Genomic DNA, 57,671 nt, shown 5'->3' with positions numbered 1-57,671 from the left:
CATAGCTATCTTGGCTGGTTGTCCGTGGCGATTATGGGCGGGATTTGGCCACTGCTGGTCATGACCGGTATGCATCGGGTGTTCACGCCGACCATTATCCAGACTATTGCTACAACCGGGACCGAAGGCATGGTTATGCCGTCGGAAATCGGCGCAAACCTGTCGCTCGGCGGCTCATCTTTGGCGGTGGCATGGCGAACTAAAAACTCCGAGCTACGTCAGACAGCCCTTGCCGCAGCGGCTTCCGCGATTGTGGCCGGAATTTCGGAACCGGCACTGTATGGCGTGGCAATACGTCTGAAACGCCCGCTTATCGCGTCGATAATCAGTGGTTTTGTGTGCGGCGGCGTGGCGGGCGCGGCAGGATTGGCGAGCCATTCCATGGCGGCGCCGGGGCTTTTCACCAGCGTTCAGTTCTTTGATCCCGCCCATCCGATGTCTATCGTCTGGGTTTTCGGGGTGATGGCGCTCGCCGTGGTGCTCTCTTTTATATTGACGCTGTTGCTGGGCTTTGAGGATGTACCGGTTTCCGGCAACGAAAGCCAAAAAATTCAGCCTGCACCCGCTGTATTGGCGCATGAGATGAAAACAGAATGATGTACTGAAACGCTGTACCATCACGGCCATACTATAGCAATTATAAGATAACGATCTTTACAGGAATATATCCTGGCCGTCGACACGTTCATTGCCATGCCATTTTTATATTAATGACATTATTACGCTGTTATTAAAAAGTAACGTTACCCTTACTATATTACACACACTTAACTTTGATAAAGGTCGTTTATAATGAAACCTTACCTACTGACACTTTTGATTCCTGCATTATTAGTTTCAACCACCTCCGGGGCGGCGGAAATTTATAATAAAGAAGGCAATAAATTAGATTTATATGGTTTTTTTAATGGCATGCATTATTTATCAGATGATAAAAGTGCTGACGGCGATAAAACGTATATGCGTTTTGGCTTTAAAGGTTTGACTCAAATCTCTGATCAGCTGGCTGGATTCGGCCGCTGGGAATATCAAATTCAGGGTAACCAAACCGAGAGCCAAAACACCGCATTTACGCGTTATGCCTATGCCGGTTTAAAATTTGCCGGGTCTAACTCTTTCGATTATGGCCGTAACACCGGTGTTTTATATGATGCCGCATCCTATACCGATATGCAGCCGGAATTCGATGCTTCCACCTATGGCTCTGACCAGTTTTTGTTCAAACGTGGCAACGGTATCGCCACTTACCGCAACACCGATTTCTTCGGTTTGGTTGAAGGCCTGAAAGTGGCGTTGCAGTATCAAGGTAAAAACGATAGTGGGGCCAGCGAGCCGGGTACCCGTAACGTATTGTCGCAAAATGGCGATGGTTACGGCTCCTCTTTGAGTTACGATTTTAAGTCCGGTATCAGCGTCGCCGGTGCCTTTTTTAGCTCGAATCTTACCGATGAGCAAAATTCCGCGCCAGGCATCATGGGCGGGGGCGGAAAAGCTGAGGGCTATACCGGGGCGATTAAATATAATGCCGACAGCCTTTATCTGGCGGCCATGTATACGCAAGCCTACAATGCGGCGAAATTCGGATCGCCGAGTGGTACCGCCTACGGTTTAGCCAATAAATCACAGGCCGTGGAACTCTATGCGGGCTACACCCTGCTTTCAGGTCTGATTCCCTTCGTCGCTTATAACCAAACACGCGGCAGCAATTTAGGCACTGACCGTAAGGGCAACAACTACGATGCCCAGGACCTGGTCAAATTTGTTGATTTTGGTTTCACCTACAACTTCAACAAAAATATGGTGACCTATGTTGACTATAAGGTTAACTTGCTGGATGACAACACCTTCACCGAAAATGCCGGTATCGTCACGGATAATGTATTAGCCGTAAGCATGAAGTACCAGTTCTGAGGGTATAGATAATCAGTCGATTTTCCGTTTCGTTAAACCGACACGCCTATGCCTCATTTTGTGTTATTGCCTGTTTTTGATGTCCTAATCCGCATAGCAAAAACAGGCATCCCTAACCGTAACGGTTACTCCCCCCAACCTGATTTACCGATGATAAAATCGCATCAGAGACATCGCTTACTCTTGACGGCGCCTGCGCGCCCAGGATTCCCGCGACGGGATTCCGACCGCGCCGGATCCAGGTTATAATAGTGACCACCAAGCTGGATGCCGCTGCCCACGGTATTCCCGAACCCCATGGGCATCCCCCGACAGGGAGTAAGATGCTACTACATTCGGTTTATGATGCGTTTCGCTGTATGAACCTGCTGGCCACCCTGAGCGAGCCCACGGGTATTCGTGAGATTGGCCGCCAGTTATCGCTGGATTCGGCAAAAGTGACCCGCATTATGCAAACGCTCCTGGCACTGGAGATGGTGCATCGCAATGAAAAGCGCAAGTACTCGCTCGGCCTTGGCGTACACCGTTTTTCCGCCCATGCCATTCATAATTCCGCCTTTTACAAAGCCGTGCTTGAGATACTCGAGGAAGTGGGCAATAAGCCGGTTTCCATTGTCATCGGCGTGCTAAGCGGCAGGGATGTCGTCTATTTGATTCATACCCGGCAGGGGAAAAGCGTGGCCCGGGCGATAGGGAATTATGATTCGGTCCCGGTGACCGAGTCGATTATCGGCATTAAACTGCTGGCCGCGCGCAGCGATGAGGAAATCGTCAGCCTGATTGGCATCCATGACTTTCATTTGATAAAAGAAGATATCGACGGCGCCCGGCGCCATCAGGTACTGGTGAAGCGCTATCCGCCGCAGGAGTACCGTATGGCCTGCACCATTCCGGGCATGCAGGCGGCGATAGCGCTGTCAAACCTGAGCGGCGAACGGCTGGAACTGGAAACCCTGAAAAAGTTTCTGGTGTCGGCGGCGCAGAAAATCAGCGGCGGATAAGCGCCGCCGGGCCGGCATTACAGGGCGGGGCCGGCCGGACTTCGCCCCATCAGCGCCACGGCGCGCCGGCGGGTAAGGGACGGCGGTTGTCCAGGCCGGTACAGCGCCGAACCGATGCCCACGCTATCGTAATACCGCAGATAGTCCGCCATATTGTCCGCATCAATGCCGCCCACCGCGCAAAAGGGAGTGGCATGGCAAAACGGCCCCTTGATAAGCTGGGGCCAATTTGCCGGCAGCGCCGCCGCCGGAAAGATTTTCAGCGCGCTGGCGCCAAGCGCGCTGGCGGCGAAAATCTCGGTACTGGTGTACACGCCGATACAGGTTTCCAGCCCCTGGGCCTGACAGGCACGGACGACGTTTTCGTCAAGGTTGGGCGTGAGGACATAATCAGCGCCGGCCTGCGCGCAGGTCGCCACCTGCGCGGTGGTGATGATGGTGCCCGCGCCGAGATTCACCTGTCGCCCGAAGTGGCGTTTGATAGCCTGGATACTTTGCGCCCAGTCCGGCGAATTGGCGGGAATTTCCACATCGCTGATACCGCTGTCCACCAGGCCGGTGACCTGCGCAATAACGTCGGCCGGGGTTATGCCCCGCAGGATGGCGATGACATTGCCATTAAACAGCATCGTCGAATACCTCATTCAATCCGGTGATAATCGCCTCTTCCGCCGCGAGAGTGGTACAGGGAAGATGAAGTAAATGACATGCCCGCTGATAGCGTTCAAGCAGGATGGCGGAGCCGATGAAGCACACGCTTTCGTGCCGCGCATGGCCGGTCAAGACTTCATGGCCCACCAGCAGGCCGGATAGCCAGGCCGCGGCAAAGGCGGCCTCGAATTCGCCAAGGATATAACGCCCCCGGCAGCGGAACAGTTCGCTGAGCAGGGTGCTGTCGCCCCGGTCAATGGCCTCGGCGGTTTCCACCCCCTGCCGGAAAATGTCCTCGGAAAAATCCTGCTCGCCAAGCCCCTTGCCGACCACCGAATGATTCAGCACCAGGTGGTACAGTTCGCCGGTCATCAGCGTGCGCAGGCCGACGATTTTTTGCTGCCGGCGATCAACGGTTATCCATTTGCTGTGGGTGCCCACGGCGGCGAATATCCGCGCGTCGCTGATGCTTAAGGCTCCTGCCAGCTGTATCTCCTCGCCGCGGCAGATTTCGTGCTCCTCGCGGCTGCAGATGCCCGGGCGCACGGTGACGGGATTGGGCAATACGTTTTCCAGCGGCAATCCGCGGGCGGTCAAATCATGAAAGCTGACCGGAAGCGCCAGGTAACCGGCATCCACTATGCCGATATTGCTGCCGATCATGCCGCACAGGATAACCGGCACGTGTTCGTCGTACTCATCGCCCAGCCGCAATAGCTCCTCGCGCAACACTGCGCCCAGCTGCTCGCGCCGGCAGCGGGCGACGCCTTTTTCAGACTGCACGGCGCGCACCACCCTGCCCTGTTTGACGCGCATGGCGCGAAAATTACTGGTCCCCCAGTCGACGGCAATGTAGTTCATTGCGCCCGTGCCAAAATCGCCAGCGGCAGATGGTCGGTTATCTCCTGCAGCTCCAGACGCGTCGTCTCGTCGAGCCCCTTTGCCGGATCGCGCACCGCGGCGGTGGCGAACAGTCCTGAGCGGTGCAATATCTCTTTATGCACCGCCACACCCAATCCTGGCTGCACGCCATAGCGCAGGAAGGGCAAATAACGGTAAAACAGCGCCCGCGCCGCCTCCTTGTCATGTTGTTCCCAGGCCTGCAAAATCGCATTTATCACCTCGGGAAATTCACAGGCGGGCATGGTGCCGACAATGCCCCGCGCGAGTTCCTCGTATAAGAAACCGGCGTTGAGCCCGCCGAAAAGCCCGACCCTGTCACCCAGCGCGGCCTTAAGCTGGCTGATTTTCAGCGTGGTGGGCGGCTGTTCTACCTTGATGTAGCGAATCTGCGGGAAATCCTCACACAGCCTTATCAGCGTGGGAACCGGAAAGCTGACGCCGGTCATTTGCGGCGCGTCCTGAATCATGATCTCGATATCGCTCTGTCGGCAGATGTCGCGGTAGAACCGGTAGATCTCGTCCGGGCCGGGTTTTACCACCGACGGCGGATTGATCATCGCCACCTCCGCGCCCCAGCGCTCAACGCGTTTAATCTCCTCTATCGCCACCGGCGCCGCCGCGCCGCCGGTGGCAACCACCAACGGCAGGTCTCCGGTCAGGGCCTTTACGCTCTTAAAAATCGCGTCTTTTTCCTGCCCCGTCAGCGCATAGCCTTCCGAGGCATTGCCAAACAGCGCCAAACCGTCGATACCCTGCTCAAGCAAAAAGCGCACAAGTTTAACAATGGCGGGGAGATCGACCTCCCCCTGGTTATCAAAAGCGGTTGCCAGTATCGGAACATTACCTTTTAACATGCGTCACTCCAGTGATTTTCACGTACTTTGTCTTCATTGATGTCAATACCCAGGCCAGGCCCCGCGGGCAGCGCATAGTGGCCGTCCCGGCAAACCAGGGGCTGGCGCAGCAGGCTGTTGGCCAGGTCAAACACCGGCGGCTGGAACTCAAGCATAAAAAAGTTGGGCAGCGCGGCGGCCACGTGGATGGAGGCGGCGATACAAGGACCCAGGCCGACGCTCAGATGCGGCGCCACCAGCAGGTTCCAGGTTTCGGCAAGGGCGGCGATATGCATCAGCTCGGTAATGCCGGTACGCCCCACATCCGGTTGCAGAATGTCGACGGCGCGCTGCTCGATATAAGGACGGAACTGATAGCGGGTACGCTCTGTTTCGCCAAGGGCCACCGGCACCGCGCTTTTCCGGCGTAATTCCCGATGACCCGCGACATCCTCGGGCAGCAGCGGCGCTTCAAGAAAACCGACGTCACAGGCTTTAAGGCCTTCCGCCAGCCTTACCGCCTCGTGAACGCTGTAGTTCCAGTGCGCGTCGATAAAGAGGGTTGCCTGCGGCCCGAGCGCTTGCCGGATGGCGCGGACATTTTCCAGGTCCTCGTCGACGCCATAGCCCAGCGCCAGCTTGACGGCATTGAAATTTTTCTCCTGCCATTGCCGGGCCAGCTCGCAGCGGGCTTCGACGGTCGGGCGCGGCAGACCGGAAACATAGCAGGGAACCTGCGCGCGAAAGCTCCCCCCAAGCAGCTGGTGGAGCGGCAGCCCCAGAATATGCCCTTTGAGATCCCACAGCGCGATATCCACCGCCGCCAGCGCATCAATATGGTAGCCGGCGGTATGGCCGCGATCGCGCATTGAGTTGTACATCTGCGCGTTGAGGACATTGCTGCTAAACGGACTGGCTCCCAGCAGCAGCGGTTTAAACAGGTGCGTAATCAACTGCGCGACCACCTGCGGCACCACCGGGGCCAGCGCTTCGCCCCACCCCACATGGCCATCATCACAGGTTATTTTCACCAGGCAGGTTTCCATTTTGCGTGAATAGACGCAGCGGTATTCAGGGCGATAGTAGTAATCCCCGCCGCCATCCGGATCTCCGCCAAGATAAATCTGCTGCGGTTTGATTTTTAACGGGAAACACTGTACGTCGACGATCTTCATATCCACTCCGGTTTTGCGGGTTAATCCAGTTTTTTGCCTGCGGTCTCTTTGGCGAGGCACACGGCGACAAAAGAGATAAGCGCGGTCAGCATGACGTAAAAAGCGGGCGACAACGGATTGCCGGTGGCGGAGATAAGCCCCGCCGAGACCAGCGGCGTTACGCCGCCAAAGACCGCCACCGTCATGTTGTAGGCGATGGCGATGCCGCCGTAACGCAGCGCGGTGGGGAAAAGCTCCGCCATTGCCGCGCCGCAGCCACCGTTAAATAAGGCGACCAGCATGCCGAGCAGGCTCATGGCGACGATGGAGACGGCCACCGAACCTTGCTCCATGACCATCATCGCCGGGTAGGTCAGCAGAATAAAACCGCCGCAGCCGATAAGCATCAGCGGCCGGCGTCCCCACCGATCGGAGAGATACCCCGCCAGCGGCATGACGATGGCGACGCTGAACAGACCGAGCATGGTGATCAGATAGGAATCGGTATGGGAATAATGCAAATAGGTGGAGAGATAGCTGGGCATAAAAGATTGCAATACCCAACTGCTCACCGCCTTCACCACGACAAAACCGACGCAAAACAGCAAGGCGCGGGTGGAGGTGGTAAGCGTGGTACGCAGCGGGGAGTGTTCCAGTTTTCCCGATTTTTGCAGCATATGGAATTCGGCGGAGTCTTCCATATTGCGGCGCATATAGAGACCGCCAAGCCCCAGCGGCGCGGCCAGGAGGAAAGGAATGCGCCAGCCCCAGTCGTTCATCGCCGGCTCCCCCAACTGGTGGGTCAGGAACAGCACCAGCCCGGAACCGCAGACAAACGCCATAAAACTGAAATTTTCACTCCAGCAGGTCAGGCTGGCCCGGCGATGAGGCTGCGCGCTTTCCGCCAGATAGGTGATAACGCCGGAACTCTCGCCGCCCGCGGCGAATCCCTGCACCAGGCGGGTCAAGACCAGCAGCACCGGCGCGAGTATGCCGACGTGCGCATAGGTGGGAAGAATGCCCATCACGAAGGTGGAACAGGACGTGATGACAATCACCGTCACCAAGACTTTCCGCCGCCCCAGCCGGTCGCCCATCGAGCCGAAGAAAAAGCCGCCCAGCGGACGCATTAAAAAACCGGAACCGAACACCGCGAAGGATTTCAGCAGCGCCACCGTCGGGTCATTGCTGGCAAAGAAGTTGCTGCCGATGATGGCCGCGAGCGTGCCGTAAAGGCCAAAGTCGAACCACTCGATAAAGTGGCCGACGCCCGCCGACATCATGATTTTAAACGTCCGTTGTCTTTTTGTTTTTGATGTCTCGGCCGGATAGTCCTCTGTCCGGTGAGTGATGGAATTGCTCATTTTATCTCCTGAACGAAACGTCATATGCCTGGCGGTACATCGGGACACCGGCAGGCCTGGGCAGCTGTTTTATCCGCATAACCCGCAGTGTAGGCGGCGGCGGGCGACAAGCCACTACGCGTGGGCGTTGCGTGAGAGCAGTCATAAAACCCATGCGGAAATTGCTTCATATGGTGAAGCATTTGCCAAAACAGCCCTGGATTGCGTTAGTACTCATCTCGATTGAATAAGGGGGGTGTTATCAGAACCGATACCAGAGGCGGACCCAGTTTTCATCCGGCTGGTTATCCGTGGTATTGCTGAAGGTGCGTTCATAATCAATTTGGAAGCCATGGGGCAGTTCCGCGGCAATCCCCAGGTAGGTGTGGTTCGTCTGGTAATGCTCCCAGCGCATCCCATCGCCGGCGATATAAGGCTTGACGGCGGTAATGGCCCGGGCGGCCACCGGCCACCGATACGACGCCATATATTCCCACCCCCGCGCCTGCCCTTCAAAATAGGCCGTCGGCACCCTGGCGGTACGCCGCGGAATAAAATCATGGTAATACCCGGCCGTTGCCGCCAAAGTCCAGTTATCCGGTTTCCATTGCGCCGCGATACCGGTTATCTGTTGATTATAACCCGCTGTATCCGCGCCATCCCCCCTCGGGGCGCGGCTGATGATATAAGCCCGGGTATAACTGTAGGCGGCGCTGAGCGTCAAATCCTTGGCGATATGGTAATCCATGCCGCCGGCGCCGCCGGTTTGGCGCTGGTAACGGACATTGTCGCTTCTGATATAATAATCATTCACCGGCGCGTCCCAACTGGCGCTCAGGGTTACCGGTCCCGCGTCCTGGACATATTTGAGCAAATATTTACCGCGGTAGGAACCATCATAATTGCCGTTGACGCCATTGTTCGACCCTTGACCGTGCATATCATTATCCCATACGTCGGTTTTGGCGCCGATAACACTGTATAAGACACTGTTCTGCTGTCCGAAGGTCAAGGTTCCATAGGTCTTGCTGGCGATACCAACATAATGTTTACGGGTGAAGGTGGTATCTTTATTATGATCAAAATGGCTGCCGGCCCCGAGCTCATTAAAGATATCGATACCGACTTCGTAATACCATAATAGATTAATATCATCATTGAGATAATAATTTAAAGAAGTATGAACAAAGCTGCCGCTGTCATATCCCCGCTGCATATAGGTGTGATCATCGGCCGAGCCCATTTTATTACGATATTGCGGCCGGATAAGGCCGCCGAATTGCCATTCCACCCCGTTAAGCATAGGCAGATTATTATTTCGGTTAAGCAGCATGATATCCGCCCTGGCCAAATCAGGCAGGGCAAGCAGACTCAACAATACTGCGCTGAAGAACACAGTCGGTTTTTGTAGGGCCATTATTTTATTATTCCTCTGGAAATTGCGGCATTATTCCCGGCAAAAGCTCGGGTATCCGGCAGTGTATGCCGGCGCGGACGGGAAGCTATCGCCCATGCGCGTTGCGTGAGAGGAGTCATAAATTCATTGGCGATATTGCTTCATATAGTGAAGCAATTAACAGGCGTAGAGGAGAAAGGGATGCGCGCCGAAGATTCCCGCCCTTAGAGTGCGGGCGGGAATGTGCGGCGGGGGACTAAAACGTTTCCCAGTTATTGTTGGCCTTGCCGGGCCTGGCCGCCGCTTGTGCTGGGGTAAGAGTGGCCCGGCTAGCAACCCGGTTGATCTTATCGCCGCCATTGCGCGCGTCCGCAGCCTGCGGCAGATGAAATACCGCGACCGTTTCCGTCAGCATCCGGGCCTGTTCTTCCAGCGAGGCCGCCGCCGCGGCCGATTCCTGGACCAGCGCCGCGTTTTGCTGAGTTACGCCGTCCATTTCCGCCACCGCATTGCCCACCTGGCTGATGCCGCGGCTTTGTTCTTCCGACGCCGAAGAAATTTCGCCCATCAAGTCGGTTACCCGGGTCACCGCCTGCACAATGTTATGCATGGTTTCACCCGCGCGGGACGCTTGCCTGGAGCCGGTATCCACCCGCTCAACCGACTCCGCGATCAACCCTTCTATTTCCTTGGCTGCCTGGGCGCTGCGCTGGGCCAGGCTGCGCACCTCCCCCGCCACCACGGCAAAACCACGGCCCTGCTCGCCGGCCCTGGCCGCTTCCACCGCCGCATTCAACGCCAGGATATTGGTTTGGAAAGCAATGCCGTTAATCACCCCGGTGATATCGGCGATCTTTTTCGAGCTGGTGGTGATGCTTATCATGGTTGACACCACGTCATCGACTATTGCGCCGCCCTGTCTGGCGGTATCCGCGGCATCTTGCACCATCTTATTGGCCTGCATGACATTTTCGGTATTTTGCTTCACCGTGGCGCTTAACTGCTCCATGCTGGCCGCCGTTTCTTCCAGCGCCGACGCCTGCTGTTCGGTGCGCGATGAGAGATCGGTGTTGCCCAGGCTGATTTCACCCGCGCCCTGGTAAATGGAGGCCGACCCATCGCGGATAGCGGTGACGGTACGAATCAGGTTGCGCTGCATTTCCTGTAGATCAGGAATCAGCGAGCCAACGTCGTTACGGCCAACATCGACGATGGCATCATCCAAGTGTCCTTCTGATAGCGTATGCAACTGCGCCTTAATACGGCCCAGGGGTTTAATCATATAATTGACGAGATAACGATCGGTGAGGAGCAGTATGACTACGCCGGCGATAATGGCCGCAATGAGTATGGTCTTACACCTGTCAACCATCACTACCATTTGCCGCGCGCTTTGGTCCGACATGGCCGCGGACTTGTATGTTTCCGCCGCCTGCCCAAAGGCGAGGCTGAGCGGGGGATACTGCATCCTGAAAACCTGACGAAATTGTTCAATATCCTTGTTCTGCACCGCGCGGTATAACGGCTCCAGTCCCTGGGAAACCATACGCGACCACGTCGCGATCATGTTTTCGGTCACCGCGGCGTCTATGGAGGGATGAGGGCGCAATTTGAATTCAGCCAGCGCATCCGCTGAGTTTTTCATCGCCACCGCGGCGGAGGCCAATACCTTATCGGCATCGGCCGTTTCTCCCGTCTGGCTATAATCCATAGTACGCGCCAACCGGGTAACGGTGCGGAAATATTGGTCGTTACCACGGGTAATGATATCAATATCTTTTTTCTGATCTTCACTGACAGTCAAAAGATGAGTGACCTGGCCCAATGACGATAGGGTAAATGCCGCAACACCGCCCCAGAGAAGCAAAAAAAATCCAAGCGTGATGATTAATATCACTCTGATACTGCTGTTTTTAAAAAAATTCATAAAACTGCTCCTATTCATCATTTCTATGCTGACATCCGGGCATAGACGTTATAAGCCAATCAGTTGTAAATAAAATATTACCCACGCCTTATCAATTGGCTGATCTGAGCTTTTATAGGTATCGGTTTATGTGGGCGAAACTTTATAGCAAGGGGGGGGAAATCAGCTCAAAAACAGAGAGTTAGAATGTGAATGATTCGTATGAATGCCTACGCCGGTCATTAAAAGCCAAGCCGCTTAAGCGTACATTTAGCCCGCCTATTCTCATGATATTAATAAATAACAGCTTTAAGCCACTCAAGGCATCATCATCGCCCATTCCCCCTCAGTATTATCTCATAGGGAAAATATATCGACCGGCGGCCGCCGCGGTATTTACGCCTGTGTTTAATTGCAAAATTCCCAACTATTCTGTTTCTGTTAATGACTTATGCCAGGATAAAGTCTTTTTTTCTGCTATGCCTAGATACTCGATAAGAGTAATCAGAAGCCGTTTACGCAGCGGTTTTGCATGTAAACCAGAGACCCAGGAGGATACAGTGGTCGATTCAAGCAAGAAAGTCGCGGTTGTGACCGGGGCCGGACAGGGTATTGGCAGAGCCATTGCGCTGCGCCTGGCGAAAGATGGCTTTGCTATCGGCAGTCTGGACTTTAACGCCGAGACGGCGAAACAGACGGTGGCATTGATCGAGGCCGCCGGCGGCAAAGCCCTGGCCGTGGCGGTGGACGTGGCGAAGCGCGAGGATGTCATATCCGCTGTCGACCAGGTGGTGGCGACGTTCGGCCGGCTTGATGTCATGATTAATAATGCAGGTTTAGGCCCGACAACGCCGCTTGAGGATATTACGCCGGAAATCTACCATAAGGTTTTTGACGTGAATGTGGGTGGCGTCTATTGGGGTATCCAAGCCGCCCTTAAACATTTCAAAACCAGGGCACCCGCCAATCCCGGCGACATCGTCGGCAAGATAATCAATGCCTCATCCCAGGCGGGACAGGTCGGCAACCCTGATCTGGCGGTCTATGGCGCCACCAAGTTCGCCGTGCGCGGCATTACTCAAACGGCGGCGCGCGACCTGGCTAAACTGGGCGTTACCGTCAATGCCTATTGCCCGGGTATTGTGCGTACGCCGATGATGGAAAACATCGCTAAAAAAGTCGCCGATGAAAATAAACAGTCCCTGGAGTGGGGTCTGCAACAGTGGGCGAAAACGGTTGCGCTGGGCCGGATATCCGAGCCGGAAGACGTGGCGGCCTGCGTATCCTATCTGGCGGGACCCGACTCAGACTATATGACTGGACAAGCGCTGATTATTGATGGCGGCATGGTCTTCAACTGATAGTCTATGGATAAAAAAACCGAGGCGCGCCCGCACGTTAACAGGCGGGCGCGCCGAAGCCGGCGGTGCGCGGAGCGTACCCATCCGGACACATTTTTCCCGACTGATGGCTCCTTAAGCCCGGTCACTTTTCCGTCCCGGCGAACAGGGGCGGGCCCCCGTGTAACGCTCGGGGGATAACGTCTTCAGAATGTTTCCCAGCCGGCATTATCCTTGGGGTTATCAAGGGGCTTAGCGGCACGACGCGGCGATGCTTTGGCGCCGTTTTGCCGGTTCTCTTCCTGCCGCCCTTGCGGTTCATGCAATTTGAACACCTGAATAGTATCAAGAAGCAGGCGTACCTGCCCCATCAGCGAGGCGCTGGCCGCTGAGGACTCTTCCACCAGCGCGGCATTCTGCTGCGTGACGCCGTCCATCTGCGAAACCGCCAGGTTAACCTGGTCGATACCGGCGGATTGCTCTTGCGATGCCGCCGAGATTTCCGCCACGGTGTCAGTCACGCACTTCACTGACGACACGATTTCATGCATGGTTGCGCCGGCGCGCTCCACTTGCCCGGCGCCGATATTGACCTTGGCCGCGGAGTCCTCTATGAGCAATTTTATCTCCCTGGCGGCAGATGCGGAGCGTTGGGCCAGCGTGCGTACTTCGCTTGCCACTACCGCAAAGCCCTTGCCGTGCTCGCCCGCGCGCGCGGCCTCCACCGCCGCATTCAGCGCCAGTATATTGGTCTGAAACGCGATGCTGTCGATAACCGAAATAATCACGGAAATTTTGCTGGAACTGGAGGAAATCTCGTTCATGGTCTGGACGACTTCCGATACGGCCTTGCTGCCGGACTCGGCCATTTGAGACGCGTTGGCGGCAAGCTGGCTGGTCTGGCGCGCATTCTCGGCGTTTTTCTTGACGGTGGAGGCGAGCTGTTCCATCGAGGAAGCGGTTTCTTCCAGCGAAGATGCCTGCGCCTCGGTGCGAGACGACAGATCGGTATTGCCTGCCGCAATTTCTTTGGAACCGGTGTTGATCTCTTCGACGCCCAGGCGGACCTGCGTGACCAGACGCATCAGGCTTTGCTGCATGCCGCTGATGGCGGAAAGCAATTTACCGATTTCGTTTTTGCTTGATACCTGTATGTCGGCGGTTAAATCGCCTTTGGCGACCGCATCCAGTTGCACAATCGCATAGTTCAATGGTCGCAGTATGATGTTTCGCAACACGTACAACACGGTAAGGGTTATCATAAAGGCAATAAGCAATACGATGGTCATCGTCCACAGCAACTGGCGGTATTCGCTGTTGCGCATCTGCGCCAGCGCGTTTACCGTTTCACGGGTGTTTTTCTGATATTTCTCCAGCGAGGTAGAAAACCGCCCTCCGGCTTTGTCGATATCCTGTATGTTGATAGCGTAATAGCCTTGCACATCCCCCACCTGCAGCAGATGCTCCGCCTGGTCGAGAAGCTGGCTGAGCGCATGCGCCGAGTCCACCAGTTCAGTCTTGATGGCCTCATCGCTGCCTAGCAATACGGGAAGGTCTTTGAATAACTGGATATTGGCCGTCATGCGCCCGTGGGTCTTCTCGATGTTTTTGAAAATCCAGTCATCGGCCTTGCCTTCTTTCAGCAAGCTGGCATAGACCAGGGCAAAGCCTGCGCGGGTACGCGCGGAATCTTTATAGACATCATTGATCAGGATCACCCGGCTGTCGGCCTGGTGAACGAACTCCGTCGTGTCGTTTGAGCGCGTGAGCGCAAACAGGCCCGCGCAGGAAATCGCCAGAATCATCAGAGCGAAAATGGAAATTGCGCCAGTCAACGCAAGTCGTACTGAAATATTCTTCATTAATGATTATTTTCCATAACTGAAACAGCAACACCGGGAGCGGGCGCAGTGGATCGTTGTGCGTCGTCGACGTGAGGTTCTGTGGCCGGACACAATGATTGACAATGAGTACTTAACGACCAAAAACCAGGAAACTTTAACTTTTAACGTTACCCCGCCGCCCTTAAGTCAAACCGCGACGACGCAGGCTATTCCCTGGCCGCAACACGGTTGCTATCTCTGCCGCAAAGACCTAATCTCTTCCCATCGCTATAAACCAAAGAATTTTGAATCGAACGAACGCGGGATCGCAGGCGAAAGTTCTACTCAGAATTGGGAGAGCTTGTCATGAATGATCAATTCCATTACGCCAGCAGCGAGTCGCCGGACCCGCGCCAGGCCGTCGCCGAATTTGCCAGCCAGCTTGGCCATGAAGGCATCGATACCGTTCTTTTCTTCTGCTCCCCTGACTACGACCTGGACATCCTGGGCCAGGAATTGAAGAACGCCTTTTCCTGTCCCTGCATCGGCTGCACGTCCTCCGGACAGATTGGCAAGGAAGGCTTCCAGCACTCCGGGCTGTTGGGTCTCGGACTGGACGGCAACTTTCGCACCCGCGCCTTCCTGATTCAACCTTTGACCAACTACACCGCGCTGGTGGCCGACATCGCCGAAGCCATTCGCCTCGACTGCAAGGTAAGGCCGAACCTGCAGCGCTTCGGGCTGCTGCTGGTAGACGGCCTCTCTATGGCCGAAGAACGCCTGGCGGCGAACCTCTATCAGCAGATCGGCAACATTCCCATAGTCGGTGGTTCCGCTGGCGATAACCTGCGATTCGAGAAGACGCACGTTTATGATGGCAATGGCCATTTTATTTCCGACGCGGCGGTATTCGCCGTTATAGAGACCAACGCGCCCATCACCATCTTCAAGGTCCAGCACTTCGAGCCCAGTGAGGTGGAACTCGTCATCACCGGGGCCGATCCTGAGAAAAGGCTCATCCTGGAGATCAATGGCGAACCTGCCGCCCAGGCTTACGCGGATGCCCTGGGCCTGACGGTGCGCGACTTGACGCCGACGGTATTCTCCCGCAACCCGCTGGTGCTCTCCTTCGGCGATGAGCCCTACATCCGCTCCATCCTGCGGTGGAACGAAGACCTTTCTCTCACCTGCTACTGCGCCATCGAGGAGGGATTGATCGTAGCCGTCGGCAAAGCGAAGGATCCCGTCCAAACCTTCAAGCAGGCTTTCGCCAAGGTCCGCGAGACCATTCCCGAGCCTGCGGCCATCATTGGCTTCGATTGCATCCTGCGCCGTATCCAGTTCGAGCAGGAAGGGCTGGAACAGCAGATCGGCAGCATCATGGAGCAGAATAATGTCGTGGGATTTTCCACCTACGGCGAGCAGTACAACGGCGTGCACGTGACGCAGACATTCACGGGCGTCGCCATTGGAGGACAGAACATTGCCTGATGAAGCCTGTCCGCAAGCGTCCGCCGGCGAATACGAGCGCAAGCTCGCCGCCCGGGACAAGACCATCGAGGTCCTCAAGCGCCGCATCGCACAAGAAGCCAGGCGCGGCAACGCGACGCCTTTTGCCATCCTGGAGCAGAATGTGGGCCTGGAGAAGGTGGTCGCGCGCAAGACCCTGGAGCTGGAAAACGAACGGCGCGAGCTCGAAAAAGCCCTGTCCGAGTTGCGCTTGACCCAGGCTCAGCTGCTTCAGGCACAAAAGATGGAGTCCATTGGCCAACTCGCCGCCGGCATCGCCCATGAGATTAATACGCCGACCCAGTACGTCTCCGACAATGTGGGTTTCGTTAAAGGCGCCACCGTTTCCCTGCTAAGTCTGTTGGACGCCGCCCTGGCGCTGGCCGAGGCCGCGCGCGGGAAAATGGCCGGGGAATCCGTCATGGCGGAATTCGACGCGATCCTCAAACGCACCAAAGTGGATTTCCTGCGCCGCCAGATCCCGGGCGCCCTGGACGAATCGCTGGAGGGCCTTGGCCATATCGCCAAGATCGTGTCCGCCATGAAGGAATTCTCCCATCCCGCCCAGGATGAGAAGGAATGGGTGGATGTGCGCGAGGTCATCAATACCACTGCGACCGTCGCGCGCAACGAATGGAAATACGTGGCGGAACTTGAGACGCGTTTCGAGGATGACTTGCCGCAGCTGCCGTCTCTGCGCGACATGATTGGCCAGGCCATTCTCAATTTGGTGGTGAACGCCGCCCATGCCATCGCCGATACCATCCAGGCAGGCGTCAAGGAGAAAGGCCACATCATCGTATCGGCGGCGCGCAATGGCGAATATATGGAGATCCGGGTGACCGACGATGGCGGCGGCATCCCGGTGGGGATCCGCGATCGCATCTTCGATCCCTTCTTCACCACCAAAGCGGTGGGCAAAGGCACGGGCCAAGGTCTCGCCATTGTCTATTCAACCGTGGTGGACAAACATGCCGGCCGCGTCTTCTGCGAGTCCGAAGAAGGCGTGGGCTCAACGTTCATCCTGCAACTGCCCCTGCACTGCGATAAAGAGGAGTGCCCGGCATGCAAGTGATGTTCGTTGATGACGAAAGCCGGGTACTCTCCGGCATTGAGCGGGCGCTTGTGCTGCAAGACACCGAATGGGAGTGCCGCTTCGCCACCAGCGGCCAGGAAGCGCTGGCGATGCTGGAGGAAGAGCCGGCCGACGTGGTGGTGTCCGACATGCGCATGCCGCTCATGGACGGCGCTGAATTGCTTACGCGGGTACGCGACCGCTGGCCGGGCACGATACGTATCATTCTGTCCGGCTACTCCGAGGCCAGCTCCACCTTGCGCATGGTGGACGTGGCCCACCGGTTTGTCGCCAAACCCTGTGACAGCACGGCGCTGCTGGCGATGGTGGGCGGCGCCCTGGCCCTGCGCGCCCTGTTTCAAGACCCGGCGGTGGTCGAGGCGGTGGGCCGCATCAGCAGCCTGCCGGCCGCCCCGAAAGTCTTTACCGAAGTATGCCGCCTCCTTGCCAGCGCCGGCGGCGATACCCGACGCATCGCCGGGCTCCTGGGCAGTGACCCCGCCCTGAGCGTCAAGATTATGCAGTTGGCTAACTCGGCCTTCTTCAGCAGAGGCGGTCGCATTCATGATATCGGCAACGCCATCACCCGCCTGGGCCTGGATCAGGTGAAACTGCTGGTCCTGGCTTCCCAGATCTTTGCGGATGCGAGTACGGACCCTTATGTGGACCGGTTACAGCGGACCTCGCTGCTCGCGTCCACCCTGGCCGCCCGCATTTCCGGACACCAGGAACTGGAGCCGACCGCCGCCCTGCTCGCCAACATCGCACGGCTTATCCCCGAACTGAGGGAGCCTGGCCGCGAGGTCGCCGCCACCCGCGGCAACACGCCAATGCAAGCCGCGGTAGGCGCCTATCTGCTGGCCTTGTGGGGCTTGCCCATGGACATCGTGGAAGCCGTGGCCTATCACGTCGAGCCCTCCCGCTCCGCGGAGAAAGCCTTCGCTGTGACCGGCGCCGTGCATGTCGCGGTCGCCCTCGCCAACAACAGTATTCCCGATCTGGATTATCTCGAACAAACCGGCGTGCTGAATAAACTGCCCCTGTGGCAGGAGATGCTCGCCCACACGCAGGAGACGCTTGATGACTGAAACCGCCTTGCCCCGGGTGCTGTGCGTAGACGATGAACCCAATGTGCTCGCCGCGATGGAGCGCAGTCTCTTTAATGAATTCGACGTGGTGGTGGCTCTCAGCGGTGAAGCCGGCCTGCGCGCCGTGTCCTCGGGCGAGCGTTTTGCCGTGATCATGTCCGACATGCGCATGCCCGGCATGGACGGCGCCGCCTTCCTGTCCAAAGTGCGGGCAGTCGCCCCCGACAGCGTGCGGATCCTGCTCACCGGACAGGCCGACCTGGCATCCTCCATCGCGGCCATCAACCAGGGCGCCATCTTCCGCTACCTCTGCAAGCCTTGCCCCAGGGAGGAACTGGTTTCGGCGCTCAATGACGCGGTCGGTCAATACCGTCTCGTTTGCGCGGAAAAAGAATTGCTGGCGACCACCCTCACCGCGTCGGTCAAAACGCTGACTGAGGTCCTCGCCATGGTCGCGCCATGGGCTTTCCAGCGGTCGGCTTTCGCCCAGTCCTGTGTCATCCACGCGCTGCCCAAGCTGGCGTGGCCTGATGGATGGCTATACACCATCGCCGCCTCATTGAGCCAAATCGGCTGTGTGGGCGTCCCCGCCGACATCGTCCAGGCCGATGTGGCCCAGAGAAAACTCTCGGAGGACGAAAAAAAACTCCTCCAGGAACACCCGGATGTCGCCGCCCGATTGGTTGAGCACATTCCCCGCCTCGAACTGGTGGCCGGGATTATCCGCCACCAGGCCCGTGAGGCCGCGCCAGACGCTCCCCTGGAGGTTATCCGCGGCGCCCACCTGCTGCGCGCCGCCCTTGAACTGGAACGCCACGCGGCGCGGGGGCAAAGCCTGGAACGCCCGTGGGAAATCCTGCGCGCGGCGCGCCCGGCGATCCCCGAGTACATCATCAAAGCCCTGGCTGATTTTCGCGCTAACGTGGCCGGCGCCCGCACCGTGCGCTTTAGCGAACTGATGCCCGGCTGGGTGGTAGACGAAGATATCCGCACCACCAACGGTTTGATGGTGCTGACCAAAGGTCATGAACTTACCGACACCGCCATATCCGCGCTTCAACGCCTCCTCGCCGCAAATGCCGTCAAAGAGCCGATCCGGGTGCGTGGACGGCCGGACGCCACGGCGTCTTAAGATCCACGCCAGGCTCCCCGGGGGAAAATGGCTTAGCCTGTGTTTTCTCCCCGCGGCACTATGCGTCCGCCGGCGGCATTTTCGCCGCGTTCAGATAAGTACAGAACATTAACGTCAGCTGTGATGTCAGGCCGCCGCCAACGAACAGTTCCGACATATTCCTGACGAACACATTGCAGACGGTGCCGCACAGGACGTTCAACAGCGTCAGGTTCACCGTAGCGAGATCGGCAAATTTCGCGTCCGGGGCGCTGGCAAACATGGCCTCGCTTGCCGCTTCGACACGCCTGGTCATCGCCTCGACCAGTTCGGCCACATCCACCTCGGCCGCCGCACGATAGAGTGCGCTCGTCACATCGCGGCGCTCGATTTTGGCTGCAATGTAGGTGCTGACGAGCGCGTCGCTCATCTGCGCATAGGGTTTCCCGTGTTGCGCCAGACAGGCCGCCTCAACCCGTTCCGCCAGCATGATGAGATATCTTTCATTCAGCGCATAGAACAACGCCTGCTTATTGGGAAAATACTGATATAGCGAGCCAACGGATACCCCCGCCCTTTCAGCCACGCGCGTTGTCGTCAAACGGGTTGGCCCCGCAGCTAATAAAACCTGAATCGTCGCGTCGAAAATGGCCTCGACAGTGGTGGCCGATCGCGCCTGCTGCGGGACTTTACGGGCGCTGAGGCTGCGTTTGGGGACCGAAAACATAAGCGAATTCAAAACCTGAAGAATTATTCTTATTCTTAATGTGATCGGAATAACCGAAATTATCAAGGAACTTCACATGACAAATATCGCTAACCGCATTGCGCTCGTGACGGGCGCCAATAAAGGAATCGGCCACGAAATCGCCAGGCAGCTTGCGCAAAAGGGTGTCTTCGTCCTGGTGGGTGGACGCGACGCGGGCCGAGGTAAATCCGCGGCCGATAAGCTGGCCGCGCAGGGTTTGCAGGCGTCGTTCATTCAGATTGACCTTTGCGACGCGCGGAGCATAGCCGCGGCCGCGGCCAGGATCGACGCCGAGTATGGCCGCCTCGATATCCTGGTGAACAATGCCGGCGTTTCCGACGCCACGGACGGCGCGCCAGGCGCCGCCGCCCTGGACGCGGTGCGTCGGGTATTCGACACTAATTTCATCGGGACACTGGCGGTTACGCAGGCGATGCTGCCGCTGCTGCGTAAGTCCGAAGCCGGGCGTATCGTCAATCTATCCAGTAGCCTGGGTTCATTGACGCTCAATGAAGATCCCGACTGGCCGTACTACGATGTCCGGTTTATTGGCTACAACGCGTCAAAAGCCGCGCTGAATATGCTGACGATCCAGCTCAATGCCGAACTGCGCGCTACTGGGATTACCGCGGTATCTGCCTGCCCAGGCCTGGTGAACACCGAGCTAAGCGGAAATCGGGGTGATAGGATGCCCGCCGAGGCGGCGGTATTTATAGTGCGCCTGGCGCTGCTTACTGAGCACGACCCGAAAGGCGCCTACCAAAACGAGCAGGGTAGCCTCCCCTGGTAATGTTGACGCAGTCGGGTATGCAGTAGCGCGCTGATGCGCGCAATGGACGAGCCGGCTTGCTCCGTGCCAGCGGCAGCCGCGCTCTTTTTCGCGGGCCATCAAGCCCGCGGATAAAGTGTCCAAAGTGTGATCTGCATTGTAGTACAAGATAAAATTATGGTGCTACAATCACCAACAGATAATTATTGCGAAAGAAACTGCTTGGAAGCAACGACACATTCTTTCATCCATCGGGCAGAACGCCATATTGCCTTTAATACTGACTGATAAATATATTTTCAGCCGGTGGGCCATTAATTTTATTTAACTTAAAAAATTAATGAGTTCTTTTTATTGTATAACGTGCTGCGGTAGTTCATTAGGTTTTTAACACTGTATTGTTTATTTTGTCACAAAGCCAAAGCGCGCATCGCCTGCAAACACAATTTATTTTCGATGCTATAACAATGGATTTCATGCGCGTTTGCAGTTTCTATCAAAAATATTATCAACTCACTACCCACCTTACCTTACATGTTGTAGTTTACTGAACGGGATGAACAAGATGGATATCTCAGTAGCCACCGCGCCGTCCAAACGGCGCTATATCACATTGCTCATGATCTTTATTACCGTGGTGATTTGTTATGTCGACCGCGCCAACCTGGCGGTTGCGTCGGTGCATATCCAGCAAGAGTTCGGTATTAATAAGACACAGATGGGATATGTCTTCTCGGCATTTGCCTGGACCTATACCCTTTGCCAGATACCCGGCGGCTGGTTTCTCGATCGCGTCGGCTCAAAAATGACCTATTTCATTGCCATTTTCGGCTGGTCCGTGGCGACGCTCAGCCAGGGATTCGCCAATGGTTTGATTTCACTTATGGGCTTACGCGCCATCACGGGGATGTTTGAAGCGCCCGCGTTTCCAACCAATAACCGGATGGTGACGAGCTGGTTCCCCGAGCAGGAACGGGCATCGGCGGTTGGTTTTTTCACTTCGGGGCAATTTGTCGGTTTGGCTTTTCTGACGCCGCTATTGATTTGGGTGCAGGAAATGCTGAGTTGGCATTGGGTGTTTATTCTCACCGGCGGGGTGGGCATAATCTGGTCGGTTATTTGGCACGTTGTTTATCAACCGCCGAAAAAAAGCAAAGGGATTAATGCGGCCGAACTGCATTATATCGCAGCCGGCGGCGGCATTATTGACGGCGATGCGCCTACCGCCAAGGCGCAACGCGTGTCCATGACCGCGGCCGACTGGAAGTTAATATTTCACCGCAAGCTGGTCGGCGTTTATCTGGGGCAATTTGCCGTAACCTCGACGTTATGGTTTTTTCTCACCTGGTTTCCCAATTATTTGACCCAGGAAAAACATATCGGCGCCCTGACCGCCGGATTTATGACTACCGTACCTTTCCTGGCCGCGTTTGCGGGCGTATTACTGTCGGGTCTCTTTGCCGACCGTATGGTGCGCAAGGGCAAAACCATTGGATTTGCACGCAAAACGCCCATCATCTGCGGCCTGTTGCTGTCAACCTGCATTATGGGCGCGAATTATACCAACGATCCTGTTTGGATTATGACGCTAATGGCTTTAGCCTTTTTCGGCAACGGTTTTGCTTCCATTACCTGGTCGCTGGTATCGTCGCTGGCGCCGGTGCGGCTGATCGGACTGACCGGCGGCGTGTTTAACTTTGTCGGCGGGTTGGGCGGCATCACCGTTCCGCTGGTGGTCGGCTATCTTGCCCAGGATTATGGTTTCGCGCCGGCATTGATCTATATCGCGGCGGTCGCCCTGCTGGGCGCATTGTCATACCTGTGCCTGGTGGGTGAAGTAAAACGCGTCGGCTGATATGGCAGACCGCTAAACCCGCCGGATGGGAAGCATCCCCAAGGAATCACCGGCATTATTGCCTGCCGCGCCGACATGGGCGGCATTATTTTTATATACGCCTTATTTTTTGGCGGCACAGCCGCACCGTTCATTAACTATCCATCACCGATTAAGCACCGGCTCTAATGCAGGCTATCAATTTCACTCAACATTCTATAACAATAATTTATCTGGCTATATCTCATATAAAATTAAAATTCATTATGATTATTTATGCGTAACCTATGTTGTCTCACAAAGAGGTTTTTATCCTAATTGCTCCCCGCCCCTTAAAATAACCCACCATTAAAAATCAATATCAAGGTTTTTATATTTTTTTATTCATTATTCACTTTGGCCCTATTTACAGAAGGTGACGTACCGGCGTTATTATCAACTTGCATCGCACGCTGTATTTTCTGCAAATACACCCTAATGAGGTTTATTATTCACTTGATCCCCTACTGGCGTTTTTCCCCACGCTCGTTGACAGGCAATGAGATCACGCGATCACGTTCCGGCAAGATTGAGTGGCATGTTTCAAAAGGGCAGTGATTTATCCAGCGATAAATAATATTAGTGAACGAGGGGCCTTATATGAAAAGCACATTTACCCTTCCCGCGTTAGCCGTAGCCGGCATTCTGTCCTGCGGCCTGGCTAATGCCGCCGATGGTACCATCAACTTCACCGGAACCATTCTGGATACAGCCTGTGTCGTGGAACCTGCCGTCGTGGCGGTGAATATGGGCAGTTTAACCGTCGCGGCGTTTAGTGGTGTTGGCGCAACCGCGGGTTCCACGCCGTTCTCCATTACGCTGACCTCCTGCCCCGCGGGTTTAACCACTGCCCAGGTCTTTTTTTCCGGCGCTGCGGATCCCGCGGATAGCACGGTATTAGGTTTAACCGCCGGGGGAGCCACCGGCGCCGGCATCGCGCTGTTTGAATCCGACGGCAGCACCCGGGTGAATCTTGGCGCGGCGTCCGTGGCGCAGCCTGTCACCGCGACCGGCGGTTCGCTGGACTTCGTGGCGAAGTACATGCAAACCGCGACGCCGATTGTAGCAGGTGCCGCCAATGCCACGGCGGAATTCGTCCTGCAATATCCCTAAACATAAATGCCGATGCCCTGGCCCCGTCTTTAGGTCGCCCCAGAGGCCATATTTAATCTCTATCGGTCATTACTCTTGGGCCATGGCGCGCGTAGTGGCGGATTTTTACTGGAGATGACCATGTTTCAGTGGCTGAAAGCGGTATGCATGGCAGCCGGGCTGGTTAGCGCCTTACTGGCTCAGGCCGGCGTGGTGGTGGGCGGAACCCGGGTCGTTTACGATGCCGGGAAGAAAGAAGCGTCGATTTCCGTCAGCAATCCGGACAAATCGCTGCCCTATCTTATTCAGTCCTGGATTGATAACGAACGCGATAGCGACACCCTCAGGGTGCCGTTTATCATCACCCCGCCGCTGTTCCGGCTGGATGCGGGGCAGGAAAATGTCCTGCGCATCGTGCGCGCCGGCGGCAACCTGCCCGGGGACCGCGAATCGGTGTTTTGGCTCAATATTAAATCCATCCCCGCCACCGATAAAAATGCGATCAACCAGTTGCTGATCAGCATCAATACCCGCATCAAACTGTTTTATCGTCCGCAAAACCTGGCCGGTCGTGCCGGGGATGCGTATAAAGCCCTGAATTTCTCCCGCCAGGGCGGGCAATTAACGGCGCGTAACCCTACCCCGTTCTACGTGTCGTTCGCCAGTTTGAGCGTAAGCGGCCAGGACATTACAAATCCCGGCATGATTGCCCCGCTGGGCACCCTGAGCTGGCCGTTGCCGGCCGGGGTACGCGGTAACGTGATGTGGCGGGCGATTAATGAATTCGGCGGCACTTCCGCGCCGGCCAGCGCGCCGTTGTGATGGCTTAACGACGGCACGCCCATTAGCCGGCGGATCATCCGTTTGCCAGCATGCGGTAGAGGGGGTGAATATGAAAAATGCGCTATCCCGGCTGCCTGTCAGACCGATGTTGATGAGCTGCTTCGCCTGGTCCATCCCGCCTGTTTTGCCGGTCTTATCGCTGGGTCTCGTCCCGCTGCCGTCGCCGGCGCAGGACTACTTTAATCCCAACGCCCTATCCCTCAAGGGGGCGGCAATACACGCGGTTGATCTCTCCCAGTTCTCTGATATCGGGGGACAACTGCCCGGCATCTATCGCGTCGATATCTATCTCAACGGCAATAAGGTGGATACCCGCGAGGTCACGTTTGTGGCCTCCGCGGCGGGGCTGCAGCCCGAACTCACCGCCAGGCAACTGGCGGAGTATGGGGTGAATCGCGGCGCCTTCCCGGCCCTGCGGGCGCTGCCGGACGACCAGCCTATTACCGCGCTTGGCCAGTACATTCCCGAGGCCGGCAGCACGCTGAATTTCCAGCAATTGCGCCTGGATCTCAGCGTGCCGCAGGCGGCGCTGGACAGCCAGGCGCGCGGCTATGTCGATCCGTCGCAATGGGATCAGGGGCTGCCCGCCCTGATGCTGGGCTACGCCTATTCCGGCTCTACTACCTGGTATGACGACCAGTCGGGCAGCGACGAAAACCATTATCTCAACCTGCGCAGCGGGGCCAATCTGGGCGGTTGGCGATTAAGGAATTATTCTGTTTATAGCAACAGCAGCCGGGAGCGTTCCCATTGGGACAGCATCAACACGTACGTCCAGCATGACGTGCAGTCGCTTAAGGGCCAGTTTACCGCCGGCGACGCCTACACGCCCGGGACGATATTCGACAGCGTGCCGTTTCGCGGCGCGCAGTTGGCCTCCGATGATAATATGCTGCCCGATAGCCTGCGCGGGTTTGCCCCGGTTGTACGAGGCATCGCGCAAAGCAACGCGCAGGTGACCATTCGCCAGAATAATTCCATTATTTATCAGACGTACGTCGCCCCCGGCCCTTTTGTGATTACCGATCTGTTTCCCACCGCGGCCAGCGGTAACCTGGACGTGACGATACGGGAAGCCAGCGGCGCGGAACGCCGTTTTACCCAACCGTTTTCGGCGGTGCCTATCATGCAGCGCGAGGGCAGGTTGAAATATGCCGCCAGCGCCGGCCGATACCGCTCCGCGTTTAACGACGCGCGGGAGCCCAATTTTCTTATGGGCAGCCTGATTTACGGCCTGCCCGGTGACACGTCGGTCTACGGCGGGTCAATCGCCTCGGCGGACTACCAATCCCTGCTGCTGGGGATGGGCCGTGGTTTTGGCGACCTGGGCTCCGCGTCGTTCGATGTGACCCGGGCCAACACTACGTTGCCCGGCAGCGATGAGCGCCATACCGGCCAATCGTATCGCTTCCAGTACGCCAAAGTCTTTACCGACTACGGGACCTCTTTTACCCTCGCCGGGTATCGCTACTCCAGCAAAGGCTTTTATGACTTTGGCGATGCCAACGAGATGACCCATCAAGCCTCCAACGCCTGGCAACGGCTCTACAACAAGCGCAGCAGGATCCAACTGAATGTCAGCCAGTCTATGGGCGATGCCGGCAGTCTGTATCTGGCGGGCTATCAGCAGGACTACTGGCAGCAAAGCGGTTATCAGCGCAGCTTAAGCGCCGGGTACAGTCTTAGCCACGCCGGCATCACCTATTACCTGAATTACACTTTTAGCCAGACGCCGGGGCCGCAGGACAACGATCGGCAATTTGCGTTCAGCGTGCAAATCCCGCTCAGCAAATGGCTGCCGAACAGCTGGGCGACCTACAGCGTCAATGGCGATAACCACGGCGCGGTCAATCAGCAGGCGGGCATCAGCGGCACCCTGCTTGCGGATAATAATTTTAACTACAGCGTGCAGCAAAGCTACGGCAACCAGGGTACCGGCGCCAGCGGCAGCGCATCGGCGTCGTACCGGGGAGGGAGCGGCGAGCTCAACGCAGGCTATAACTACAGCCGACACAACCGGCAGGTAAACTACGGGGCGCAGGGCGGCGTCGTGGCGCATCCTTATGGCGTCACGCTGTCGCAATCGCTGGGCGATACGCTGGCGCTGGTACGCGCGCCGGGCGCCGACGGGGTACGGGTGGAAAACAATACCGGCGTGGTGACCGACCGGCGTGGTTACGCCGTGGTGCCCTTTGCCACCACGTATCGCCGGAATCGCATTGCGCTCGACACCACGACGTTGGGTGAGGATGTGGATATCGATATCAATACCCAGACCGTCATACCCACGCAGGGAGCGCTGGCGCTGGCGGACTTCAAGACCCGGGTGGGCAGCCGGGTGCTGCTGACGATAACGTATCGGGGTCAGCCGGTGCCCTTCGGCACGCAGGTCACCCAGATACAGGCCGCCGGTGAAAGCGAAAACAGCGGTATTGCGGATGCCGCGGGCCAGGTGTACCTGAGCGGAATGCCGGAACAGGGCCGGATCAAGGCGGTCTGGGGCCAGGGCGCGGACCAGCGGTGCGAAGCCGGCTACAGTCTGCCCGCCGCGGCATCGCCAACCCCCTCGATTCGCATGGCCAGTGTGCCATGTCGTTAGGAGCCATCGTATGAAGCAACAACGCATTTTATGGTCGATAAGCGCCCTGCTGGCGACGGCGTGCGCGGCGCTGGCGTATACCCCACCGGCCATGGCCGCCTGTACCACCACGGGAGCATCGCAGACCGGCGCCCCCGTCACCTTAACGTTAGCGCGTGATAAACCCAACGGCCTGATAGGCAACCCCTATGTTTTTCCGAGCTCGGATAAATATTCGTGCGCCCCCGCCGGCATAACCCAGCAACAATTTGGGCTACAGGGAAATTTGGAAAATATCACAGGTGAGGTATCGGCTGGCCGTAACATCTATAAATTGGGTGATACCGGATTAGGTTACATCGTCTATGGCGATGTGCAGCCTACAGGAGACTGCGTAGGATCCGCCTATATAGGCACCGGCCCGCAGATGGGGGGGGATGCCAATACCGTTCAGCTATGCTCCAATCCAAGCGGCTACATCCCGCAGTTAACCGGCGGCGCAACAATCACTTTTTATAAACTCGGTCCCGTCACCCCCGGAACCCTCCCCTCGACACATCTCGCCAGTTTTATCAATGTCGTAAACGGCAGTGATTTGACTTTGCCGGCGGTATCGCTTTTCTCGGGAATTATTACCGTTATCGTCAATGCATGCTCAGTGACCAACACCGCCATCACGGTGCCGATGGGTAATGTGGATCGCGCAGAGTTTACCGCCATCGGCAGCACGGCGGGCCTGCGCGGCTTTACTATACCGCTGGATTGTAATCCCGGCATTAATGTCAGAGTGCAGTTCGACGGCATCAGCGCCGGCAGCGCGACGAACGTACTGGCGCTGAGCCCATCCTCTTCCCCCCCCGCCGCCACCGGCGTGGGCGTGCAAATACTGTATAATAGCAATCCGGTCACCCTCGGCGCGCCGCTGGCCGTTGGCACCACCACCGTGGCAGGATTTTTTAATATCCCGTTAGAGGCGCGTTATTACCAGACTGAAAGCACGGTGACGCCCGGACTCGCCAACAGCACAGCCACCTTTACCTTAACCTACCAATAAATCACGGCGGGATGAAATGGGTTGGCCTTAAAGCGGACGCCAGTGCGCAGCTCCGGCAATAATGGTAAATTGCGGGTCGCTGAATCCCGGTGAACATCTTTCTTCCGCACGACTGTTTTCTCGGCGGTGATTTACTCTTATGATGGACCCTGGTTTGCTTGAGGACGTCCCATGATCTGGCTCATACTGGCAACGCTGGTTGTCGTTTTCCTTGTCGGTTTTCGCATCCTAAACTCCGATTCCCGCCGGGCGTCGCAGGCGTTGACCAAACGCCTGAATATCGAGCCGGTCTATGTGGAATCCATGATAAGCCAAATGGGGAAAAAAGCCGGCGGCGAGTTTGTCAGCTATTTATTACATAACAGCGAATCACATCTCGGCAACGCCGCGGGCGTGCTGCTGATCTATCAAACCTTTATTGTCGATGACGCCGAAGAGAGTCTGGCATTCTGGCATTCGGTGTTGCATAAAGCGCGGCTGCCCACCGAACTGACGCATAAACATGTCCGTTTGGCGCTCTCGTTTTTACGGGACCTTGAGCCGGAAGCAAATGATCTCGCCGCTTACCGGCAACGCTATAACGCGCGCTTTACCGATATCTTTAACCAGGTCCCCGCCGCCAACAGCAATGTGTATTATCTCGACGGTGTCGCGCCGAAGAATTAAGGCGGCAGGACGCATTTGTCCAACAGGACGGTAAACCGTTCAGCCAGGCCATCACTCTGCGGATAAGACCGATGGTTCAATGCGGATTCAATTAACCGCGCTGTTCATTTGATGAATATGCTGATCGAAATCCCGCTGCGCCCGTTCGATGTCGGGCTGATGATCGACAGCCCAGGCATAAATCGCGGCAAACGGTGATTGCAAGGTATGCCCCAACGGCGTGAGCGAATATTCAACCGCGACCGGCGAGGAGGCTATAACACATCGTTTTACCAGCCCGTTTCTCTCAAGACGACGCAGGCTCTCGGTCAACGCCTTCTGGGTTATCCCCCCCACACGCCGCTGCAACGCGTTAAAACGAACCGGCTGCTCACAAAGGACAATCAGGATCATCAGGGACCATTTATTGGCGATTTGGTCAAGAATCGGGCGCGCCGTGCATGCAGCGGCAAGGGTGTTCACCGCGCATGCGGCAGCAAGGGTGTTGATAGCGGGCCGGGACATAGTGGTTTCCTTGTGTATACCTACGCGACTCAAGGTGCGTAATTGACAGTAAGTATATAAGTTATACCATCATGGTTCAAATTCAATGGAGTACTTATATGTCGAACTTAAACGGGAAAATCGCGGTCGTCACCGGCGGCGGCAGTGGCATCGGCCTGGTCATCGCACAACGCTTCGTGCAAGCAGGCGCTTATGTCTTTATCACCGGCCGCCGCCAGGCGGAACTCGATAAGGCGGTGGCATTGATCGGCGGAAATATCGCGGCGGTGCAAGGGGATGTGACGGAAATGGCGGACCTTGACCGGTTATATGCCGCGGTCAAGGCTCAAAAAGGTCGGCTGGATGTTCTGGTGATCGCCTCAGGCGTTTCCGTGCCGTCCACATTAAACGAGATAACCGAAACCCATTTCGATCTGATGTTTGATGTTAACGCCCGCGCCGCGCTGTTCACGGCGCAAAAAGCGCTGCCGCTGATGGATAAGGGCGGCAGTATGGTATTGATTGGATCCATCGCCGGATTTATCGGCACCCCCGGCTATGGCGTCTATGGCGCGACCAAAGCCGCCATGCGCTCCTATGCCAGAACGTGGGCCAACGAGTTCGCCGATCGGGGAATTCGCGTGAATACGCTGAGTCCCGGACCGATCGACACGCCAATGTTTGATCAGGTTACGCAAGAGGTTCGGAAAACCTTGATCGGCCATATTCCGTTAGGCCGTCTGGGCAAACCGGAAGAAGTCGCGGCCGCCGCCCTTTTCCTCGCCTCGGATGAAAGCAGCTTTATTACCGGGGCAGAATTGTGCATTGATGGCGGAATGGCGCAAATTTAACCGGCGGCGCCCAGGCCGGCTACATGACTATCGTCGCCACCCAACCCGTGACCCTGGCCGGCGGATACATTCCGCCTCTTTGCCGGTCCCTGCCGGCGGCCGGGGCCGGCGCGCGTTGTTCACTTATGTCATGTTGCCGGCACCCTCCCAAATTTATTCACTGCGATGACCATGCCATGAAATGATGGCGGACTGCCGCTGAAGGGATCATTAATCGCCTCGCTGTAAGTCGACTGTAAGCCTGACGGCCTTAGAGTTGACCCCATCTTGGTCACGTCCTCCCGGCGACATCCAGACAACCACTGTGAGAGAATTCATGCAACATCGGCTCAGGATAGGGTATGCAGTAGCATCCGTAGCGTTTTTTTCCGGCGCCGCCTGCGCTGCCGGCACCGCCCCGGCGACGGCGGAGAATGACGCGACGGGCTTTTCATTTTGGAGCGATGCGCCCAACGTTACCCATTGGGGTCTTGGCATCGGCGTGGGCTATGAGCAATCGCCTTACAAAGGAGACGATGCCAGCGTCTCCCCGCTGCCCCTGATCTATTTCGATAACAAATGGATCCATCTCTTCGGCAACAAACTTGACGTCAAGATCGGCCGCTGGGATAACGTCAGCGTTACCCTGCGCGGGGAATATGCCCTGGGCGATGGCTATAAGGAATCGGATGCGCCGATACTCGACGGCATGCAAAAACGCAAAGGCGGATTCTGGGTCGGACCGGCCATGGCCTGGGACAGCGGCTACGGCACCTTCGGCGCAAACGTCCTGACGGCGGGGAATAAAGGGTTGAAAGCGGGCATTGATTACCACCGGGCGTTCGAATACGGGGACGTCACGCTCGTGCCCCACGCCGGCATTGACTGGTATAACAGTCGCTATGTGGATTATTATTACGGCGTGGAAAATGATGAAGCGCGCGCCGGACGCGATGCCTACGCGGGTAAAGCCACCTATAACTTCTCGGCGGGCGTGCGTTTCGATTACCAGCTTACGCCGCACCAAAGCCTGAGCCTGGACGCCGGCGTCTCTCATCTGGGCGGCGGAATCACCGACAGTCCATTGGTTGACAGGACAGTGATCCCCGAGGCCCGGTTCGGCTACCTTTATCGTTTCTAACGGGAAAACACGACATGGCGCGTATCGCACTTATCGAGGATAACGAGCGTCTGGCGGCCATGATCGGTCAGGCGCTGTCCGGTGCCGGGGTGGAAACCGATTTTTTTTATACCCTGTCGCAGGCGAAATACGGCGTAAAGCAGGCTGATTATGCCGTGCTTATCATCGATCGCGGCTTGCCCGACGGCGACGGATTGGATTTTTTAAGGGAGTTGCGGGCCACGGGATATATGACGCCCTGCCTGATCCTGACCGCCCGGGATGCCTTGCACGATAGGGTCGACGGACTGGAAAGCGGCGCAGACGATTACGTTACCAAACCGTTCGCCATGAGCGAACTGGTCGCGCGCATCCGAACGCTGATGCGGCGGCCGGCTGAAACCGCCGGCCTGGTATACGCCTTCGCCGATATTACCCTTGATCCCCGGGAACCGACGCTGTACGGCGCAACGCAGTCCGTTTTGCTCGCCCCCACCGAGCTGCAAATATTGCTGGCGTTGCTTAAGGCGGGCGGGCAGACGGTGCGTCATGCATCACTGGAACACGCGGCATGGGGATTAGGGGAAGCGGTCACGCCGAATGCGCTGGAAGTCACCGTTCACCGGCTACGTAAAAAAATGTCCAGCGCGGGCGTGGCCGCCCAAATCGTAAATGTCCGTGGCGTCGGCTTCGCCCTGGCCGTGAGGACGGCCTCCCGCGATGACGGCGGGCTTGGCTATGCTTAAGACATTTCTCCGTGCGCAATGGATCCGTTACTGGACATATAGCCTGTCGGCAAGATTATGGCTGACCAGCATTGCGGTCCTGGCGGTCAGCCTGTCGTTTATCGCGGCGCTTTACCTCTACGCGTTAAATCAGTTTCCCCGGGAAATGTGGCAAAAAGATAATAACCAAAAAAACGCGCTGCGGGTTTCCGCCGGCTTGCAATACAACGAACTGGGCATGCCCGTCTCCGCCAGGCTGGATGAACAAACGGCCTGGCTATTCGCTATCGCCCCCACCGAAGTGATGTATCGCGTGTTTGATAACCACGGCACATTGATGCTCAGCAGCGGGAAAGACAACAGCGGCCTGGCATGGGGCAAGGGCCGGCTGGCGGATCTGGCGGATTCCCATCAGCGCGTGACCATCAACGGCAGGCCATTTGATGTAATAACGCTTGCAACCGATCACGGGGGAAGGCGCTTTTACGTGCAGACCGCGACCAGCGACGTCTTCGGGGAAAATGTGGCGAATATGAAATTCGCGCCGCTGCCGGAGATCATCGCCTGGAGCATATTAATCGCGACCATCGCGTTCGGCCTGGCATTCCCCTTTACCATACGCCGTGTGCTCTATCCCCTGAAAGTGGCCTCCGAGGCCGCCATGTCGATCACGCCCGCTAATTTGCAGACACGCTTAAACGATCGTGATATTCCCAGTGAAATCAAGCCGCTGATTGTCGCTTTTAACGCCGCCCTGGCGCGACTGGAAACGGGTTTTATCGCCCAGCAGGATTTCCTCGGCGCCGCGGCGCACGAGCTGCAAACTCCGCTCACGTTACTACGGGGACAAATTGAGCTGCAGCCCGAAATCGAAAATAAAAACCTGCTGTATCGGGAAATCGATCTGATGGCGCGTCAGGTCCGCCAGCTATTGCACCTGGCGGAGGTGAGCGAATCGCAGAACTATAGCTTTGGCGAGGTGGACCGGCTTGCCGTAATGCGCGACGTGGCATCCTATCTGGACCGCAAGGCCGCGGGCAACCGTATCACGTTGCGCCTGTGGCTGCCGGATACCCTGCCGCCGATACACGCGGATAAAAGCGCGCTGTTTATCTTGCTGAAAAACATCGTCGAGAATGCCATCCACTACTCCCCGCCCGGCGGTACCGTTGATATTCTGGCCGACGCCGCCTCCATCCAGGTCTCGGACAACGGGCCGGGCCTTAAAGCCGATGAAGCGCCGCGGGTGTTTGACCGGTTCTGGCGCGCGCCCGGCGCGGTACATGGCGGTACGGGACTGGGACTGGCCATCTGCAAAGAGATTGCCGTCGCCCATCACTGGCAGCTTGATGTCAAAGCCCTGCAGCAGGGCAGCCGATTTATTTTGCGGTTCTAACTCTTATGGCGCGGCAATATCCTGCCGGCGCCGGCAGGCGGCAGGCGGCAGGCGGCAAAATATCGCAGCGCATGTCGCGCTAAGATAAAAATAGAAATGAAAAATCGGTATAACCTGCGTTATTTACTTAATATCGACAGTTAAATTATACTGACATCGTTGTCGTATTTGGGGCCAGTCGCGTTATTTGGGCGGCAACGGCGATGCCGCGCGCTATTTGAGCGCGGCGTTACCCTTATATTTTTTTGAATATTTAAATATAATTTTAGGATGCATCTTAGAGACAGGGGAATATTCCAGCCGGAATCCCGCGCAATCTAACGAAACGGCGAGAAAAAATGCAATTTGCCTCGCATCACTGAAAAAAAATATTCAGAACTGGCGCAAACCTGTATATGCTGAGGGTCGCTCCCGTCGCCTGAGGCATACTGCGTGAAATTAAACTCCCTTTTCCTGATAGCGGGTTTGCTGTTGGCCGGGTGTGCCAAACAACCCACAGAGCGGCCTGTCGCCATCGTTACTCCCCCCCAGCCGCAGCAAATGTTGCCGCAGTCAGCGCCCAAGGGAATTTATGGCGGCTATATCCACGACTCCGCCAGCATTTACGGCGTCGATGAAACGCTGGTGAAAGCCATTATTCAGGTAGAGTCGGGTTATAATCCCAGCGTAATCAGCAAATCCAACGCCGTCGGGCTTATGCAGCTTAAGGCGTCTACCGCCGGACGCGATGCCTATCGGTTAAAAGGCCGCTACGGCCAGCCGAGCGTCCGTGATTTAAAAGACCCCGCCACGAATATTGATCTGGGCACGGCCTATATCAGCATCCTGCAACGGCAGTTATCCGGCATCCACAACCCCGAGACGCTGCGTTACGCCATCGCGGTCGCCTACGTTAACGGCGCGGGCGCCCTGCTGCGCTCGTTCTCAAGCGATCGGGACTACGCCATAAACAGAATCAACCAACTGACGCCGGAACAGTTCTACCAGCACATCCAGGAAAAACATCCCCAGCCGCAGGCGCCGCGATACCTGTGGAAGGTAAAAAACGCCTATCTGGCGATGCGCTAAGACTCTAAGTGCTTTGTCTCCGCGGTGCGCGGCGCCGCATTATTTCCCGCTATAGCGCTTATCTGCCCCGCGAGCCAGCGGCGGCCTGCATCGGCGTCATTTCTGGCATGCCATAACAGCGACAGGTCAAATCCCGGCAGCGCCAACGGCGGCGGACTGGCGCAAAAAGCGACATTGCGCATCCACGCCTGCGCCAATGCTTGCGGTACCGTGGTCAGCACCGGCGTATTCTGTAATATCCCCGGCAATGAAGAGAAGTGCGGCGTGGTATAACTGATGCGCCGTTCCATGCCCTTTTCCGCCAGCATATCGTCCGCCACGCTGCGCGCCCTGGAGCGATAGGTCACCAGCAGATGTTCATATCGCAAGTAATTCTCAAGGGAAAGCGGGGCGGGCAGCGGCAGCTGACGCGGATGCCATAATACCAGGAATTCCTGGGATAACAGCTTCTCCCGCCGTAGCCAGGGGGCCTGGTCGCTGGTGACTGAAACCACCATATCCACCTCGTGCTGCTCAAGAAAAGCCGGGTCCTCAAAGGGCGTGGTGGCGATAACGTTGATTCGAATAGCCGGCGCGTGCGTCCTGAGCTGTTTCAACAGCGGCGGCATCAGCCAAATCTCTACCCAATCCGTCATTCCCAGAGTGAATGTCCGCTGGCTCGCGCCGGGGATAAACTCATCGGAATTAAATAAAATCGACTGGATCTGTTCAAAGTGCGGCGCAAACCGCCGGGCCAGGAAATCCGCCCTGGCGGTGGGTTGCATCCCCTGGGCGGTACGGATAAACAGCGCATCGTCAAATAACGCCCGCAGCCGGGCCAGGGCGCTGCTGACCGCCGGTTGCCCCAGGAAAAGCTTCTGCGCGGCCAGTGAAACGCTGCGCTCCCGGTACAGTACCAGGAAAGTAATCAGCAGATTCAAATCCACACCACGAAAATCATTTTCGTTGATATTCATAATTACTCCAATCAATTTGATCAATACTATCGCCGACCAGATACTTTAGCCATTGATTTATGTCGTTTAAAAATGGAAGGTAATGATGAAAAGAGTCAACAAGGTCAAGGTCGCCGCCGTCTTTATGCTTGCTACGGCGCTCTCACCCGCCCTGGCGCTGGTGCCCGCCGCCGCGACCCCGGTGGCGCAGCAAAAACACCAGGCTCCGGGCTTTTATCGTATGATGCTGGGCAAGTTTGAAATCACCGCCGTTTCCGACGGCACCGTCACCATCCCCCTGGACAAGCTGTTGCTGGACATCACCCCCGCCATGCTCAAACAGCGCCTGGCCGATGAAGATATGTCCGCCAATGTGGAAACGTCCATTAACGCCTATGTCATCAACACCGGCAGCAACCTGATACTCGTCGATACCGGTTCCGGCCCGCTGTTTGGCAACAATGGCGGACGTCTGCTGGAAAACCTGCGCGCTGCCGGTTATCCGGCGGAAAAGATAGATACCGTCTTGTTAACCCATATTCACGCGGATCATTCGGGCGGATTGGTGCATAACGGCCAGTACGCTTTCCCCAATGCCACCGTTTGGGTTAATCAGCGGGATGTCGACTTTTGGCTGAATCCCAGGAATATCGGCCAGGTGCGGGAGAGTGAAAAGCATACCTTCGCGGAATCCGCGTCCTCCTTCCGCCCGGTAATCGCCGCGGGAAAATTAAAAACCTTCACCGGTCAAACCCAGCTGTTTCCCGGCATAAACGCCATCCCCGCCCCGGGCCATACGCCGGGCCACACGCTTTATATGATAGAAAGCGCCGGCCAGAAGCTGTTGATCTGGGGCGATACCATTCATTCATCCGCCGTGCAATTTCCCGATTCGAACACGACGATTACCTATGACTGGGACAAGACGCAGGCGGCCAAATCCAGGAAAGCCATTCTGGAGGAGGCGGTAAAAAATGACTATTTGATTGCCGCCGACCATATTGCTTTTCCCGGCCTGGGCCATGTGAAATACCGGGATAGGACGGGCGATCGGCGGGGTTACCGGTGGGTGCCGGTTAATTACAGCCTGGCGGGATTAGAATAACCGCGGCACGCGCGCGCATGCCTTAGCGGATGCGCAGCTGCCCGGCGAAAGTTCGCAACAATAAATCGATCTTGGGGGTCAGTTGCTTATTTTTCGGCCAGGTAATATGCAAAGGCAGGCCGTCGACCACGGCCTCGGGCAGGACAGGCACCAGTTTGCCCTCATCAAGGCTTTTGCTCACCAGCCAGGTGGCTATTTGCGCCAGGCCGGCCCCCGCCTCGAGGGCCGCCACCTGCGCTTCGCTGTCGCTGACCATCATATGATGCGCGATCTCAAGCCCCCTGGTCCGCCCCCCCTCCGCCGGCAATAACCAGCGCGCCCCCGCGCCATCGCTTTTACCATAGACCACGCAATCATGATCGCTTAACGCCTTCACGGTGAGCGGTACGCCCCGGGATTTCAGATAAGCGGGCGCGGCGCAGAAAATCAGGCGTTCGGTGCCCAGGTAGCGGGAGCCGATCGCCGGCGGCAAATCGCCAACGCCGCCGATACGCACCGCGACATCCACGCCCTCGTCAACCAAATCGACAAAACGATCGGTAAAGGTGATATGGGGCCGCAGATGGGTATGCCGCCGGAAAAACGCGATCAATATCGGCATCACGATAAGGCGGCCGAACGAGGCCGGCAGATCGATACGCAGCCGGCCCATGGGCGTATGGGCATGGGACGCCAATACCGCCTGGGCATCGGCCAGGTCGTTCAATACCCGGGTACAGGTGGCGAAAAACGCCTGTCCGGCATCGGTCAGGACCAACCGGCGCGTAGTGCGCTCAAACAGCCGTGTGTCCAGGCGTTGTTCAAGGCGCGCCACGCTTTTACCCACTGCGGAACTGGTGAGGTTCAGCTGTTCGGCGGCGGCGGCGAAGCTGCCGTACCTGGCGGTGTAAACAAACGCGCTCAGGCCTTTCAGACGTTCCGTGGGATGCATATTATCAGGGATAAAAATTCTCGAATGGCAGGAAACAATAGCCGGGATAAGAATTAAATTCCAGTCTAAGCTGAAGACCTGGAATGATAATGGGAGATAAGCTATGCAACATCGTGCCTTAATCGTCGGCGTTAGCGGCATTATCGGCAGCGCGCTGGCAGTGAAATTATTGCACAGTGGGTGGCGGGTCTACGGTTTATCCCGTGGCCGCACGCCGGTGCCGGAAGGCTGCGAAGCCATCGTTGCCGACCTCACCGACGGGCAGTCCGTGGCGGCGGCGTTGAAAGATCTTGCGGTCGATCGCGTGTTTTTCACCGCCTGGTCGCGTCAGGCTACGGAAAAAGAAAATATCCGCGTGAACGGCGCCATGGTCAGTCATGTCCTGGATGCGCTGGGCGCCTCTATGGCAGGCGGCCATGCCGCGCTGGTCACCGGGCTGAAACATTACCTCGGTCCCTTTGAGGCTTATGCCACCGGCGCGGTCCCCGTCACGCCCTTTCGCGAAGAACAGGGGCGGCTGCCGGTGGACAATTTTTATTACGCCCAGGAAGATCGCCTGTTCGCCGCGGCCAAACGCCATGGCTTCACCTGGAGCGTCCATCGCCCGCATACCATCGTTGGTTATGCCATCGGCAATGCCATGAATATGGGGGTAACGCTGGCGGTTTATGCCACGCTGTGCAAATACACCGGCCAGCCGTTTATTTTCCCGGGTTCCACCATGCAATGGCACGGCCTGACCGATATGACCGATTCCCGGCTGCTGGCCAGTCACCTGGAATGGGCCGCCACCCATGACCAGGGGAAAAACCAGGATTTTAACGTCGTAAACGGCGATATCTTCCGCTGGCGGTGGATGTGGTCGCAGATAGCCGATTATTTTGGCGTGTCGCCGGCGCCGTTCCCCGGCCAGGCGTCACCGCTTGGCGAGCGCATGCAGGACGCGCCGGCGCAGTGGACGGACATTGCCGCGCGCTTTGGCCTGCGCGAGGCCAATATCGATAACCTGGTCTCCTGGTGGCATACCGACGCCGACCTCGGCCGGCCGATGGAAATCGTGACCGATATGAGCAAAAGCCGTAAGGCCGGTTTTACCGGCTACCAGGATACCCGCGACAGCTTTATCGACCTGTTTGACCGTCTGAAAGCCGAGCGTATTATCCCGGCGTAACCGCCAGATCCCGGCGGCCCGGTTATGCCAGCAGCCGGATAGGCCGGCCGGCGTGCCAGGCCAGGATATCCTCGATCATATCGCTGAAGAACACCTGGTAGCTTTCACGGGTTACGTAGCCGATATGCGGCGTCGCCAGGACATTATCCATGGCGCGAAACGGATGCGCCGCCGGCAGCGGTTCCTGGTCAAAGACATCCAGGGCCGCGCCGGCGATGCGCCGTTCGTGCAGCGCGGCAATCAGCGCCGCCTCATCAATTATCGGTCCGCGCGCGGTGTTGACCACATACGCCGTGGGTTTCATCAGCGCCAGCGATGGCGCGTCCACCATTGCGCGGGTGCGCCCGCTCAATACCAGATGGACGGATAAGACATCCGCCTGTGCAAACAGCGTTGCTTTATCAACATAGGTCACACCTGATTCGGCCGCCCGCTCAGCCGTCAGGTTTTCACTCCAGGCGATAGTCTCCATGCCGAAGGCCTGCGCATAGCGGGCCACCTTCCGGCCTATCTTGCCCAACCCCAGGATACCGAGCGTGCGGCCGTGCAGGCTGGTGCCCAGCCCCTGCTGCCAGCCGCCCGACCTCAACGCAGTCGCCTCCGCCAGCAGGTTGCGGGTAAGCGCCATAATCAACGCCCAGGTCAGTTCGGGGGCGGCATAGGGATTGCCGTCGGTGCCGGCGACGCTGATGCCCAGCTCTCCGGCGGCGGCAATATCAATCGCGGCATTTTTCATGCCGCTGGTCACCAGCAGCTTTAACTGCGGCAACTGCATCATGAGCGCGCGGTCAAAATGGGTCCGTTCACGCATGGCGCAGATAACGTCATAGCATTGCAGCCGTGCGGCCAACGCCGCGGTATCGGCGGGGAACTCGTGCAAAAATGTCACGTCGCCGACCGGCGTCAGCGCAGACCAGTCCACGACCTGACCGGCGACGGATTGCCAGTCGTCGATAACCGCAATACGTACAGGGGATAATTGGCTCATTTTATTCCTCGCAGTGGCACAAAGGATGGCAGGAAAATATCATCGGCTTTTCCGGCCGGTCATGCCAGCGCGAACTTACTGACGCTTTGCCGCAAACGTTGGGAATGGCCGATAAGCGCATCGGATGCTTTGGCGCACGCCAGGGTCAGCAGATTGCTTTGCGCGATTTGATCGTTGAGCTGTTTAATTTCACCGGCGATGGTATTCACCCCTTCGCTTTGCGACGCGGCATTGCGCTGCAGTTCATCCAATAACAATGCCACCCCCTGCACCGCCTGGACAATATCGTGGTATACCCGGTCCAACGCTTTTACCCGGCTGAAACCGCTGTCGATGTGCCGGTGGGTGGATTGGATCAGCATATCGATATCACGCGTCGACCCGCCGCTTTTTTGCGATAACAGGCTCATTTCCCGCGCCACCACTGAAAATGTGCGGCCGTTTATCCCTGAGTGGGCCGCTTCGATGGCCGCGTTCAACGACAACAGTTTGGTTTGCATGGAGATGCCGTCGAGGAAGGTCACGATGCCGGCTATTTTTTCCGACTCCGCCACGATCTCATGCATTTTTTTATCAACCTCCGTCACCATCTCGCCACAGCGCCGGGTCAACGCCTCCGCATCACTCATATGGCGTGTGGCATTACCGGCGAACTGCGCTCCGGTTTCCGCTTCCTGCGCCACATGGTTTAACCGCGCGCCGATAGTTTGAAACGCCTGGGTCTGGTACCGGTTATGCTGGCTGACGCGCTGGTTATGACTGGCGATGTCGCCGGCGCCCTGCATCACCAGGGAAGATATTTCATTGATTTCATTGACGATATGTTGCAAGCCCAGTTGCATCTGGCCGATACCTTGATTCAGATCCACGATCTCCCGCGACTGCCAGCGGGAGGCCGTCATAGGTTCGCTGAGGTTGCCGGTGGCAATCTGCGCCATATGGCGCAGGGCGTGGTCGAGAGGCATGATAACGGCATAGGACAGGGCCAGGCCGGCTAGCGCCAGCAAACCTGCCAGCAACACCGAGATACCTAGCGACAGGCTGCGACCGGTGGTCAGCGAGGACAATATCGCTTGGTTAAAGCGCCCGGCTTCGGCGGTATCCTGGCTTAGCCGCTGATAAAACGCCGTGTTGAATTGTTCCTGAAACGCCTGGATGGGCACCATGAAAAACGAATCGATATTATCCGCGCGCAGTCCCTTTAACTGCTCATTCAGCCCGTCAAACACCAGGGCGAAATTCTGGCGCAGAGCGGCGTCGTTATCCTGCGCGCCATCCAGCTTTTGATAATCGGCAAAAAAGGACTGAGCCGCTTTTAGCGCTGTGTCGGCGCTGTCGGCCAAGGCCTGCCAACTGCCGACGGAGCCGCTTTGTTTATCCTGCATAAAATAAACGCCGGCGCGATTGATATTATCGCTGGCGGTCAATAATTCTATACGGGATTTATTCATTAACGCCTGACGTTCCGTCATGGCGTGGGCGGTGGTGATATTGCTTTTCATATGGGTGACCAACTGAGAAAGCAACGCGATAGAGAGGCATTGCAACAGACAAAACAGCAACAGGAACAGGACAAACCCGCCGCGCAGGCTGGTCATCCATTGCGGCGCGTCGATGCGCGGTAATCGCCATCTGCGGCCCTTGAAACCACCTTGACCAATAACCAACATGATTTTATCCATCATAAATAAAATGCAGTATTCGACGGCTTGATGTCAGTGATGTTACAGCGGGGCAATCGGGGCGGTAAAAAACCGTATCCCCGGCGCTAAGTCAAATAAGCGGCAGGATATGCGGCATGGATAACGCAATGGATAATGCAATAGGACGGTCTTGATCCGCGGCGTTCGCAACGCGCGCGCCGGGGGTTAAGGGGCGAAGAGAGGGGAGATCGTCTGGCGGCGGGACGGTGGGCGCCTAGCGGCGGCCGACACTTTTCCGGCAGCCACCAGGCGTTATTCAAAAAGGATTGACGTTAAAATGTTTCCCAATTTTCGTTAAGTTTTTCCCGGCCAGCCGGCGTTTTTAATCCGTCCTTTGGCGCCGCGGCGGAAGACGATATCGAAGTATCCGTTTTCAGCAATCGCCCCGCCGCCGGCAATTGAAATACCGACACGGTTTCCGTCAGCAAACGGGCCTGCTCTTCCAACGATGCCGCCGCCGCCGCGGATTCCTGCACCAGCGCCGCGTTTTGCTGGGTTACCCCGTCCATTTCCGCCACCGCGGTGCTGACCTGGCTGATGCCCCGGCTCTGTTCTTCCGAGGCCGAGGAGATCTCGCTCATTAAATCCGTCACGCGGTTTACCGCCTGCACAATACTGTGCATGGTCTCGCCGGCGCGCGAGGCTTGCACGGACCCCGTGCTTACCCGTTCAACCGACTCCGCAATCAGCCCTTCAATTTCTTTCGCCGCCTGGGCGCTACGTTGGGCCAGACTGCGCACTTCGCCCGCCACCACGGCGAATCCACGACCCTGTTCCCCCGCCCTGGCCGCCTCCACCGCGGCGTTTAACGCCAGGATATTCGTCTGGAAGGCAATGCCGTTGATGACGCCGGTGATATCGGCAATTTTTTTCGAACTGGTGGTGATGCTGCTCATCGTGGCCACCACCTCATCGACGATTTCGCCGCCTTTTTTAGCGGTATTGGAAGCATCCTGTACCATTTTATTGGCCTGGAACACATTTTCCGTATTTTGCTTAACCGTCGCGCTTAGCTGCTCCATGCTCGCGGCACTCTCTTCCAGGGCCGCCGCCTGTTGCTCGGTGCGCGAGGAAAGATCGGTATTGCCCCGGCTGATTTCCCCCGCGCCCTGGTAAATGGAGGCGGAACCGTCGCGAATGGCGGAGACCGTGCGGATCAGGTTCTGTTGCATTTCCTGCAAATAGGGGAATAGCAGGCCCACATTGTTACGGCCGAACACGGCGATGGTATCGCCCAAATGTCCGCCGGAAAGGGTGTGCAGCTGTACTTTAAACCGTTCCAGCGGCTTAATCATGCAGTTGACAAGATAGCGGTCGGTCAGGACCAGGATGATAAGTCCGGCCACGATGGCCGCAATCAATATTTTTTTGCACCAATCGACCACCACCGCCACCTGCAGCGCGCCTGCCTGCGACATGGCCTCGCTTTTGAATTTTTCCGCCGCCGCGCCGAAAGCCTGGCTGAACGGCGGTGATTGCGTCCGGTATATGCGGCGGTATTCATCCATATTTTTCGCCTGGGCCGCCTGCAATAAAGGCTCCATTCCCTGATTAATAAGCTTGGTCCAGCTGCTGATGATGTTTTCAGTTACCGCGGGGTCAATAGAGGGATGTTGCCGCGCTTTGAACTCATCAAGCGCCGCTTTGGTGCTCTGCATGGCGGTAATAGCCGTCGCCAGTACCTTATCGGCATCCCCTATTTCGCCAGTCTGGACATAATCCATGGCCCGCGACAGGCGCGTAACGGTGCGAAAATACTGGTCGTTGCCGTGGGTGACAATATCAATGTCTTTCTTCTGATCTTCACTGACTGCTAATAGATGGTTTACCTGATTCAGCGAGGACAGGGTAAATGCGGAAACCCCACCCCACAGTACCATAAAAAAACCAAGTGTTATTAAGAGTATAACTCGAATACTGGTATTTTTTAGAACACGCATAGGTACTGCTCCTGTTAATTATTTCTATGCTGGCTTGTGCGCATATGTTTGGCATGCATGGAGGATGGGGGAAGCGTAAGAACATTTATTGCACCATTCATGCCCAGCCCAAACTGGAAATGATTTTTGCGCGCCGATCTGTCCGTTTAATGAAATCAAATATTGTCCACACCCTGTGAAACGACTTATCTGAGATACAATGGTTATCGGCAAACGTTAACAAAGCTTGATAGAAGATGAAGAAAAAAAGATCAAAAACAGACAGTTAGCTAGGCGTGTACTCGGCTGTTAATAAATAAGGGTTTTAGGGGTTTTTTTCCCCTTTAATTTCACGAAAAAAATATACGTATTATCTTATATGAGCCGCTAATGGGCGGCGGCATTGGGCATATTCAGCGCAAATACCGCCAATGTAATCCCGGTATAATTTGCCGGTGATGATCCTTACAGCATAACGCCCGCCCGGTCCGAACGGTTTGCGTTAGTGAAAAAAACCTCGCCCTTTTCACGGTCGCTGTCGCTACCCGCATCGGCAAACAGCGTTACCACCTGTTGATCGGGACCCAGCGTTTGCGCCAGGCGGCAAGCGCTCTTCCAGTTAGCCGCCGATGAGGCGCCGATGCGTATGCCGGTCAGGTGATAAAATTCATACATTGCCGCCAGCGACTCTTGCCAGCCAATCAGGCTAAACGGCAGCACGTCGAGCTGCATGCGGCTGATAAACGGCTGGCGGAAACCAAAGCCCATGCCGCCGGCACCGGCAAATTTATCCCGGCCGTTAGGCGGAGCCAGGGTGCCGAAAGGCAATTCCCTTGGCGTGGTGCCCTGCACTTTTAGCGCCGGATTATCCTGCGCCAGCGCGGCGTATACCCCGGATAAGGTCCCGCCGGTGCCCACCGCCGCCACCCAGCCGCCGGCCTTGTCGCCGCGCAGCTGACGGCGGATTTCCTGGCCGGTGCCGTGTTGATGTACGGCGACATTCACCAGGTTCCGGTGTTGGGCAAGCAGGGTCCAGCCGGGGTCCGCCAGCGCAATTTCCTCGGCGCGGGCCATTAATCCCAGCAGGAAATACCGGGAGTCCACCAGGGTCAGCCCGGCGTTGGCTTCCCGCAAGGCCTTAACCAATACCTCCGGCGAGGAGTCCGGGATAACCAAATGCACGGCGATATCGCACATATTGCCCAGCATCGCCAGCGCGCGGCCCATATTACCGCCGGAAGCATCAAGCAGCTTCAGCGGTCCCTGGTGAAAATCGTGCTTGTTTACCGCCTCGCAGAACATGCCAAACGCGGTGCGGTCCTTGACCGATCCGAAGGGATTTTCAAACTCCAGCTTCGCCATTATGCTGGCGCCGCCCTCAGGACCGGGTACCGGCATCAACGTGGTATTGCCCAAGGCTGCATGAAAAGAGGACAGTTGGGGAAACATATCCAGTGCCTTAGAGGGATCCGGCGCACGATCAATATCGTTGAATAATTCCAGGTTCATCATCGTTCCTTGAAAGAATCTATTATGCGGGAGCATAATTATCCTATGATTAACATCATGATCAATAAAGAATTATTCAATAAGTTATTTTTCTCAGCTCCACTTTGCCGCCTGGTTATTTCATATAAAAGCGGCCAATATCGTCTCTGTCTGGCGCGACGCTGGCTATTTTATCTCAGTAAGAATGCTCTTTATAAATATGTCGGATATGGCATTATTGTATTTATCGCCAAAGGTATTCTCCCATAGGCAGGTCAAACTATCCCGGGTCGCATTCATTACCGATAATATTTTTTGTCGATCCGCGCTGGGGCCGGCGTTAAGCTTATAATCCACCGCATATTGGCGACAAAATGCAAAAGCGACCTGGGCGTATTGGTCAAAAAAAAACCTCAGGTGGCCGAGCGCCACTAAATTGGCCTTCGAATGGCAAATGCCCATGGCATTTGATACGCCATACGATAATGCATGGACCGCGCCTAACGATCCGCCAAGTAATGAAAAAGCGCTGGTATAATTGGCATAATAAGCTAATTGGCACCATTTGCTATCCTGCGGATGGTAGCCGCTTTTGATGATTTCATTAAAGATCGAAATGACGTTACGGCAGGCGGTGCGCGACGCATGCGACCCTTTAATACCCTCCAGGCATTCCATGGCATGAATGTAGCCGTTCAGCAGCACGGGGATGCCGGTTTCCGCGCTTACCGAGGCAAAGAAGCGGGGATCCACCAGCGCGACTTCCGGCCTGAGGTAAGGTGAAGTCAGGTTCTGCTTGTAGCCGTCGCCGCTTAATACCGCGGATGCGCTAAATTCTGCCGCCGTGCCGGGTATCGTGGGGGCGACAATAATCGGCAATCCTGGACGGATAACCGTATCCTGGTCGCACAGCTTTTCCACATCTCCGCCGTTGGTTAATGTTATGGCGATGGCCTTGCCGAGATCCATGGTTGAGCCGCCGCCAACGGCAATGATATTTTCGGTTCGTGGATAATTATTTACCGCTGCATTCACATCTTCCATGGTCGGTTCCCTGGTCACCAACAGGATATTCTTTCGTTTTAGCAGGCTGATGGTTTCTTTAATAATTTCATGGTTAACAACATTTACGTCAATTAATATTAAAGCATTATTTATGATATTTTTAGAAAAGTAAGTCTGTAGCATACCGGCGGACATTAATACATTTGTGGTAATATTCAGATTCATTACACACCTCTTCACCTATGACAATGAGTGTACTTACCATTTCTCAATTATATTTATTCCTTATTCTACCGTTTGTTTTTAAAACCCATGGGCAATAAACTCTACTCTTATAAATATTTTTTTATTTTAATTAGTTCATTACGAGTTAATCGGCACGACATAAAATTAATGATCGTGGCGGTGATGGGCGTCGGGGAAATGCGGATGGGAATGGGCCATGGGGTCATGTCGATGCCAATGCCGGTGAACGGTTCCCGGTGCCGGCGTTTCCTCATGCGAATGTTGATGATGCTCATCATGGCGGTGTTCATGATCGTGCGCCATGGGCGCGTGGACATGAGGATGCTGATGACGCTCGGTAAGGTGCAACCCGATGCCCAACGCCATCAGCGCCCCGGCGGCAAGCATTTGCAGCGTCAGCGTATCGCCGAGGACGACGGCCAGCGCGGCGCCGAAAAACGGCGCCACGGAAAAATACGCGCCGGTGCGGGCGGTGCCGAGCTGGCGCAGGCCGACCACAAACAGCGCCAGGCTGACGCCGTAGGCCAGGAACCCGAGCGTCAGGGCCCCTGCCGCCTCGGGCCAGCTGGGGAAGGCCACGCCGGCGGCAAAGGCCAGCGACAGATTCACCAGACCTGCCGCCAACCCTTTTACGGCGGCGATCCAGGTCGCGTCGGTTAAAGAAACCTTGCGGGTAAGGTTATTATCGATACCCCAGGCGAAACACGCGCCCAAAATGGCAAGCGCAGGCCACAGACCGGCAAATCGGGCCTCGCCCGGCCAGCTCAGCAGCACGGCGCCGGCCACGATCGCCGCCATGCCCAATGCAATGCGGCGATCGACATTCTCTTTAAAGGCAAACCATGCCAGCAATGAGGTGAAGACCCCCTCGGCATTGATCAGCAGGGACGCGCCCGAGGCGGGCATGGCGGCAAGCCCCAGCATCAGCAACACCGGGCCGATAACGCCGCCGGTGATAATGGCGCCGGCAAACCACGGCACTTCCGCCCGCGGCAAACTGATCCTGGGGGCGCGCCTGATAAACCGGTACAGCGTCAGCCCCAGCCCGGAACCCAGGTAAAGCAATCCCGCCAGCAGCCAGGGGTTGACGCTGGTTAACAGCAATTTCGCCAGGGGCGTTCCCGCGCCGAATAATATCGCGGCACCCAGCGCCGCCAGTACGCCGGGATGGCGCAGCCCATTTTGCATCATGACCCCAACCTATGGGTGATGGCGATGGATAAGCCACACGCCGAATAAAATAAACGCCACGCCCAGGGTCTTGGCCGCGCTGGCCGCTTCGTTAAACATCGGCAGCGCGATCGCGGCGCAATAGACCAGGGCGTAACTGATGCTGAGCAGGGGATAGGCCAGGCTGAGCGGCAGATAGAGCAAAGCGCAGAACCAGCATAACATCGACAGGATGTAACCCAGCACACCCACCGCCACCGCCAGCAGAGGTATACCGTAATGGATGGCGAAGGCCGGCGTCAATGCCTTTAGCGACAACAGCGGGATCTGCTGCATCCCCCACTTCATCAGCAGTTGCGCCAGGGTGACCAGCAGCACGCTGGTCGCCGCCCAGAGATAACCCTTCATGGATTCAGACCCATCAGCACGATGCCGACCATAATGGCCGCCACGCCCCACCAGTGGCGGGACGTGGCGCGCTCATGGAAGATGCCCTGCGCGGCCAGCGTGACCAGCACAAAATTCAGGCTCAGCACAGGATACGCCACGCTCAGCGGCAGGCGTTGCAAAACGCCAAGCCAGAACAGCAGCGCCACCCCCAGCAAAACCAGCGCCCCCGCCAGCCAGCCCAAGGTTGCCGTGCGCCGGTTTTGCCGCGGCGGGCATTGCTGCCAGCGCACCGCGGCCTGTTTCTGACATAACTGCCCCGCGCAGGTGAGAACGCTGACCAGAAGTATCAGCAGATATCCGCTCATGGTCGTTGCCGGTACAGCACCAATGCCAGATGGGAGCTGCGTTGCATGGCATCGGGCGCGGGCAGGTAAACCGGCAGCCGGTTGTCGTCGGGCAGGCGGAGGAGAAGCGCCACATCCCCTTGCCTGCGCGCTGTTGCCAGCCAGCCGGGGAAATCCTGCTCGCTGATAAAACGCCCGCGCGCGTCGGGATAAGATAACCCATAGGTCAACTCGCCGCGCTCACGAAACATTTTCACGTCATCGCGCCTGAGCTCCCAGGCTATGGCGGTCGCCAGGCCCACGCTGTTGCTCAGCACGTATTGGCTGTGGCGCAGCACGCCGGCATTGGCGCGTATAATGTGCTGCGGCAGCTTATTGTCGATCACCCGCTGGGGAATGGCATGGCCCACCACCAGGCTGAACAGGACGGGACAGGCCGCGGCCCAGGCCCAGCGCCGCCCACCCTGGCGCCAGGACACAGCGGCAAAGAGAGCCCAGCCGGCGAATCCCAGCAGGCTTAGCGCCACCTTGGGCCATTCATCGTGGCCTAATATAATCACCTGCGGCAGCAGCCCGGCGCCCAGCGCCGCGATAGCCGCCATGCCCAACAGACCGAAGGCGCCGTTGATCACCGCGTTAAGGCGGAAAACCCGCACGCGGCGGGATGCGATGCAATCTTGCGCATATGCGGCCATCAGCAGGCTCAGCGGCGCCATGCACGGCAAAATATAGGTGAGCAGCTTGCCTTTGGCGAGACTGAAAAACACCAGCGGCATCAGCATCCAGCACAGCAGGAAAAACAGCTCCGGCCGCGTCGCCCGCTCACGCCAGCCCTTGAGCAGAGATCCCGGCAGCAGCGCCAGCCAGGGCAATGATCCCGCGATGATAACCGGCAGGTAGTACCATACCGGCGCTTTATGCTGCGCGTCGTCATCGGCAAAACGCTGGATATGCTCAATCCAGAAAAAATAGTGCCAGTAATCCGGCTCACGCCGGGCAACGGCCAACGCCCAGGGCAGGCTCAGCGCCACCGCGGCCAGTACCGCCACCGGGCCGAAGATCAGCAGATCTTTCAGCCGGCGCCGCTGGATGGCGACGGGCAGCGCGGCAATCACCGGCACCGCCAGCGCCAGGAAACCCTTGGTCATAAAACCCAAACCGCAGGTAATCCCCAGCAGGATATAGGCGCCCAGCTTATCGCGCGCGCCGGTAGCGTTGATCGCCAGATAAAAACTGACCATCGACGCCGTCAGCCACAGCGACACCATGGGATCAAGCACGCTGTAGGTGCCGACGCCGAATACCAGCAACATCGAAAGGAATATCAGCGCGGCCAGGCACGCGGTGCGGCGCGCTTGCCACATCATCATGGCCAGCACATACACCAGCAGCGCGCTGGCGCCGGTGCTCAACACCACACCGAAACGTACGGCGAAATTAGAATCGCCGAGCAGCCATTGGCTGATATTGTTAATCCAGTAACCCAGTACCGGCTTTTCAAAATAACGCACGCCCAGCAGATTAGGCACAATCCAGTCGCCGCGCAGCAGCATTTCGCGGCTGGTCTCGGCATAGCGGATTTCATCGGGCTGCCATAACAAACGGCTGTTCAAAGGCAGCAGATAGACCAGCGCATAAAACAGCGCCAGTATCGCCGCCCAGTAATGTTTAATTAATTTCATGGCGGTGAATTTGCCGGGGCCTGGCAACACAGCCAGCCTTCCCGTCCGGGAAAAGGGGAACGGACGACACGCCCCACCGGCACCGTGGAGACGTCGGCCGGCAACAGGTCGGGCAACGGGCAAAAGGTGATGCCCTGCTGCTGCGCGCGTTGTAATAATTGCTCGAATAACGCCGACTGCGATCGCCCTTCCACTTCACTATGGATGGTGTAGACCGGCACACCGCTATCCCGGGCGATCTGCCCGAGGATATAATCGTTGAAATTTTCCAGACGCGCCTCTTTGCCGATGACTTCGTCAAAGGTAGGCAAGGTGACGGGAATCTGTACCGCGCCGATACGGTTATCGCTTAATAGCGGCCGGAAAGGATGGCGGCCGCGGCAGTCGCTATTGTAGTAAAAACCGAAATTCTCCTTCGCCGCCAATACGCGCGTATCGGCGCGCCAGCCCGCCGCGGCGGAGCACGTTACCGGCCGCCCGATGCTCGTCTCCAGCGCCTCCACGCCCAGCCGGATCTGCCGCTCCAGCTCGGCGTCAGGCCAACGCCCGGCCTTGGCCTGCCATCCCTGGTGATCCCAGGCATGAAGGCCGACGTCATGTCCCGCCATCAAGGTCTGTTTCATTAACGGTCCCTGGGACGGGGTAATGCATCTGCCCGGCCAGGCGGTGCCGGCCAGCAGGATATCCCAGCCATAAAGGGAAGCCGCCTGGGAACGCAGCATCTTCCATAAAAAACGCGGGCGCAGCAGGCGCCATAAATGGCGCCCCATGTTATCCGGGCCGACGCTGAAAAAAAAGCTGGCCTTGATATCATACTTTTCAAACAGTTCCAGCAAACGCGGCACCCCATCACGGGTGCCGGTGAAGGTATCCACATCAACCCGCAGGCCGACCTGCCTCACGCGTCCACGCCTTCTTTAACCGTGCTGCGCAGGAAGAAATCCAGCGTCTGGTCAACGGTGCGCCGCATCTCGACGGTCGGCTGCCAGTTCAGTAAGCGGCGGGCGTTTTCAATGCTCGGTTTGCGATGTTCGACGTCCTGATAGCCGTTGCCGTAATAACTTTTGCTTTCGATATCCTTAAAGCCGGCAAACGGCGGGAAATGATGGCGCAGCGGATGGTTTTCAAAACTGTCCAGCAGCATTTGCGCCAGTTCACGGATGCTGGCCTCGTTGCCGGGGTTGCCGATGTTGATGATCTGGCCGTCGCAGCGGGCGTCGCGATTTTCGATAATGCGAAACAGTGCCTCGATGCCGTCGCTGATATCGGTGAAACAGCGTTTTTGCTCGCCGCCGTCCACCAGCTGTATCGGCGATCCCTCCACCAGATTCAGGATCAATTGGGTAATGGCGCGCGAACTGCCGATTCGCGCGGCATCCAGGTTATCCAGGCGCGGCCCCATCCAGTTAAACGGCCGGAACAGGGTGAACTTCAGCGTCTCTTTGGCGCCGTAGGCCCAAATGACCCGATCCAGCAATTGCTTGGATACCGAATAAATCCAGCGCTGTTTATTGATCGGGCCGACGATGAGCCGGGAGCGATCCTCGTCGAATTCCTTATCATCGCACATGCCGTAGACCTCGGAGGTGGAGGGGAAAATAATGCGCTTACGGTATTTCACGCAGTCGCGCACTATTTTCAGGTTTTCCTCGAAGTCCAGTTCAAATACGCGCAGCGGATTGCGGGTATATTCGATAGGCGTAGCGATGGCGACCAGGGGCAGCACCACGTCGCATTTCTTGATGTGGTACTCCACCCATTCCGAGTGGATGCTGATATCCCCTTCCACGAAGTGGAAACGCGGGTTCGTCATAAAACGGCCGACGGCGTCCGAACTGATATCCAGGCCATAGACTTCATAGCCGTCCTCACGCAACAGGCGTTCAGTCAGATGGTTGCCGATAAATCCGTTTACGCCGAGGATCAGGACGCGGGTCCGGCGCCGCTGCGCGGGGCTGGGTTTAGCCGCCAGCCGCACGCCGGCCATCATGCCCATCTCCCGCGCCAGCCGGCTGCCCTGCAAAAATAAACCGGCTTCGCTCTGCCCGGTGATAATCTCCAGCGCGCCGTCGCCGCAGGCAATGGTCAGCGGTTCGGTGGCCAGCACGGTACCCGGCTGTTTATCATGCCGGATATCCCGGGCGCGCGCGTTCCAGACGATAAGCTTGCGCTGGCCCAAATAGCTGAAGGCGCCTGGATAGGGTTCCGTTACGGCGCGCACCAGGTTGGCGATATCGTGCGCGCAATGATGCCAGTAAATCTCACCGTCGGCGGCGGTGCGGCGGCCAAAGTGGCTGGCTTCTTTTTCATTTTGCGGCGTCAGGCTAAGGGTGCCCGCCTTCAGCGGCGGCAATAAATCGCGCAACAGTCGTTCCGCCGCGTCGCTGAGTTTGGCATGCAGCGTTAACGCGGTATCGTCCGGGGCGATATCAACGGCGGCTTGCCCGGCAATATCCCCGGCGTCCGCACGCTTGACCATGCGATGCAGCGTAACGCCGGTCTGTTTTTCACCCTTGACCAGCGCCCAGTTCACCGGCGCGCGGCCGCGATAACGCGGCAACAGCGACCCATGCAGGTTAAAGCCGCCCCGGGGCGCCAGCGATAAAATATCCTCGCACAGCAGCTGACGATAATAAAACGAGAAGATAATCTCGGGTTTCAGGTTGCGGATAGTCTCAACCCAGAGCGGATGGTTGACATCGTCCGGCGCGTAAACCGGCAGCTCGAGACTCGCGCCCAGCCGCGCCACCGAGGGGAAAAACCTGTTTTCGTCCGGGGCGTCGGTATGGGTGAACACGGCCTGTATGTCATAGCCGGCTGCCACCAAGGCTTTTAAACCGATACAACCAATATCATGGTAGGCAAATACAATAGCTTTCATCATTCTTCTTCCTGGGTAGTCGAGGACGGCCGGGCGCCGATCACCTGCTGCACGAAATAACGGGGTCTGGCGCGGACATCGTTGTAAATGCGGCCGATATATTCGCCCAGCAGCCCCATGCCGACGAACTGCGCGCCAATAAAGGTAAAAAGCACCGCGAACAGGGTAAAAACCCCCTCGGCCGCCCACGTGGGCCCAAGGAGCAGGCGCAGGGCGATCAGGATGATCGAGAGGGTGAACCCGGAAATGGCGATAATGCTGCCGACCACGCTTAACAGGCGCAGCGGCGTGGTGGTCAGGCAGGTCACCAGGTCGTACATCAAATTGATTAACTTCATCAGGCTGTATTTGGAATCGCCGAACTCGCGCTCGGCGTGCGCCACTTCAATCTCGATGGTGCGCCGGGCAAAAGAATTGGCCAGGATGGGAATAAATGTGCTGCGCTCATGGCAGTGCAGCATCGCTTCCACCACCTGGCGGCGGTAGGCGCGCAGCATGCAGCCGTAATCGCCCATCGCCTTGCCGGTGGCGCGCTGGATAAGACGGTTAATCATGCGCGAGGCGCATTTGCGGAACCAGGAATCCTGGCGCCTGGCCCGCACCGTTCCCACCACGTCATAGCCTTGTTCCGCCACGCTCACAAGCCTTGGGATCTCCTCCGGCGGATTTTGCAAATCGGCATCAAGGGTAATGACCAAATCGCCGCTGGCCTGGATAAAACCAGCCATGATGGCGGAATGCTGGCCGTAATTGCGATTGAGCATTACGGCGACGATATGGTTTTCCGGCGTCTGCGCCGCCGCCGTCATCAGCTCGATCGAATCGTCGCTGCTGCCGTCGTCCACCAGGATAATTTCATAGGATTGGGTTAACCGCCCGCAGGCGTCGACGGTACGCGTAATTAACGCCGGCAGGCTTTCCTGCTCATTAAATACGGGAATAACCACCGAGACCTTAGTAATAGGTTCAACGCGCGACAATGTTCAGCTCCAACACAGAAAACAAGGCGGCAACCACCCGATCGACATCGCTGTCGGCCATATCCGGAAACAGCGGCAGGGTACACAGACGGGCTGAATTCCATTCGGTCGCCGGCAAGGACACCTGTGGATAACGATCACGGTAATATTTTTGCGTATGCGCGGCGCGGAAATGCAGGCCGGTGCCGATGCCCTTCGCCTGTAAACGGTTCATCAGTTCATCGCGGTCCAGCCCGCAGCGCTCGGGATCGATACGCACCATAAACAGATGCCAGGCATGCTGATGATCGTAGGCCGGCAACCCGAGCGGCAGAAACGGGGAACCCGCCAGAGCGTGGAGATAGCGCCCGGCAAGAGACCTGCGGCGCGCGTTTAACGCCGGCAGGCGGGCCAGTTGCACCACGGCGATGGCCGCATGGATATCGGAGAGGTTATATTTGTACCCCGGCTCCACCACTTCGGCCTGCGGCTTGCGCCCCTGCTGACGGCGATCGAAGGCGTCGGCGCCCAGGCCGTGAAATTTCAGCCGCCGCACGCGCTCCGCCAGGGCATCGTCGTCGGTGCCGACCAGGCCGCCTTCGGCGCAGGTCATGTTTTTAATGGCGTGGAAAGAAAAAATCGCCGTACCCGTGGCGCCGATCCAGCGCCCTTTATAACGGGTGCCCACCGCATGGGCCGCATCTTCGATTAAAGGTATGGCGTGGCGGCGAGCCACGGCGCGCAGCGCATCCAAATCCAGCGGCGCGCCGGCGTAGTGCACCGGCACGATGGCCCTGGTGCGCGGGGTAATAGCCGCCTCCACCGCCGCCGCCGTGACCATCAGCGTGTCGCGCTCGACATCGACCATCACCGGACGCGCGCCCAGCAGCTCGATCATGTTCAGCGTGGAAACCCAGGTCTGGGAAGGGGTAATGACTTCATCACCGGGGCCGATGCCCAGCGCCGCAAGGACCAGATGCATGCCGGCGGTGGCGGAGCATACCGCTATGGCGTGTTTACAGCCGAAAGCGGCGCAAAAGTCCGCCTCCAGCCGCTGATTTTGTGGTCCGGTGGTGATCCAGCCGGAGCGGAGAACGTCGCCCACGGCCGCAATTTCGTCCTCACCAATGGAGGGACGGGAAAAAGGTAATAGTTGATCCATAAATAAAATCGAATCCAAAAATGCATTTTGAAAGTACTATACCGACCAATAATTAAACGAAGATTAAATTTAAAAAAGAAAGCCTGATTTAATATTGCCGCCGTAGCCATGGCAAAGAACAAGGCAACGTATTTAGGCAGGGAAAAGTGAGTTATATCATGCTTCAGGCATACCGCGTTTTTCGCCGCAGAATTATTACACCGGTTAAGCAATTGTAAAATTAAATTCTTCTAACGCCTTTGCAATAAACAGCGCGGCTCAACCTGGGTTTGAATATTTCAACGGCGACGGAACTTTTATGAAAGAACGGAATATGAAAATATTATTAATGTAATGACGTTACCTGCCCGGCTCTATTCTTACAGAATTCAGAGGTCTCCGTTGATATTCCCCGCATCGGTCTCTGGCATACTATAAGGAGGAGGCGCGGATTATCATTATCCGCGTAGCCCCGCGCGACATCCTCCCCCCGAGAGGTTATTGCGCCGCGGTCATCGTCACATGATAGCGCGTGGCCGGGCGTCCCCGGTTAACCTTACTGAACAGTTTAAGGCGCGCCTGAGTGTAATCCGCCAGCAGCCCGGCCTCTTCCAGTGAAGGCAGGGTTATGGCCTCGCCCATATCCAGACCCGCCAGCGCGGCGTCCACGCACTGCCCGGCCTGCATTATTGTGTCGGGGTCCAGCGTGGAGAGGGGCACGCCGGAAATATCCCAAATTTCCGTGGCGGTGGTGGCCGGAGCCACTAACTGAATCCTGACATTGGTATCGGCGAATTCCAGTTGGAGCGCCTGGGTGAAGCCGAGCACAAAGGACTTGGTGCCGCTGTAGACGGCGCTGCCGACGATGGAACTGAATCCCAGCACCGAGCCGATATTGATAAGCGTACCGCGGTTTCGCGCTCTGAATCCCGGCAGGACCGCCAGGCTAAGCCGGGTCAGCGCGGTAACATTTAAATTCAGCAGCGCCGCCACCGCCGGCGCGGGTGTCTGCTCGGCCGCCACCATCAGCGAGGTGCCGGCGTTATTGACCAGCAGGGTGATGGACGCATCGGCGGCCAGGATAGCGGCCACCCGGTCCAGATCGGCCGCCACGCCCAGATCCGCCACCAGGGTACGCGCTTCATGGCCGTAACGGGAGCGCAATTCCTCCGCCAGCGCCGACAGGCGATCGCCGCGGCGCGCCACCAGCAATAGATCATAACCGCGCTCCGCCAGCCGGCGGGCATACACTGCGCCGATACCCGACGACGCGCCGGTGATAACCGCGGTGCCACTGGCATCGCTGACAGGGTGAGTATCTGTTGGTTTCATCATCTTCTCCTAATAAGGTCGGTTGCCCTGCGGCCAGGCCGCAGAAGGGTTTTGCCACCAAACATGACAGCCATCATGTTTTGTGGCAAGTAACATGATGATCGTCATGCTTGATGGCGACAAGCATGACCGCTATCATGTATACTTGTCAAGCCATGGCGGCAAACCGACGACAATAGGATGGAAGATGAGATATCCCGCGGCCGAAACGGCAGAAAAACATCAACGTATTCTCCAGGAAGCGGCACGGCTGTTTCGTGAACGCGGTTTCTCGGGCGTGAGCGTCGCCGAGATTATGAAGGCCACCGGCCTGACGCACGGTCCCTTCTATAATCATTTTGCGTCCAAGGAAGCATTAATGCAGGAGAGCTTCGAGTATCGGGCGCAGACGACGCTTGCCGGTATAGATGAGGCCGCCGCCACGCCGGCAGGGCTGCTGGACTACGTTGATCATTACCTGAGCGTTCAGCATCGCGATAACCCGGCCCTCGGTTGCCTGGTGTCGGCGCTGGCAACCGAAATCGCCCGGGAAGAGACCGTCAGGCCGTCCCTGACCCGGCTGGTGGCCGCCACGGTTGAACGGCTGACCCGTTATTTCCCCTGGCGCAGTAATAAACACGCCCGGGGCGACGCCATTCGTCTGCATGCGTCGATGGTGGGGGGCATTATCCTGGCGCGCGCGGTCAACGACGAGGCGTTTTCCCGGGAAATCCTGCGCGAAGTCAACGCCGGGATACAACGGTTTGCGCGCGCGGGGGCCGCCGGCAATGATAATGTCCAGGGCGGACGGGTGGAAAACTAGCGGCAGGCGGCGGGCGCCGCCTCAATAGCGATGTTGCCGGCCGGTTGGGTCAGCCTTGTTTTTGCTTGATCTCTTCAAGCTGCCGGGTGATCTGCGCCAGCTGTTCTTTTATTGACGTGACGATGTCGCCTTCCAGATAATCAATTTTATCGTGCAGCGCATACATTTCCAGATCGGATTTCACATTCACGTTGGACGCGATTTCCGCGCGGTAGCGGTCCACTTCCCCTTCCCGCTTCTGGCTCATCATAATGGCCGGTGCGGTATAGGCGGCTTGAAATGATAAGAAAAGATTCAGTAAAATAAAGGGATAAGGATCGAATCCGCTTTTACCGACGGCCAGGTTATATCCGGTCCAGCCGATGATAATAATGGTTTGGGTAATGATAAAGGTCCAGGTGCCGATAATGGCCGTGATCCTGTCGGCTAAACGTTGGCCCAGGGTCCGGGGCGCAACGGAATCAGATGACGGCATCAGCAGCGTGGCATGCTCGCTTCTGCTGCTGGCGCGTAACTCTTCAAGTTGCTTTTTGGATCTGGCATCCATGGTGCGTTTCCTTAATAAACACGTTGAATTAACTGACATTATTATATTAGGAAAAATTATAAGTTATCTTTTGTGTTTTACCACTCGCTCCCGGCAGGAAATGTATATTAAATTGTTTCTGGCAATGCCATCAGAGCAAGAGACCGGCAAGCCGGGAACAGAGGTTAACCTTTACGATCTACCGCCGGCTTATACCATCATCCTGCGGTTTACCTCAACTTTTAGAGTAATCCAATGACCAAAATGGCGATACGGACCGGTTTTGCCTTAATCATCATCCTATTTTAAATCATCGCCCGCCCCGTCGCCCCCGTACCTGGCGGCGCTGGAAATCGTAAGCAATTGAAATTGATCAATTTTAAAAACGGCTGAATGCGTTCACATCATTTTCTTAACGTGTCAGCAGGCATAATCTGATATTGATGGCTAATATATTCGCTGGGGAATATATGCTGATAATTAGCATTGCCTTTTGCATGCCATGGCCATTTTCGATACATAGAGTTAACAAGCGTGAGCTGGTTAACATTATTCGCCAATTGTTCTAAAGGATTTCAATGAAGGACTTGTCAAATACTATACTAAAGTCGTAACGTCTATTCACACCACTGATAACAGCGAAGCAACTCCAGCGATTGATGTT

At 57.0% G+C, this 57,671-nt stretch carries 50 protein-coding genes (1 of these 50 cut by a window edge); 23 read left to right on the top strand and 27 right to left on the bottom strand.

Annotation, left to right across the window (positions count from 1 at the left end):
- The 3 genes from ascF to ACL2XG_RS20090 form a co-directional block, all read left to right on the top strand.
- On the top strand, positions 1-597 hold the 3' end of the coding sequence (gene ascF, locus ACL2XG_RS20100) for a PTS cellobiose/arbutin/salicin transporter subunit IIBC (protein ID WP_413721448.1). It extends 858 nt beyond the left edge of the window; 597 of the gene's 1,455 nt are visible here — the last part of the coding sequence; the start codon falls outside the window, past its left edge; it ends in the stop codon at positions 595-597.
- 195 nt (positions 598-792) lie between these two features.
- Positions 793-1,911, top strand: coding sequence for a porin OmpC (ompC, locus tag ACL2XG_RS20095; RefSeq protein ID WP_410013527.1), 1,119 nt, complete (start codon positions 793-795; stop codon positions 1,909-1,911).
- Between the two features lie 323 nt (positions 1,912-2,234).
- Positions 2,235-2,912, top strand: coding sequence for a helix-turn-helix domain-containing protein (locus tag ACL2XG_RS20090; protein ID WP_410013526.1), 678 nt, complete (start codon positions 2,235-2,237; stop codon positions 2,910-2,912).
- Positions 2,913-2,929: 17 nt separating this feature from the next.
- On the opposite strand, the gene ACL2XG_RS20085 is transcribed toward ACL2XG_RS20090, so the two are convergent.
- From ACL2XG_RS20085 to ACL2XG_RS20055, 7 genes are all read right to left on the bottom strand, one after another.
- A complete protein-coding gene (locus ACL2XG_RS20085; RefSeq protein ID WP_413721449.1) occupies positions 2,930-3,541 on the bottom strand; it encodes a 2-dehydro-3-deoxyphosphogluconate aldolase in 612 nt (203 codons plus the stop codon).
- On the bottom strand, positions 3,531-4,424 hold the full coding sequence (locus ACL2XG_RS20080) for a 2-dehydro-3-deoxygalactonokinase (RefSeq protein ID WP_410013524.1): 894 nt from the start codon (positions 4,422-4,424) through the stop codon (positions 3,531-3,533). The genes ACL2XG_RS20085 and ACL2XG_RS20080 overlap by 11 nt, the downstream gene beginning before the upstream one ends.
- Complete coding sequence (locus ACL2XG_RS20075; protein WP_410013523.1) at positions 4,421-5,320, bottom strand: dihydrodipicolinate synthase family protein; 900 nt, start codon at positions 5,318-5,320, stop codon at positions 4,421-4,423. Before ACL2XG_RS20075 ends, ACL2XG_RS20080 begins: the two co-directional genes overlap by 4 nt.
- Positions 5,314-6,474 (bottom strand): mandelate racemase/muconate lactonizing enzyme family protein, encoded by a 1,161-nt coding sequence (locus ACL2XG_RS20070; protein WP_410013522.1) that lies wholly within the window; start codon positions 6,472-6,474, stop codon positions 5,314-5,316. Before ACL2XG_RS20070 ends, ACL2XG_RS20075 begins: the two co-directional genes overlap by 7 nt.
- 20 nt (positions 6,475-6,494) lie before the next feature.
- Positions 6,495-7,817 carry an MFS transporter gene (locus ACL2XG_RS20065; RefSeq protein WP_410013521.1) on the bottom strand — a complete coding sequence of 441 codons (1,323 nt, stop codon included), beginning with the start codon at positions 7,815-7,817 and terminating at the stop codon, positions 6,495-6,497.
- A gap of 241 nt (positions 7,818-8,058) precedes the next feature.
- A complete protein-coding gene (locus tag ACL2XG_RS20060; RefSeq protein WP_413721450.1) occupies positions 8,059-9,213 on the bottom strand; it encodes a porin in 1,155 nt (384 codons plus the stop codon).
- A 235-nt stretch (positions 9,214-9,448) separates the two neighbouring features.
- A complete protein-coding gene (locus tag ACL2XG_RS20055) occupies positions 9,449-11,119 on the bottom strand; it encodes a methyl-accepting chemotaxis protein (protein ID WP_413721451.1) in 1,671 nt (556 codons plus the stop codon).
- Between the two features lie 539 nt (positions 11,120-11,658).
- Between ACL2XG_RS20055 and ACL2XG_RS20050 the strand changes: the two genes are divergently transcribed.
- The gene (locus tag ACL2XG_RS20050; protein ID WP_413721452.1) at positions 11,659-12,459 is read left to right on the top strand and encodes a (S)-acetoin forming diacetyl reductase; all 801 of its coding nucleotides are present in this window, start codon (positions 11,659-11,661) and stop codon (positions 12,457-12,459) included.
- Positions 12,460-12,644: 185 nt separating this feature from the next.
- On the opposite strand, the gene ACL2XG_RS20045 is transcribed toward ACL2XG_RS20050, so the two are convergent.
- Positions 12,645-14,300: a methyl-accepting chemotaxis protein gene (locus ACL2XG_RS20045; protein ID WP_413721453.1), complete on the bottom strand. Its 1,656-nt coding sequence runs from the start codon at positions 14,298-14,300 to the stop codon at positions 12,645-12,647.
- Between the two features lie 327 nt (positions 14,301-14,627).
- On the opposite strand from ACL2XG_RS20045, the gene ACL2XG_RS20040 reads away from it, so the two are divergent.
- From ACL2XG_RS20040 to ACL2XG_RS20025, 4 genes are read left to right on the top strand one after another with little or no spacing between them, the layout of a single operon-like run.
- Positions 14,628-15,752, top strand: coding sequence for an FIST N-terminal domain-containing protein (locus ACL2XG_RS20040; RefSeq protein WP_413721454.1), 1,125 nt, complete (start codon positions 14,628-14,630; stop codon positions 15,750-15,752).
- Positions 15,730-16,845, top strand: a complete 1,116-nt coding sequence (locus ACL2XG_RS20035) for a sensor histidine kinase (protein WP_413721455.1) — start codon at positions 15,730-15,732, stop codon at positions 16,843-16,845. The genes ACL2XG_RS20040 and ACL2XG_RS20035 overlap by 23 nt, the downstream gene beginning before the upstream one ends.
- A complete protein-coding gene (locus tag ACL2XG_RS20030) occupies positions 16,836-17,933 on the top strand; it encodes an HDOD domain-containing protein (RefSeq protein WP_413721456.1) in 1,098 nt (365 codons plus the stop codon). Before ACL2XG_RS20035 ends, ACL2XG_RS20030 begins: the two co-directional genes overlap by 10 nt.
- Positions 17,926-19,065: a response regulator gene (locus ACL2XG_RS20025; protein WP_413721457.1), complete on the top strand. Its 1,140-nt coding sequence runs from the start codon at positions 17,926-17,928 to the stop codon at positions 19,063-19,065. The genes ACL2XG_RS20030 and ACL2XG_RS20025 overlap by 8 nt, the downstream gene beginning before the upstream one ends.
- 58 nt (positions 19,066-19,123) lie before the next feature.
- On the opposite strand, the gene ACL2XG_RS20020 is transcribed toward ACL2XG_RS20025, so the two are convergent.
- Positions 19,124-19,771 carry a TetR/AcrR family transcriptional regulator gene (locus ACL2XG_RS20020; RefSeq protein WP_410013512.1) on the bottom strand — a complete coding sequence of 216 codons (648 nt, stop codon included), beginning with the start codon at positions 19,769-19,771 and terminating at the stop codon, positions 19,124-19,126.
- 76 nt (positions 19,772-19,847) lie between these two features.
- Here ACL2XG_RS20020 and ACL2XG_RS20015 point away from each other — a divergent pair, with 76 nt between their 5' ends.
- The 7 genes from ACL2XG_RS20015 to ACL2XG_RS19985 all read left to right on the top strand — a co-directional run bounded on the left by ACL2XG_RS20015 (position 19,848) and on the right by ACL2XG_RS19985 (position 28,667).
- Positions 19,848-20,582, top strand: coding sequence for an SDR family NAD(P)-dependent oxidoreductase (locus ACL2XG_RS20015; RefSeq protein ID WP_413721458.1), 735 nt, complete (start codon positions 19,848-19,850; stop codon positions 20,580-20,582).
- Between the two features lie 544 nt (positions 20,583-21,126).
- On the top strand, positions 21,127-22,416 hold the full coding sequence (locus ACL2XG_RS20010; RefSeq protein WP_413721459.1) for an MFS transporter: 1,290 nt from the start codon (positions 21,127-21,129) through the stop codon (positions 22,414-22,416).
- A 618-nt stretch (positions 22,417-23,034) separates the two neighbouring features.
- Positions 23,035-23,547: a fimbrial protein gene (locus tag ACL2XG_RS20005; RefSeq protein ID WP_413721460.1), complete on the top strand. Its 513-nt coding sequence runs from the start codon at positions 23,035-23,037 to the stop codon at positions 23,545-23,547.
- A gap of 114 nt (positions 23,548-23,661) precedes the next feature.
- Positions 23,662-24,348, top strand: coding sequence for a molecular chaperone (locus ACL2XG_RS20000; RefSeq protein ID WP_410013508.1), 687 nt, complete (start codon positions 23,662-23,664; stop codon positions 24,346-24,348).
- Positions 24,349-24,418: 70 nt separating this feature from the next.
- Complete coding sequence (locus ACL2XG_RS19995; protein ID WP_413721461.1) at positions 24,419-26,968, top strand: fimbria/pilus outer membrane usher protein; 2,550 nt, start codon at positions 24,419-24,421, stop codon at positions 26,966-26,968.
- Positions 26,969-26,978: 10 nt separating this feature from the next.
- Positions 26,979-28,001 (top strand): fimbrial protein, encoded by a 1,023-nt coding sequence (locus ACL2XG_RS19990; protein ID WP_410013506.1) that lies wholly within the window; start codon positions 26,979-26,981, stop codon positions 27,999-28,001.
- A gap of 171 nt (positions 28,002-28,172) precedes the next feature.
- Entirely contained in the window at positions 28,173-28,667 is a 495-nt protein-coding gene (locus ACL2XG_RS19985) for a DUF1198 family protein (RefSeq protein WP_410013505.1), read from the top strand.
- 87 nt (positions 28,668-28,754) lie between these two features.
- On the opposite strand, the gene ACL2XG_RS19980 is transcribed toward ACL2XG_RS19985, so the two are convergent.
- Positions 28,755-29,171 (bottom strand): winged helix-turn-helix transcriptional regulator, encoded by a 417-nt coding sequence (locus ACL2XG_RS19980; RefSeq protein WP_410013504.1) that lies wholly within the window; start codon positions 29,169-29,171, stop codon positions 28,755-28,757.
- Positions 29,172-29,269: 98 nt separating this feature from the next.
- On the opposite strand from ACL2XG_RS19980, the gene ACL2XG_RS19975 reads away from it, so the two are divergent.
- From ACL2XG_RS19975 to ACL2XG_RS19955, 5 genes are all read left to right on the top strand, one after another.
- On the top strand, positions 29,270-30,001 hold the full coding sequence (locus tag ACL2XG_RS19975; protein ID WP_413721462.1) for an SDR family NAD(P)-dependent oxidoreductase: 732 nt from the start codon (positions 29,270-29,272) through the stop codon (positions 29,999-30,001).
- 316 nt (positions 30,002-30,317) lie between these two features.
- Positions 30,318-31,121 (top strand): MipA/OmpV family protein, encoded by an 804-nt coding sequence (locus tag ACL2XG_RS19970; RefSeq protein WP_410013502.1) that lies wholly within the window; start codon positions 30,318-30,320, stop codon positions 31,119-31,121.
- A 14-nt stretch (positions 31,122-31,135) separates the two neighbouring features.
- Positions 31,136-31,846, top strand: coding sequence for a response regulator transcription factor (locus ACL2XG_RS19965; protein WP_410013501.1), 711 nt, complete (start codon positions 31,136-31,138; stop codon positions 31,844-31,846).
- Positions 31,839-33,221, top strand: a complete 1,383-nt coding sequence (locus ACL2XG_RS19960; RefSeq protein WP_410013500.1) for a sensor histidine kinase — start codon at positions 31,839-31,841, stop codon at positions 33,219-33,221. The genes ACL2XG_RS19965 and ACL2XG_RS19960 overlap by 8 nt, the downstream gene beginning before the upstream one ends.
- A gap of 432 nt (positions 33,222-33,653) precedes the next feature.
- Positions 33,654-34,289: a transglycosylase SLT domain-containing protein gene (locus ACL2XG_RS19955; protein WP_410013499.1), complete on the top strand. Its 636-nt coding sequence runs from the start codon at positions 33,654-33,656 to the stop codon at positions 34,287-34,289.
- Here ACL2XG_RS19955 and ACL2XG_RS19950 read toward each other — a convergent pair.
- On the bottom strand, positions 34,286-35,245 hold the full coding sequence (locus ACL2XG_RS19950) for a LysR family transcriptional regulator (RefSeq protein WP_413721463.1): 960 nt from the start codon (positions 35,243-35,245) through the stop codon (positions 34,286-34,288). The two genes, ACL2XG_RS19955 and ACL2XG_RS19950, sit on opposite strands and share 4 nt — an antisense overlap.
- 82 nt (positions 35,246-35,327) lie before the next feature.
- Here ACL2XG_RS19950 and ACL2XG_RS19945 point away from each other — a divergent pair, with 82 nt between their 5' ends.
- Positions 35,328-36,329: an MBL fold metallo-hydrolase gene (locus tag ACL2XG_RS19945; protein ID WP_413721464.1), complete on the top strand. Its 1,002-nt coding sequence runs from the start codon at positions 35,328-35,330 to the stop codon at positions 36,327-36,329.
- Between the two features lie 22 nt (positions 36,330-36,351).
- On the opposite strand, the gene ACL2XG_RS19940 is transcribed toward ACL2XG_RS19945, so the two are convergent.
- Positions 36,352-37,260 (bottom strand): LysR substrate-binding domain-containing protein, encoded by a 909-nt coding sequence (locus ACL2XG_RS19940; protein WP_410013496.1) that lies wholly within the window; start codon positions 37,258-37,260, stop codon positions 36,352-36,354.
- Between the two features lie 103 nt (positions 37,261-37,363).
- Here ACL2XG_RS19940 and ACL2XG_RS19935 point away from each other — a divergent pair, with 103 nt between their 5' ends.
- Positions 37,364-38,431 (top strand): SDR family oxidoreductase, encoded by a 1,068-nt coding sequence (locus tag ACL2XG_RS19935; protein ID WP_413721465.1) that lies wholly within the window; start codon positions 37,364-37,366, stop codon positions 38,429-38,431.
- Positions 38,432-38,453: 22 nt separating this feature from the next.
- On the opposite strand, the gene ACL2XG_RS19930 is transcribed toward ACL2XG_RS19935, so the two are convergent.
- From ACL2XG_RS19930 to ACL2XG_RS19865, 14 genes are all read right to left on the bottom strand, one after another.
- The gene (locus tag ACL2XG_RS19930) at positions 38,454-39,419 is read right to left on the bottom strand and encodes a D-2-hydroxyacid dehydrogenase family protein (RefSeq protein WP_413721466.1); all 966 of its coding nucleotides are present in this window, start codon (positions 39,417-39,419) and stop codon (positions 38,454-38,456) included.
- A 59-nt stretch (positions 39,420-39,478) separates the two neighbouring features.
- A complete protein-coding gene (locus ACL2XG_RS19925; protein WP_413721467.1) occupies positions 39,479-41,089 on the bottom strand; it encodes a methyl-accepting chemotaxis protein in 1,611 nt (536 codons plus the stop codon).
- Positions 41,090-41,394: 305 nt separating this feature from the next.
- Positions 41,395-43,062 carry a methyl-accepting chemotaxis protein gene (locus tag ACL2XG_RS19920; RefSeq protein WP_413721468.1) on the bottom strand — a complete coding sequence of 556 codons (1,668 nt, stop codon included), beginning with the start codon at positions 43,060-43,062 and terminating at the stop codon, positions 41,395-41,397.
- A gap of 444 nt (positions 43,063-43,506) precedes the next feature.
- The gene (locus ACL2XG_RS19915; RefSeq protein WP_413721469.1) at positions 43,507-44,553 is read right to left on the bottom strand and encodes a pyridoxal-phosphate dependent enzyme; all 1,047 of its coding nucleotides are present in this window, start codon (positions 44,551-44,553) and stop codon (positions 43,507-43,509) included.
- Between the two features lie 162 nt (positions 44,554-44,715).
- On the bottom strand, positions 44,716-45,759 hold the full coding sequence (locus ACL2XG_RS19910; protein WP_410013490.1) for an iron-containing alcohol dehydrogenase: 1,044 nt from the start codon (positions 45,757-45,759) through the stop codon (positions 44,716-44,718).
- Between the two features lie 165 nt (positions 45,760-45,924).
- Positions 45,925-46,971 (bottom strand): DMT family transporter, encoded by a 1,047-nt coding sequence (locus tag ACL2XG_RS19905; protein ID WP_413721470.1) that lies wholly within the window; start codon positions 46,969-46,971, stop codon positions 45,925-45,927.
- A 9-nt stretch (positions 46,972-46,980) separates the two neighbouring features.
- Positions 46,981-47,358: a 4-amino-4-deoxy-L-arabinose-phosphoundecaprenol flippase subunit ArnF gene (gene arnF, locus ACL2XG_RS19900; protein ID WP_410013488.1), complete on the bottom strand. Its 378-nt coding sequence runs from the start codon at positions 47,356-47,358 to the stop codon at positions 46,981-46,983.
- A complete protein-coding gene (gene arnE / locus ACL2XG_RS19895) occupies positions 47,355-47,705 on the bottom strand; it encodes a 4-amino-4-deoxy-L-arabinose-phosphoundecaprenol flippase subunit ArnE (protein ID WP_410013487.1) in 351 nt (116 codons plus the stop codon). Before arnE ends, arnF begins: the two co-directional genes overlap by 4 nt.
- On the bottom strand, positions 47,702-49,366 hold the full coding sequence (arnT, locus tag ACL2XG_RS19890; RefSeq protein WP_413721471.1) for a lipid IV(A) 4-amino-4-deoxy-L-arabinosyltransferase: 1,665 nt from the start codon (positions 49,364-49,366) through the stop codon (positions 47,702-47,704). The genes arnE and arnT overlap by 4 nt, the downstream gene beginning before the upstream one ends.
- Entirely contained in the window at positions 49,363-50,268 is a 906-nt protein-coding gene (gene arnD, locus ACL2XG_RS19885) for a 4-deoxy-4-formamido-L-arabinose-phosphoundecaprenol deformylase (RefSeq protein ID WP_413721472.1), read from the bottom strand. Before arnD ends, arnT begins: the two co-directional genes overlap by 4 nt.
- Positions 50,265-52,247: a bifunctional UDP-4-amino-4-deoxy-L-arabinose formyltransferase/UDP-glucuronic acid oxidase ArnA gene (arnA, locus tag ACL2XG_RS19880; RefSeq protein WP_410016731.1), complete on the bottom strand. Its 1,983-nt coding sequence runs from the start codon at positions 52,245-52,247 to the stop codon at positions 50,265-50,267. The genes arnD and arnA overlap by 4 nt, the downstream gene beginning before the upstream one ends.
- Positions 52,247-53,227, bottom strand: a complete 981-nt coding sequence (arnC, locus tag ACL2XG_RS19875; protein WP_413721473.1) for an undecaprenyl-phosphate 4-deoxy-4-formamido-L-arabinose transferase — start codon at positions 53,225-53,227, stop codon at positions 52,247-52,249. The genes arnA and arnC overlap by 1 nt, the downstream gene beginning before the upstream one ends.
- Positions 53,214-54,368 carry a UDP-4-amino-4-deoxy-L-arabinose aminotransferase gene (gene arnB / locus ACL2XG_RS19870; protein ID WP_413721474.1) on the bottom strand — a complete coding sequence of 385 codons (1,155 nt, stop codon included), beginning with the start codon at positions 54,366-54,368 and terminating at the stop codon, positions 53,214-53,216. The genes arnC and arnB overlap by 14 nt, the downstream gene beginning before the upstream one ends.
- Positions 54,369-54,845: 477 nt before the next feature.
- Positions 54,846-55,682, bottom strand: a complete 837-nt coding sequence (locus ACL2XG_RS19865) for an SDR family NAD(P)-dependent oxidoreductase (RefSeq protein WP_413721475.1) — start codon at positions 55,680-55,682, stop codon at positions 54,846-54,848.
- A 184-nt stretch (positions 55,683-55,866) separates the two neighbouring features.
- Here ACL2XG_RS19865 and ACL2XG_RS19860 point away from each other — a divergent pair, with 184 nt between their 5' ends.
- Positions 55,867-56,481: a TetR/AcrR family transcriptional regulator gene (locus tag ACL2XG_RS19860; RefSeq protein WP_410013481.1), complete on the top strand. Its 615-nt coding sequence runs from the start codon at positions 55,867-55,869 to the stop codon at positions 56,479-56,481.
- 49 nt (positions 56,482-56,530) lie between these two features.
- On the opposite strand, the gene ACL2XG_RS19855 is transcribed toward ACL2XG_RS19860, so the two are convergent.
- On the bottom strand, positions 56,531-57,028 hold the full coding sequence (locus ACL2XG_RS19855) for a DUF1003 domain-containing protein (RefSeq protein ID WP_410013480.1): 498 nt from the start codon (positions 57,026-57,028) through the stop codon (positions 56,531-56,533).
- Between the last annotated feature and the right edge of the window lie 643 nt (positions 57,029-57,671).

The organism is Sodalis sp. RH24, assembly GCF_047324145.1.
Taxonomy (GTDB): Bacteria; Pseudomonadota; Gammaproteobacteria; order Enterobacterales; family Enterobacteriaceae; genus Acerihabitans.
The sequence above is the reverse complement of the archived record's forward strand: the minus strand, read 5'-3'. Positions and strand labels throughout refer to the sequence as shown.

Excerpts from the sequence above, each read along its gene's own strand:
- ompC (WP_410013527.1), top strand. The coding sequence starts at position 793 with ATGAAACCTTACCTACTGACACTTTTGATTCCTGCATTATTAGTTTCA.
- ACL2XG_RS20090 (WP_410013526.1), top strand. The coding sequence starts at position 2,235 with ATGCTACTACATTCGGTTTATGATGCGTTTCGCTGTATGAACCTGCTG.
- ACL2XG_RS20085 (WP_413721449.1), bottom strand. The coding sequence starts at position 3,541 with ATGCTGTTTAATGGCAATGTCATCGCCATCCTGCGGGGCATAACCCCG.
- ACL2XG_RS20080 (WP_410013524.1), bottom strand. The coding sequence starts at position 4,424 with ATGAACTACATTGCCGTCGACTGGGGGACCAGTAATTTTCGCGCCATG.
- ACL2XG_RS20075 (WP_410013523.1), bottom strand. The coding sequence starts at position 5,320 with ATGTTAAAAGGTAATGTTCCGATACTGGCAACCGCTTTTGATAACCAG.
- ACL2XG_RS20070 (WP_410013522.1), bottom strand. The coding sequence starts at position 6,474 with ATGAAGATCGTCGACGTACAGTGTTTCCCGTTAAAAATCAAACCGCAG.
- ACL2XG_RS20065 (WP_410013521.1), bottom strand. The coding sequence starts at position 7,817 with ATGAGCAATTCCATCACTCACCGGACAGAGGACTATCCGGCCGAGACA.
- ACL2XG_RS20060 (WP_413721450.1), bottom strand. The coding sequence starts at position 9,213 with ATGGCCCTACAAAAACCGACTGTGTTCTTCAGCGCAGTATTGTTGAGT.
- ACL2XG_RS20055 (WP_413721451.1), bottom strand. The coding sequence starts at position 11,119 with ATGAATTTTTTTAAAAACAGCAGTATCAGAGTGATATTAATCATCACG.
- ACL2XG_RS20045 (WP_413721453.1), bottom strand. The coding sequence starts at position 14,300 with ATGAAGAATATTTCAGTACGACTTGCGTTGACTGGCGCAATTTCCATT.
- ACL2XG_RS20040 (WP_413721454.1), top strand. The coding sequence starts at position 14,628 with ATGAATGATCAATTCCATTACGCCAGCAGCGAGTCGCCGGACCCGCGC.
- ACL2XG_RS20030 (WP_413721456.1), top strand. The coding sequence starts at position 16,836 with ATGCAAGTGATGTTCGTTGATGACGAAAGCCGGGTACTCTCCGGCATT.
- ACL2XG_RS20025 (WP_413721457.1), top strand. The coding sequence starts at position 17,926 with ATGACTGAAACCGCCTTGCCCCGGGTGCTGTGCGTAGACGATGAACCC.
- ACL2XG_RS20020 (WP_410013512.1), bottom strand. The coding sequence starts at position 19,771 with ATGTTTTCGGTCCCCAAACGCAGCCTCAGCGCCCGTAAAGTCCCGCAG.
- ACL2XG_RS20015 (WP_413721458.1), top strand. The coding sequence starts at position 19,848 with ATGACAAATATCGCTAACCGCATTGCGCTCGTGACGGGCGCCAATAAA.
- ACL2XG_RS20010 (WP_413721459.1), top strand. The coding sequence starts at position 21,127 with ATGGATATCTCAGTAGCCACCGCGCCGTCCAAACGGCGCTATATCACA.
- ACL2XG_RS20005 (WP_413721460.1), top strand. The coding sequence starts at position 23,035 with ATGAAAAGCACATTTACCCTTCCCGCGTTAGCCGTAGCCGGCATTCTG.
- ACL2XG_RS20000 (WP_410013508.1), top strand. The coding sequence starts at position 23,662 with ATGACCATGTTTCAGTGGCTGAAAGCGGTATGCATGGCAGCCGGGCTG.
- ACL2XG_RS19995 (WP_413721461.1), top strand. The coding sequence starts at position 24,419 with ATGAAAAATGCGCTATCCCGGCTGCCTGTCAGACCGATGTTGATGAGC.
- ACL2XG_RS19990 (WP_410013506.1), top strand. The coding sequence starts at position 26,979 with ATGAAGCAACAACGCATTTTATGGTCGATAAGCGCCCTGCTGGCGACG.
- ACL2XG_RS19985 (WP_410013505.1), top strand. The coding sequence starts at position 28,173 with ATGATCTGGCTCATACTGGCAACGCTGGTTGTCGTTTTCCTTGTCGGT.
- ACL2XG_RS19980 (WP_410013504.1), bottom strand. The coding sequence starts at position 29,171 with ATGTCCCGGCCCGCTATCAACACCCTTGCTGCCGCATGCGCGGTGAAC.
- ACL2XG_RS19975 (WP_413721462.1), top strand. The coding sequence starts at position 29,270 with ATGTCGAACTTAAACGGGAAAATCGCGGTCGTCACCGGCGGCGGCAGT.
- ACL2XG_RS19970 (WP_410013502.1), top strand. The coding sequence starts at position 30,318 with ATGCAACATCGGCTCAGGATAGGGTATGCAGTAGCATCCGTAGCGTTT.
- ACL2XG_RS19965 (WP_410013501.1), top strand. The coding sequence starts at position 31,136 with ATGGCGCGTATCGCACTTATCGAGGATAACGAGCGTCTGGCGGCCATG.
- ACL2XG_RS19960 (WP_410013500.1), top strand. The coding sequence starts at position 31,839 with ATGCTTAAGACATTTCTCCGTGCGCAATGGATCCGTTACTGGACATAT.
- ACL2XG_RS19950 (WP_413721463.1), bottom strand. The coding sequence starts at position 35,245 with ATGAATATCAACGAAAATGATTTTCGTGGTGTGGATTTGAATCTGCTG.
- ACL2XG_RS19945 (WP_413721464.1), top strand. The coding sequence starts at position 35,328 with ATGATGAAAAGAGTCAACAAGGTCAAGGTCGCCGCCGTCTTTATGCTT.
- ACL2XG_RS19940 (WP_410013496.1), bottom strand. The coding sequence starts at position 37,260 with ATGCATCCCACGGAACGTCTGAAAGGCCTGAGCGCGTTTGTTTACACC.
- ACL2XG_RS19935 (WP_413721465.1), top strand. The coding sequence starts at position 37,364 with ATGCAACATCGTGCCTTAATCGTCGGCGTTAGCGGCATTATCGGCAGC.
- ACL2XG_RS19930 (WP_413721466.1), bottom strand. The coding sequence starts at position 39,419 with ATGAGCCAATTATCCCCTGTACGTATTGCGGTTATCGACGACTGGCAA.
- ACL2XG_RS19925 (WP_413721467.1), bottom strand. The coding sequence starts at position 41,089 with ATGTTGGTTATTGGTCAAGGTGGTTTCAAGGGCCGCAGATGGCGATTA.
- ACL2XG_RS19920 (WP_413721468.1), bottom strand. The coding sequence starts at position 43,062 with ATGCGTGTTCTAAAAAATACCAGTATTCGAGTTATACTCTTAATAACA.
- ACL2XG_RS19915 (WP_413721469.1), bottom strand. The coding sequence starts at position 44,553 with ATGATGAACCTGGAATTATTCAACGATATTGATCGTGCGCCGGATCCC.
- ACL2XG_RS19910 (WP_410013490.1), bottom strand. The coding sequence starts at position 45,759 with ATGAATCTGAATATTACCACAAATGTATTAATGTCCGCCGGTATGCTA.
- ACL2XG_RS19905 (WP_413721470.1), bottom strand. The coding sequence starts at position 46,971 with ATGATGCAAAATGGGCTGCGCCATCCCGGCGTACTGGCGGCGCTGGGT.
- arnF (WP_410013488.1), bottom strand. The coding sequence starts at position 47,358 with ATGAAGGGTTATCTCTGGGCGGCGACCAGCGTGCTGCTGGTCACCCTG.
- arnE (WP_410013487.1), bottom strand. The coding sequence starts at position 47,705 with ATGAGCGGATATCTGCTGATACTTCTGGTCAGCGTTCTCACCTGCGCG.
- arnT (WP_413721471.1), bottom strand. The coding sequence starts at position 49,366 with ATGAAATTAATTAAACATTACTGGGCGGCGATACTGGCGCTGTTTTAT.
- arnA (WP_410016731.1), bottom strand. The coding sequence starts at position 52,247 with ATGAAAGCTATTGTATTTGCCTACCATGATATTGGTTGTATCGGTTTA.
- arnB (WP_413721474.1), bottom strand. The coding sequence starts at position 54,368 with ATGGATCAACTATTACCTTTTTCCCGTCCCTCCATTGGTGAGGACGAA.
- ACL2XG_RS19865 (WP_413721475.1), bottom strand. The coding sequence starts at position 55,682 with ATGATGAAACCAACAGATACTCACCCTGTCAGCGATGCCAGTGGCACC.
- ACL2XG_RS19860 (WP_410013481.1), top strand. The coding sequence starts at position 55,867 with ATGAGATATCCCGCGGCCGAAACGGCAGAAAAACATCAACGTATTCTC.
- ACL2XG_RS19855 (WP_410013480.1), bottom strand. The coding sequence starts at position 57,028 with ATGGATGCCAGATCCAAAAAGCAACTTGAAGAGTTACGCGCCAGCAGC.